General features: G+C 69.6%; 41 protein-coding genes and 1 pseudogene. 30 read left to right on the forward strand and 12 right to left on the reverse strand.

What is annotated here, in order from left to right:
- The 4 genes and pseudogenes from JHC79_RS08395 to JHC79_RS08410 form a co-directional block, all read left to right on the forward strand.
- A pseudogene (locus JHC79_RS08395) lies at window positions 1-321 on the forward strand (ArsA family ATPase); the annotation flags it as partial.
- A gap of 79 nt (window positions 322-400) precedes the next feature.
- The gene (locus JHC79_RS08400) at window positions 401-763 is read left to right on the forward strand and encodes a hypothetical protein (protein WP_296389706.1); all 363 of its coding nucleotides are present in this window, start codon (window positions 401-403) and stop codon (window positions 761-763) included.
- Window positions 760-1740, forward strand: a complete 981-nt coding sequence (locus JHC79_RS08405; protein ID WP_296389707.1) for an ROK family protein — start codon at window positions 760-762, stop codon at window positions 1738-1740. The genes JHC79_RS08400 and JHC79_RS08405 overlap by 4 nt, the downstream gene beginning before the upstream one ends.
- A gap of 51 nt (window positions 1741-1791) precedes the next feature.
- Window positions 1792-2523 (forward strand): lysophospholipid acyltransferase family protein, encoded by a 732-nt coding sequence (locus JHC79_RS08410; protein ID WP_296389708.1) that lies wholly within the window; start codon window positions 1792-1794, stop codon window positions 2521-2523.
- Here the strand turns inward: JHC79_RS08410 and JHC79_RS08415 are convergent.
- Window positions 2450-3766 (reverse strand): glycosyltransferase 87 family protein, encoded by a 1317-nt coding sequence (locus tag JHC79_RS08415; RefSeq protein ID WP_296389709.1) that lies wholly within the window; start codon window positions 3764-3766, stop codon window positions 2450-2452. The two genes, JHC79_RS08410 and JHC79_RS08415, sit on opposite strands and share 74 nt — an antisense overlap.
- A 29-nt stretch (window positions 3767-3795) precedes the next feature.
- Here JHC79_RS08415 and JHC79_RS08420 point away from each other — a divergent pair, with 29 nt between their 5' ends.
- Together JHC79_RS08420 and JHC79_RS08425 are read left to right on the forward strand one after the other, a co-directional pair.
- On the forward strand, window positions 3796-4278 hold the full coding sequence (locus JHC79_RS08420; protein WP_296389710.1) for a polyadenylate-specific 3'-exoribonuclease AS: 483 nt from the start codon (window positions 3796-3798) through the stop codon (window positions 4276-4278).
- Between the two features lie 51 nt (window positions 4279-4329).
- On the forward strand, window positions 4330-5730 hold the full coding sequence (locus tag JHC79_RS08425) for a class II 3-deoxy-7-phosphoheptulonate synthase (RefSeq protein WP_296389711.1): 1401 nt from the start codon (window positions 4330-4332) through the stop codon (window positions 5728-5730).
- A gap of 105 nt (window positions 5731-5835) precedes the next feature.
- On the opposite strand, the gene JHC79_RS08430 is transcribed toward JHC79_RS08425, so the two are convergent.
- Window positions 5836-7092, reverse strand: coding sequence for a protein kinase (locus tag JHC79_RS08430; RefSeq protein WP_296389712.1), 1257 nt, complete (start codon window positions 7090-7092; stop codon window positions 5836-5838).
- Window positions 7093-7181: 89 nt separating this feature from the next.
- Between JHC79_RS08430 and JHC79_RS08435 the strand changes: the two genes are divergently transcribed.
- A complete protein-coding gene (locus JHC79_RS08435) occupies window positions 7182-7547 on the forward strand; it encodes an Rv2175c family DNA-binding protein (protein ID WP_188490127.1) in 366 nt (121 codons plus the stop codon).
- Here JHC79_RS08435 and JHC79_RS08440 read toward each other — a convergent pair.
- Genes JHC79_RS08440 through JHC79_RS08460 form a run of 5 tightly spaced genes read right to left on the reverse strand, consistent with a single transcriptional unit; the run spans window position 7544 to window position 13170 of the window.
- Window positions 7544-7978: a hypothetical protein gene (locus JHC79_RS08440; RefSeq protein WP_296389713.1), complete on the reverse strand. Its 435-nt coding sequence runs from the start codon at window positions 7976-7978 to the stop codon at window positions 7544-7546. The two genes, JHC79_RS08435 and JHC79_RS08440, sit on opposite strands and share 4 nt — an antisense overlap.
- On the reverse strand, window positions 7975-8904 hold the full coding sequence (locus tag JHC79_RS08445; protein WP_296389714.1) for a phytoene/squalene synthase family protein: 930 nt from the start codon (window positions 8902-8904) through the stop codon (window positions 7975-7977). Before JHC79_RS08445 ends, JHC79_RS08440 begins: the two co-directional genes overlap by 4 nt.
- Window positions 8901-10472, reverse strand: a complete 1572-nt coding sequence (locus tag JHC79_RS08450) for an alpha-(1->6)-mannopyranosyltransferase A (protein ID WP_296389715.1) — start codon at window positions 10470-10472, stop codon at window positions 8901-8903. The genes JHC79_RS08445 and JHC79_RS08450 overlap by 4 nt, the downstream gene beginning before the upstream one ends.
- A gap of 20 nt (window positions 10473-10492) precedes the next feature.
- A complete protein-coding gene (gene crtI, locus JHC79_RS08455) occupies window positions 10493-12052 on the reverse strand; it encodes a phytoene desaturase family protein (protein ID WP_296389716.1) in 1560 nt (519 codons plus the stop codon).
- Complete coding sequence (locus JHC79_RS08460) at window positions 12049-13170, reverse strand: polyprenyl synthetase family protein (RefSeq protein ID WP_296389717.1); 1122 nt, start codon at window positions 13168-13170, stop codon at window positions 12049-12051. Before JHC79_RS08460 ends, crtI begins: the two co-directional genes overlap by 4 nt.
- A gap of 157 nt (window positions 13171-13327) precedes the next feature.
- Here JHC79_RS08460 and metF point away from each other — a divergent pair, with 157 nt between their 5' ends.
- Window positions 13328-14260 (forward strand): methylenetetrahydrofolate reductase [NAD(P)H], encoded by a 933-nt coding sequence (gene metF / locus JHC79_RS08465; protein WP_296389744.1) that lies wholly within the window; start codon window positions 13328-13330, stop codon window positions 14258-14260.
- Here metF and JHC79_RS08470 read toward each other — a convergent pair.
- From JHC79_RS08470 to JHC79_RS08490, 5 genes are all read right to left on the reverse strand, one after another.
- Window positions 14225-15415 (reverse strand): glycosyltransferase, encoded by a 1191-nt coding sequence (locus tag JHC79_RS08470; protein WP_296389718.1) that lies wholly within the window; start codon window positions 15413-15415, stop codon window positions 14225-14227. The genes metF and JHC79_RS08470 overlap by 36 nt on opposite strands.
- Window positions 15416-15420: 5 nt before the next feature.
- Complete coding sequence (locus tag JHC79_RS08475; protein ID WP_296389719.1) at window positions 15421-16146, reverse strand: DUF3153 domain-containing protein; 726 nt, start codon at window positions 16144-16146, stop codon at window positions 15421-15423.
- Window positions 16147-16172: 26 nt separating this feature from the next.
- Complete coding sequence (locus JHC79_RS08480) at window positions 16173-17012, reverse strand: carotenoid biosynthesis protein (protein WP_296389720.1); 840 nt, start codon at window positions 17010-17012, stop codon at window positions 16173-16175.
- Window positions 17009-18652 carry an NAD(P)/FAD-dependent oxidoreductase gene (locus JHC79_RS08485; RefSeq protein WP_296389721.1) on the reverse strand — a complete coding sequence of 548 codons (1644 nt, stop codon included), beginning with the start codon at window positions 18650-18652 and terminating at the stop codon, window positions 17009-17011. The genes JHC79_RS08480 and JHC79_RS08485 overlap by 4 nt, the downstream gene beginning before the upstream one ends.
- A 68-nt stretch (window positions 18653-18720) precedes the next feature.
- Window positions 18721-19350: a GNAT family N-acetyltransferase gene (locus JHC79_RS08490; RefSeq protein ID WP_296389722.1), complete on the reverse strand. Its 630-nt coding sequence runs from the start codon at window positions 19348-19350 to the stop codon at window positions 18721-18723.
- A 323-nt stretch (window positions 19351-19673) separates the two neighbouring features.
- Between JHC79_RS08490 and JHC79_RS08495 the strand changes: the two genes are divergently transcribed.
- From JHC79_RS08495 to JHC79_RS08600, 22 genes are all read left to right on the forward strand, one after another.
- The gene (locus JHC79_RS08495) at window positions 19674-20132 is read left to right on the forward strand and encodes an SAV_6107 family HEPN domain-containing protein (protein WP_296389723.1); all 459 of its coding nucleotides are present in this window, start codon (window positions 19674-19676) and stop codon (window positions 20130-20132) included.
- A gap of 203 nt (window positions 20133-20335) precedes the next feature.
- A complete protein-coding gene (locus JHC79_RS08500; RefSeq protein ID WP_296389724.1) occupies window positions 20336-20743 on the forward strand; it encodes a DUF3040 domain-containing protein in 408 nt (135 codons plus the stop codon).
- Window positions 20744-21093: 350 nt separating this feature from the next.
- On the forward strand, window positions 21094-21525 hold the full coding sequence (gene mraZ, locus JHC79_RS08505) for a division/cell wall cluster transcriptional repressor MraZ (protein ID WP_253661966.1): 432 nt from the start codon (window positions 21094-21096) through the stop codon (window positions 21523-21525).
- A gap of 282 nt (window positions 21526-21807) precedes the next feature.
- The gene (gene rsmH, locus JHC79_RS08510; RefSeq protein ID WP_296389725.1) at window positions 21808-22797 is read left to right on the forward strand and encodes a 16S rRNA (cytosine(1402)-N(4))-methyltransferase RsmH; all 990 of its coding nucleotides are present in this window, start codon (window positions 21808-21810) and stop codon (window positions 22795-22797) included.
- Window positions 22794-23630 (forward strand): hypothetical protein, encoded by an 837-nt coding sequence (locus JHC79_RS08515; protein WP_296389726.1) that lies wholly within the window; start codon window positions 22794-22796, stop codon window positions 23628-23630. The genes rsmH and JHC79_RS08515 overlap by 4 nt, the downstream gene beginning before the upstream one ends.
- A 278-nt stretch (window positions 23631-23908) precedes the next feature.
- Window positions 23909-25696: a penicillin-binding protein 2 gene (locus JHC79_RS08520; RefSeq protein WP_296389727.1), complete on the forward strand. Its 1788-nt coding sequence runs from the start codon at window positions 23909-23911 to the stop codon at window positions 25694-25696.
- A 139-nt stretch (window positions 25697-25835) separates the two neighbouring features.
- The gene (locus JHC79_RS08525; RefSeq protein WP_296389728.1) at window positions 25836-27428 is read left to right on the forward strand and encodes a UDP-N-acetylmuramoyl-L-alanyl-D-glutamate--2,6-diaminopimelate ligase; all 1593 of its coding nucleotides are present in this window, start codon (window positions 25836-25838) and stop codon (window positions 27426-27428) included.
- Window positions 27425-27913, forward strand: a complete 489-nt coding sequence (locus JHC79_RS08530; protein WP_296389729.1) for a UDP-N-acetylmuramoyl-tripeptide--D-alanyl-D-alanine ligase — start codon at window positions 27425-27427, stop codon at window positions 27911-27913. The genes JHC79_RS08525 and JHC79_RS08530 overlap by 4 nt, the downstream gene beginning before the upstream one ends.
- Before the next feature lie 59 nt (window positions 27914-27972).
- Window positions 27973-29070, forward strand: coding sequence for a phospho-N-acetylmuramoyl-pentapeptide-transferase (mraY, locus tag JHC79_RS08535; protein ID WP_296389730.1), 1098 nt, complete (start codon window positions 27973-27975; stop codon window positions 29068-29070).
- A 1-nt stretch (window position 29071) separates the two neighbouring features.
- Complete coding sequence (gene murD / locus JHC79_RS08540) at window positions 29072-30664, forward strand: UDP-N-acetylmuramoyl-L-alanine--D-glutamate ligase (protein WP_296389731.1); 1593 nt, start codon at window positions 29072-29074, stop codon at window positions 30662-30664.
- Window positions 30661-32283 carry a putative lipid II flippase FtsW gene (gene ftsW, locus JHC79_RS08545; RefSeq protein ID WP_296389732.1) on the forward strand — a complete coding sequence of 541 codons (1623 nt, stop codon included), beginning with the start codon at window positions 30661-30663 and terminating at the stop codon, window positions 32281-32283. The genes murD and ftsW overlap by 4 nt, the downstream gene beginning before the upstream one ends.
- A complete protein-coding gene (murG, locus tag JHC79_RS08550) occupies window positions 32280-33416 on the forward strand; it encodes an undecaprenyldiphospho-muramoylpentapeptide beta-N-acetylglucosaminyltransferase (RefSeq protein ID WP_296389733.1) in 1137 nt (378 codons plus the stop codon). Before ftsW ends, murG begins: the two co-directional genes overlap by 4 nt.
- A 77-nt stretch (window positions 33417-33493) precedes the next feature.
- Window positions 33494-34936 carry a UDP-N-acetylmuramate--L-alanine ligase gene (gene murC, locus JHC79_RS08555; protein ID WP_296389745.1) on the forward strand — a complete coding sequence of 481 codons (1443 nt, stop codon included), beginning with the start codon at window positions 33494-33496 and terminating at the stop codon, window positions 34934-34936.
- A gap of 2 nt (window positions 34937-34938) precedes the next feature.
- Window positions 34939-35793, forward strand: a complete 855-nt coding sequence (locus JHC79_RS08560) for an FtsQ-type POTRA domain-containing protein (protein ID WP_296389734.1) — start codon at window positions 34939-34941, stop codon at window positions 35791-35793.
- A 223-nt stretch (window positions 35794-36016) separates the two neighbouring features.
- Window positions 36017-37165 carry a cell division protein FtsZ gene (ftsZ, locus tag JHC79_RS08565; RefSeq protein WP_296389735.1) on the forward strand — a complete coding sequence of 383 codons (1149 nt, stop codon included), beginning with the start codon at window positions 36017-36019 and terminating at the stop codon, window positions 37163-37165.
- Window positions 37166-37196: 31 nt separating this feature from the next.
- On the forward strand, window positions 37197-37913 hold the full coding sequence (pgeF, locus tag JHC79_RS08570) for a peptidoglycan editing factor PgeF (protein ID WP_296389736.1): 717 nt from the start codon (window positions 37197-37199) through the stop codon (window positions 37911-37913).
- Window positions 37910-38647, forward strand: coding sequence for a YggS family pyridoxal phosphate-dependent enzyme (locus tag JHC79_RS08575; RefSeq protein WP_296389737.1), 738 nt, complete (start codon window positions 37910-37912; stop codon window positions 38645-38647). The genes pgeF and JHC79_RS08575 overlap by 4 nt, the downstream gene beginning before the upstream one ends.
- Before the next feature lie 97 nt (window positions 38648-38744).
- Window positions 38745-39467, forward strand: coding sequence for a cell division protein SepF (gene sepF, locus JHC79_RS08580; RefSeq protein ID WP_296389738.1), 723 nt, complete (start codon window positions 38745-38747; stop codon window positions 39465-39467).
- Between the two features lie 68 nt (window positions 39468-39535).
- Entirely contained in the window at window positions 39536-39817 is a 282-nt protein-coding gene (locus tag JHC79_RS08585; RefSeq protein ID WP_296389739.1) for a YggT family protein, read from the forward strand.
- A gap of 275 nt (window positions 39818-40092) precedes the next feature.
- The gene (locus tag JHC79_RS08590) at window positions 40093-40941 is read left to right on the forward strand and encodes a DivIVA domain-containing protein (protein ID WP_296389740.1); all 849 of its coding nucleotides are present in this window, start codon (window positions 40093-40095) and stop codon (window positions 40939-40941) included.
- Between the two features lie 57 nt (window positions 40942-40998).
- Window positions 40999-41520, forward strand: a complete 522-nt coding sequence (locus tag JHC79_RS08595; RefSeq protein WP_296389741.1) for a hypothetical protein — start codon at window positions 40999-41001, stop codon at window positions 41518-41520.
- A gap of 276 nt (window positions 41521-41796) precedes the next feature.
- Window positions 41797-42098: class I tRNA ligase family protein (locus JHC79_RS08600; protein WP_296389742.1), on the forward strand; the 302-nt coding region annotated here is incomplete at its 3' end.

The following is a 42098-nucleotide window of genomic DNA, read 5'->3' on the forward strand; positions in this document are numbered from 1 at the left end:
GTCGACGTCACCGATGCGCCCGGCCCGCCGGTGGGTTCGCGCGCCGCCGAGGTGGACCTGGTCTCCGGCTCGGGGTTGTCCGCGGTGTATCGCCTCCGGTGGCGACAGCCGCTGCCGGATCCGCGCACCCTCGCACTGGGACGTTCCGGGGACGATCTGCTGGTGACCCTCAGCGGCTTCCGGCACCGTGTCCCGTTGCCCTCGGTGCTGCGCCGGTGCTCGGTGCGGGACGCGCGATGGGAGGATGGGATGCTGAACATCCGATTCCAGCCCGATCCGCGGGTCTGGCCCCGCCACGAGCCCGAGGTCGGCGGGGAGTAGGGCGCCGTCGAGCGCCGGAGTCGAGACGCCTGTGAGCAGGCACGACGAGATGACGACAGCGATCGGGAGGGGAGTGATGATGTCCGACAGTGCCGGGGGCACCACCTCCGACCCGGATCCGGTGCGCACGCTCGTCCTCGGACTCCTCGAGCGGGTCGAACAGTTCGCCACCACCGTGATCAGCGACCGCGATCCGCGTGAGGGTGGCTCCGGTGACCTCGGACCCGCCATCCGCGCGACCGTCGACACGGTGATCACCGAGATCGGTGAGTTCGTCAACAACCTGATCGCGGCGATCATCGCGGTGCTCGAGGCCATCTCGGCTGCGCTCGACGAGGCGATGGGTGCGCGCGCTCGTACGGCCCCGGGGCATCCGACCCGCCCGGCCACCGGATTCCAACCCATCGCGGTCGAGGTGGAGATGGGCGAGCCGCAGTTGTGAACAACTCCCACACGATCGGGATCGACATCGGCGGCACGAGCATCCGTGCCGCGGTGGTCGACGCCCGCGGCGAGATCCTCGACAAGGTGCGGGCGCAGACCCCGCCCACCGCGCAGGCACTGGAGAAGTGCCTGGACCGACTGGTCGCCGAACTCCGTTCGCGATGGTCGGTCGAGGCGGTCGGCCTTGCGGTGGCGGGATTCCTGACGCCGGACCGGTCGGTGATCCGGTTCTCCCCGCACCTGCCCTGGCGTGAGGTCGCGGCGGGCGCGGAGATGAGTGCGCGGATCGGGCTGCCGGTCTCGCTCGAACACGACGCCAACGCGGCCGCGGTGGCCGAGCGCCGTTTCGGGGCGGCGGGCGGCGGCCACAACACCCTCGTGTTGGCCATCGGTACCGGCATCGGGGCCGGACTCCTGCTCGAGGGGAAGTTGTACCGCGGTAGCCACGGCGTGGCGCCGGAACTGGGTCACCTGTGCGTCGTCCCCGGTGGACGCGTGTGCTCGTGCGGCAAGTTCGGCTGTTGGGAGCGGTATTGCAGCGGCACCGCTCTCGTGGACAGCGTGGTCGAACTGGTCGCCGACGGCACCTACCGGTCGAGCCAGCTGGCGCGTGAGACCGCCGAGGACCCCGGTTCGCTGACCGGGCGGCGCGTCGCCGCGGCGGCAGGCGACGGTGACCCGGTCGGAGTGGCCGCGGTCGCCGAGTTCGCGCGGTGGCTCGGTCAGGGGCTGGCCATGATCGGTGACATCTTCGATCCCGACCTGATCGTGTTGGCCGGCGGCGTCGGCGCGTCGAGCGGTCTGTTCCTCGACGAGGCGCGCGATCACTACGGCGCGATGCTCACCGGATCCGGACACCGGCGGCTCGCGCGGATCCGTGGAACGCAGCTCGGCGAGGCGGCCGGCATGATCGGCGCGGCCGACATTGCGCGCAGTGATCTGCGCAGGGTGCCCGCGCCGACCGCCGGTGGGTAGAGTCACACGAGAAATGCGTTGGCACATCGGGTCGATCGGAGTTGCTGGGCTATGTGGTACTGGCTGTTCAAGTACGTTCTGTTGGGCCCGATCCTGAACCTGGTCGGTCGGCCCCGCGTCGAGGGCCTGGAGAACCTCCCCGAGAACGGCCCGGCCATCCTGGCCAGCAACCACCTCGCCGTCGTCGACAGCTTCTATCTGCCGATGGCGAGTCCGCGTCGTATCTACTTCCTCGCCAAGAGCGAGTACTTCACCGGAACCGGTCTCAAGGGTCGGTTCCAGAAGTGGTTCTTCACCGCCGTGGGACAGATCCCGATCGACCGATCTGGTGCGGATGCGGCCGAGAACGCCCTGATATCCGCCCGTCGCAAGCTCGAGTCGGGCGAGCTGATGGGGATGTACCCGGAGGGCACGCGCTCGCCCGACGGTCGGTTGTTCAAGGGCAAGACGGGCCTGGCCCGGATCGCGATGGAGACCGGCGTGCCGGTCATCCCGGTGGCGATGATCAACACCGACAAGCTCAACCCGCCGGGGACCACGTTCCCGCGCCCCACGAAGATCACCGTCCGGATCGGCAAGCCGCTGGACTTCTCCCGCTACGAGGGCATGAACGGAAACCGTTTCATCGAGCGAGCGGTGACCGACGAGATCATGTACGAGCTCATGCGCCTGAGCGGCCAGAAGTACGTCGACCTCTACGCCGCCAGCCTCAAGAAGGCTGCAGAGGGGACCGCGGAGCCGGTCGTCGAACCCGGGTCGACCCGGGCCGAGCCCGCCGCCTGACGGTGTCGCGACCCACCACGGTGATGGTGACGAGGACCGCCAGGCCCCACAGGCAGTAGGCGTTCCCCGCCACGGCGTCGAGCGCGTCCCAGACCGCCGGGCGTCGGGGCAGGAACTGGAACGGTCCGACCGCGAACGCCAACACGCCGGTCACCGCGAGGGTGCCGTAGCACCGGCGCACCGTCCGGTCGGGGGAGCGCACCGCCACGACCGCCAGCGCCAGCACGGCCGGTAGTGACCACACCCAGTGATGGGCCCACGAGGTGGGCGAGACCAGGAGCGCCCACACCGCCGTCACCGTCACCGGGAGGACGTCGCCGCCGAGCGGCGCGCAGCGTCGGATCGCGACGACCGCGAGCACCGTCAGCGCCACGACGGCCGCCGCCCACAGCAAGTGCTCGGTGTGCCCCGACCCGCCGAAGAGTCGGACGAGGAAGCCGTTGACGCTCTGGTTGTTCCCGCCGGACAGATCGCCGATCCGATCGGTGTGGAACACGGTGTGCGTCCAGTAGCGGACCGAGTCGGCCGGGGCCCACACCGTCGCGACGGCGGCGAGCCCGACGAACGCGCCGACCGCCCGCAGGGCCGCGCGCCACTCGCCACGGACCAGCAGGATCAGCACGAACGCCATCGGGGTCAACTTGATCGCCGCTGCGACGCCGATGAGCACGCCGCGCCACGGTGAATCGCGGGGAAGGAGCAACAGGTCGATCGCGACCAACGCCATCAGCACCACGTTGACCTGTCCATAGCCCAGGGTCATCCAGAACGGGTTGAGCCACAGCGCGCCGGTGGCGACCACGAGCGCGATCCAGAGGCGGTTGTCGGGGGTGCCGACGGAGAGTCGGACCAGGACGAGCCGCGCGATGACCACGGTCAGGACGACTGTCGACAACGTGATGGCGACACCGGCGATCGCCAGCGGGACCGTGCTGAACGGGAGGAACATCAACGCCGCGAACGGCGGATAGGTGAACGGCAGCCAGATGCCGTCGGTGGTGAACGGCATCGACCCCGACGCGTAGAGCGAACCGCCGTTGCGCCACACCTGCGCGCCCATGCGGTAGACGTCGATGTCGATCCGGTCGAATGCCGGGAACGTCCGGGTGAACGGCAGACCGATCGTGTGGCCGATCGCGGTCAGCGTGAACGCGACGAGGATGAGGCCCATCAGACGTCGCGAGGGACGCCACGCGGCCAACCCCGCGTCGGCCCTCTCGACGCGGTCGGTGAGGGCGGTCATCGATCCACCTGAACGCATAGGGTCTGAGTGTGCGCTACTTCTACGATTCCGAGTTCATCGAGGACGGTCAGACCATCGAACTGGTGTCGATAGGGGTGGTCGCCGAGGACGGTCGGGAGTTCTACGCGGTGTCCTCGGAGTTCGACCCCGCACGTGCTGGGGGCTGGGTGAGATCTCATGTCCTGCCACAATTGCCGTCGCCGTCGTCGAAAGCCTGGCGGTCCAGGCGACAGATACGTGACGATCTGCTGAACTTTCTCACCGCCGGTGATGGCGAGATCGAGTTGTGGGCGTGGATCGGCGCGTACGACCATGTGGTGCTCTGCCAGCTGTGGGGCTCGATGACGGCGCTACCGCGTCCCATCCCGCGGTTCACCCGTGAACTCAAGCAGCACTGGGAGGCCCTCGGTCGCCCGGAACTGCCCGCGCCGCCCGCCGACGCCCACGACGCGCTGGTCGACGCCCGGCACAACCTGGTGCGATGGCAGTCGATGACGGCCGCCACGAGGTGAGGCGCCGCCCGCGAATCGGACCGGGATCAGGGCAGGCACTAGGCTGTTGCGGTGGTGAACTGGACCGTAGACGTACCGATTGACGAACTCCCCGAGTTGCCGCCGTTGCCCGGCGAGTTGGCCGGACGCTTCGCCGACGCCCTCGCGCGCCCCGCGCTGCAGCAGCCGTCGTGGCCCGAGGACAAGGCGCGGGCGATGCGGACCGTGCTCGAGAGTGTCCCGCCGATCTGTATGCCCGCCGAGGTCGAGCACCTGTCCGAGCAGCTCGCGCAGGTGGCCCGCGGGGAGGCATTCCTGCTCCAGGGCGGCGACTGCGCCGAGACGTTCGTCGACAACACCGAACCGCACATCAAGGGCAACATCCGCACCCTGCTGCAGATGGCGGTGGTGCTGACCTACGGCGCGAGCATGCCGGTCGTCAAGGTCGCGCGCATCGCGGGGCAGTACGCCAAGCCGCGGTCGTCGAACACCGACGCGCTCGGGCTGCAGTCCTACCGCGGCGACATGGTCAACGGCTTCCCGCCCGACGAGGCCGTCCGCGCACACGACCCGTCACGACTGGTCCGTGCCTACGCCAACGCGAGCGCGGCGATGAACCTGGTGCGCGCCCTGACCGGCGCCGGGTTGGCCGACCTGCACAAGGTGCACGACTGGAACCGCGAGTTCGTGCGTACCTCCCCGGCCGGTGCGCGGTACGAGGCGCTCGCCGGCGAGATCGACCGCGCACTGCGCTTCATGGACGCCTGCGGCGTCAACGACTCCAACCTGTCGTCGGCCAACATCTACGCCTCGCACGAGGCGCTCGTGCTCGACTACGAGCGTGGTCTGCTGCGGCTCGCGGACAACCCGGCCGATCCCGACGGCGAGAAGGTGCTCTACGACCTCTCGGCCCACTTCCTGTGGATCGGTGAGCGGACCCGCCAGCTCGACGGTGCGCACATCGCCCTCGCGGAGCTGATCAACAACCCCATCGGGGTCAAGATCGGACCGACCACGACGCCGGAGCAGGCCGTCGAGTACGTGCACAAGCTGGACCCGAACAAGGTCGACGGCCGTCTGACACTCGTCGCCCGGATGGGCAACGGCAAGGTGCGCGATGTCCTGCCGCCCATCGTGTCCGCGGTGGAGGCGACCGGTCACAAGGTGATCTGGCAGTGCGATCCGATGCACGGCAACACCCATGAGGCGTCCACCGGCTTCAAGACTCGGCACTTTGACCGCATCGTCGACGAGGTCCAGGGCTTCTTCGAGGTGCACCGCGCACTCGGTTCGCATCCCGGTGGCGTCCACATCGAGCTCACCGGCGAGGACGTCACCGAATGTCTCGGTGGCGCGCAGGACATCTCGGACCTCGACCTCCCGGGTCGATACGAGACGGCATGCGATCCCCGTCTGAACACCCAGCAGTCGCTGGAACTGGCGTTCCTCGTCGCGGAGATGCTCCGCGGCTGAGTGACGGTCGTCGTCCACAACCGTCACGTCTGGCGATCCATCCGGACCTGTCGCCCGGATGAGGGCTGACCGGTGTTCTCTGTGGACGAGACCTGCGGTGGTGGGTCAGGCGATGGACGAGCCCAGCCACCAACCGCCTGCGGCCAGGGCGATCCCGAGGATGAACACGAGCAGGGTGAACACCTGGGCCCGGCGCCGGGAGCGGCTGCGGATCTCGTCGAAATCCCGTGACATGGCGAGCAGCGCCGGCCGCGGCCGCGCCTCGTCTGGGAAGTCGTCGCCCGCGAAATCGTCCTCTGGGAAGTCGTCGTCCCGGACGTCGTCGCGGTGCTCGAACCGCGTCGCGGTTCGCGGTGGTCCCACCGGGTCCGGATCGGCGTCCATCATGCGGGTGGCGTTGCGCGGGGTCGGGGGCAGGGGAGCAGGCGGTGGTGCGACCGGCGCGCGGCCGTTGCGGTAGGCGATGACCGTCTCGCGCTCGGCCGACCGCGTCGGCGCAGGAACGGTGAACGGGGGCAGACCGAGGTCGGCGACGATGTCGACGAGCGCGTCGAGCATGTCGTCACCGTCGGCGTAGCGCGCGTCGGGACGGCGAGCGGTCGCGGTGAGGACCAACTCGTCGAACTCACGGGGAACGCCCGGGATGAGGCGGCTCGGGGGCGGCACGTCGCGGTGGAGTCGGACGTAGGCGAGACCGAGCGCGGTGTCGCCGGTGAACGGGGTTGTTCCGGTGAGCATCTCGAAGATCAGGATGCCCATCGAGTAGATGTCGCTGCGGGCGTCGGCGTCGGCCGACTCGACCTGTTCGGGCGACAGGTAGGCGGCCGTGCCGAGGATGACGCTGTTCGAGGTGATCCCTGCGGCCGCGATCGCACGGACCAGACCGAAGTCGACGACCTTGACCTCACCGTTCTCCGAGATCAGTACGTTCTCCGGCTTCACGTCCCGGTGGACGAGGCCGTGGGCGTGGGCGGCACCGAGTCCGCCGAGAACCGGGATGGCCACCGCTGCGGCGGCATGCGGCGGCATCGGACCGCGCTCGCGCAGCAACTCGCGCAGCGTCCCGCCCTCGACGAGTTCCATCACGAGGAAGGCGTAGTCGCCGTCGACGCCCTGGTCGTAGACGGGAACCAGGCCGGGGTCCTTGAGCCGTGCCACCGACCGCGCCTCGAACTCGAAGCGGGACAGGAACTCCTGGTCGGCGCTGTACCGCGGGTCCATCACCTTGACCGCGACGGGACGGTCGAGGCGCAGGTCCATGCCGAGGTACACGCTCGACATGCCGCCACGGGCGATGAGCGCGTCGATGCGGTAGCGCCGCTCCAGGCGCGCACCGAGCAACACATCGCGGACGGCATTCATGGTTGTCAGGGTAGCGAGTGCGGCCTGCCACCTCCGACAACCGGATCCGACCCGTTGCGTAACACACCGTGCTCGGTAGTGTCATCGCTGTGGTTTCCCTGCCGATGTCCGATGACTTCCTGCCCGCCGACGAACCCGTTCTCGATGTGTCGGAGGTGTCGAAGCGTCTCCACCTGTCCGCCGGGCGGATCCGCACGATGATCGCCGAGCACCAGTTGCTCGCCGTCAACCGGTCCGGTGTGCCGATGGTGCCCGCGACCTTCCTCGACGGATCCGAGGTCACCAAGCACCTCGTCGGACTGATCGCGGTGCTGATCGACGGCGGGTTCAGCCGCAACGCCGCGATGCGGTGGCTGTTCACCGAACAGGACGACATCGGCGAGTGCCCGGCCCACGCCCTGCACGGTCACTCCGCGCGCGAGATGATCCGGCGCGCGCAGGCGCTCGCCTTCTAGGCCGGGGCCGCGGCCATCGTCCGGGACGAGGCGGCTCGGCGGACGAACTGCTGCACGAGCGCGATGATCAGGGCGACCACGCCGAGGGGAATCGCGACCAGCAGCTCCCCCCACAGTCCTGACCAGTGGGTGACGCCGACGGCGGACACCACGAACGGGACCACCACCACCGACCATGACACCCACGGCCGCATCAGCACCGCCGCGAACACCGTCGGTGCCACGACGGCCAGAGTGATCGACAGCAACGGCCACACCCCGACCAGCGAGATCAACGAGTCGTCGCACCGGACCGTCGACGGTGGGTCGTCGTAGACACCGGTTTTCCGGCACGACAGCGAGACCGACGACACCGTGGAGTCGACGGCCGACCAGGCGAGGTATGCGGCGAGCAGTGTGAGGCCCCACCATGCTGCCCGGATGACGGTCATCGTCTCCTGATGACCGCTGACATCGCGCGCCGGGCGCGACGTCGGCCGCCGACCGACACGCGACGACCCAGGATCTGATGGTCGACCGCCTCGACTTCGTCGAGGATGTCGCGGTAGAGGTCGAACGCGGCGCGGATGGCCGGTCGGCTGCGGGGCGCGATCAGCGCCACACCCGGCTCGGCGTCGCGGTAGCGTGACCGCGTGACGGCGATGCAATGCGCCAGCGCCCGAACGAGTTCCGGGGGACTGACACCGGTGCGGCGAGCCTCGCGCAGCATGTCCTCGTCGACCCCGAACGATGCCAGTTCGTCGGTGGGCAGATAGATCCGGTCGCGGTCGAGGTCCTCGCCGACATCGCGGATGAAGTTGGTCAGCTGGAACGCCTCGCCCAGCGCGCGGGCCGGCGCGACCGCCGCGACGGGGTCGGTGGTCCCCAGGATCGGCAACATCTGCAGACCGATGACCGCGGCCGAGCCGTACATGTACTCGTCGAGTTCGTCGAAGGTGCGATATCGGCTGCGGAACAACGGACTACCGGGCAGATCCATCCGCATCGACGTCATGAACGCGGAGAAGTAGTCCCGCGGGATGTCGAATCCGACGATCGCGTCGGCCACGGCGAGGATCTGGTCGTCGACGCCGTTGATGCCGTCGGCCGGTATCGACTTTCGCGGCCCGTCGGCGACCTCGAGGGCGCGCAGCAGCTGCCGGTCCATGTCGTCGACGGTGCCGACCGGATCGGGGTTGCCGGGGACATCGACCACGTCGTCGACCATGCGCGCGAATCCGTAGAGCGCGTGCACGGCGCGCCGGCGCTCCGGAGGCAACAGTCGGGTCCCGAGATAGTACGTACGGCCGTGTAGCGCGGTGGATTCACGCGCCGCCCGATATCCGCGCTCCAGGGCGGAGCCGACCTCGGGCGTCATCGAGCGCGTCCCAGCACACGCCGCAGCCGCAGCGGGTCCTCGCGGCAGAGCGACCACCCGGCCAGGGCGGCGACAACCGCGGCGAGCACGAGATCGGTGGGCTCGTACAGCAGGATCGAGTCGTCGGGTTGGAACACGATCAGCATGAACACGCACGCGCCGACGATGAGTGCGAACCACCGGCGGGCGATGGCGGCAGCCCCGGCGAACACCAGTGCCCAGCTGTAATACCAGGGCAGCGTGGACGGTTCGAGGAGCAGCACCGCGAACATGGCCACGGCCATCCCGACGACAGCGCTGCGTTCATCGCCTCGAAAACGCCACCACGTCCACACCAACGTCACGGCCAACACCACCGAGCCCACGGTCCTGCTCACCGACAGCACCGGCGCCAGCGGGATGGCCGTGAACGGTGCCACGACATAGGTGATGAGATGCGCGATCGCGGTGGGCAGGGTCAGCCAGTTGATGATCCGGTCGGCGTACCCCAGACCGTTGAGCCACCCGAACCCGTGGCCGATGAGCAGGGTGACGACACCGAACACCGCGACCGTCGTCGCCACGGTCACCGCGAAGACGCGCACGACATCACCGGGGCGGACCTCACGTCGAGCCCGGATGTGCGCCAACCAGATCCAGACGACGAACGGGATGGCGACACCCGCGGTCACCTTGATCGACACGGCGACGCCCAACACCAGCAGTCCGCTCACGTGGCGTCCGCGTAGCGCCAGTACCACCCCCGCGACCAGCACACCCGCCATCAGCATCTCGACGTGTGGACCGGCGACGAGATGGATGACGAGCATCGGGTTGAACACGACCAGCCACGCGGCGACGCGCGGGTCCCGTCCGACGTGCGCCGCGAGCCGCGGAACAGCCCAGATCGCCAGCGCCCACCCGGGCAGCATCACCAGCCGCATCAGCAGGACGCCGGGAATCGTGTGATCGCCGGTGATCTCGGTGACGCCGCGGGTGATGGCGACGAAGAACGGGCCGTACGGCGCGGTGGTGGTCGCCCAGACCTGCGCCATGCTGTCGAGCAACGGGCCGGGCTGTGAGGCCGGTCCGTCGACGTAGGGGTTCAGTCCATCGCGCAGCAGCGCTCCCTGTGCGAGGTATGCGTACACGTCGCGGCTGTAGACCGGGACCGCGACCATCAGGGGCGCCGCCCACGCGGCGGCGGCCCAGCGCAGTTCGCCGACGCCCGACATCGACGCGTCCCCGGTGTCGGGGGCATCGGTGCGCTCGGCGAGCACGACGCGACCGAGACGGACCCAGGCCACGACCATCAGCGCGACACCGATCCAGAACAGCAACGCCGACAACGACTTCCCGTGGCCGTAGGTGACCCAGGCCATCGACGCATCCTGCAACCAGGGGTTTGCCCTGGGGATGTCGCCGACGCCGAAACTGCCGAGGGTGACCAACAGCGATCCGACGAAGCCCAGGCGTGCGGCCCGCCCGACCGGGGTCGTGAGGAATGCCGCGACGCTCGCGCGACGGGTGCGCGGGACCGCGCTCTCGACACCGACCTCCATGGTGGCGATCCTAGTGCCCGACGTCACCCGGACACCTCATGCGGCACTCACCCGGTGATGCGTTCGGCCGCGAGACGGCCGGAGACCAACACCGGCGGTATGCCGACGCCGGGAACGGTCGAACTGCCCGCGAACACCACGTTGGCCGCCCCCGGCCACAGGTTCGTGGCGCGCAGCGGCCCGGTCTGGGACAGGGTGTGCGCGGCCGCGAACGGGGTGCCGGCCGACATGCCCGACGCCGCCCACACCCCGGGGTGGTCGATCCGCTCGATCCTCGCGGTCTCGGCGATGCCGCGGTAACCCCGACTCTCGAGGACCGACAGCACCTCGGCGACGTAGGGCCGGGCGAGCGCATCCCAGGGCAGATCGGCGCTGTCGAGGTTGGGGCACGGCGCGAGGACCGTCACCGATTCGCGGCCGTCGACGATGAAGTGGTCCGGGTCGGTCAGACCCGGGCGGTTGAGCAGCAGAGAAGGATCACTCATCAACCGCCCGGACCGGGCGGTCAGTTCCCGGAACGTCTCCTCCCACGCCTCGCCGAAGTCGATGGTGTGATGTCCGCCCGGCCATGCGGCACCGACCTCGGCGGGCACGGTCAGGTGTGTCACCACCGCGCTGGGGGAGTGTCGGGTCCTGCGGCGCGACCGCGTGGCGGGCACGTCTGCGAGGAGTGCGGCGGTGACCGGGGTGTCGGTGGTCACGATGACCGCGTCGCAGTTGATCTCGCAGGTGTCGGTCTGGACGGCGACCGCACGGGGCAGGCCGGGCGCGGATCGGTCGAACTCGATCCGCCGCGCGGGGTGGCCGTACAGGATGGTGCCGCCCGCAGCGGTGAACGCCTGTGCCATCACGGCGCCGATGCGACCCATCCCGCCGCGGGGGTACCAGACCCCCATACCGATGTCCATCTGCGAGATGACCGCGTAGATGGCCAGCGCGCGACTCGGGGGCACTCCGGCGTAGAGCGCCTGAAAGGTGAACGCGCGCTGCAGCCGGGTGTCGCTGATGAAGCGACCGATCGCGGGCGTGAGGTGACGAACGGCGCCCATCCGCACGAGTTGACCGACCCGGGTGCGCATCTCGGAGTTGTCGACGAAGTCGGTGAGACGGTCGAAGTTCCGGTCGATGAAGTCGTCGAACTCGACGTCGTAGAGGTGCTCGAGCCACGTACGCAGCCGGCGATATCCCTGTTCCTGGGCCGACCCGAACACCGATCCGATGGAGGACGCGAGTGCGTCGGTGTCCCGATCGACGGCGAAGTCGGTGCCGTCGGCGTACCGCAGGTGATAGGTCGGGTCCAGTGGGCTCAGGTCGAGCAGCGCGCGGGTGCTGGCGGCGGAGATACCGACCGCGGACATCGGCGCCTCGATCAACGACGGCATGGTCAGCACCGACGCGCCGGTGTCGAACAGATGCCCGCCCAACGACTCCGTGCGAACCCGACCACCCGGCGTCCGCTGCGCCTCGATCACGGTGACCTGGTGGCCCTCGCCGCGCAGGTACAGCGCGGCGGCCAGCCCCGACAACCCCGCCCCGATGACCACGACGTGGTCGGTGGGGCCGGCGACCTGACGGACGCCGGCGCGATTCGCGCTGCGGCGGCTCATCGTTGGCGTCCGGCGATGGCGGTGGCGACGGTGACGAGTTCGGCACGAGCGGACGGGTCGACCGCGGCCGCGTCGAGGGCCTCGAACGACTCGGCGACGAGCCGGTCGATGTGATCCTCGACGGAGCGCTCGGCTCCGACGTCGCGCAGGATGAACCGCGCGCGGTCGAGTTCGTCGTCGGTCAGTGGTCGTCCGATCATCGCGCGGAGTTCCGCGGCTGCTGCCGGGTCGTCGGCGTCGGCGGCCTGCAGTCCGAGTGCGAGCAGGGCGGTGCGTTTGCCCGCGACGAGGTCGTCGCCGGACGGTTTCCCGGTCTGCGCCGGGTCGCCGAACACGCCGAGGAGGTCGTCGCGCAGCTGGAATGCGATCCCCAGACCGTCACCGACGGCACCGAGCTCGTCGGAGACGGTCTCGTCGGCACCGGCGAGCGCCGCCCCCAACTGCAGCGGTCGGGCGACGGTGTAGCCGGCGGTCTTGTAGCGCATGACGCGGAAGGCGGCCTCGACCGATTCGTCACCGGATGCCTCACCGACCACGTCGAGCAACTGCCCGGCGAGGACCTCGGTGCGCATGGCGGCCCAGATCGGCTGCACCCGATCACGGATCCCGGCGGGCAGGTTCGGGCTCGCGACCACATCGTCGGCCCAGCTCAACGCGAGATCGCCGAGGAGTATGGCGGTCGACACCCCGTAGTGGCCGGCATCACCGGTCCACGTCTGATCGACATGTGCGGCCTCCAGGGCCCGATGCACCGTGGGCCGACCGCGGCGGGTGTCCGAGCGGTCGATGATGTCGTCGTGGATCAGCGCGCAGGCCTGGATCAGCTCGAGCGAGGCGCACACGGTCAGCGCCTGGAGTGCCGGCGCCCCGTCGGTGTCACCGCCCGCGCAGCGATAACCCGACCACGCGAACGTCGGTCGGACACGTTTGCCGCCGTTGAGCGTGAAGGCGGCGAGCTGGTCGACCAGCGTCGCGATGACCGGTGAGATCTCCGCGGTCGTCGCCCGGTGGGCGTCGAACATCTGGCGAAGGACGGTCTCGGCGGCGGACGGGACCCCCTGCACGCTGTCCGGCACACGAACCGCCGACGACGAGGTGATCTCCGAGGTCGGGGTCACGCGATCTCCACATGCTGCGGATGGGAGCGGGGCATTCTTCAAACCCTACCGATGGTCGGCGTCGGTCCGGTGTGGGCAGGGCGCCCACCCCGATCGTTCGATCGGCGTACGAGACGCCGCGCACCCGGTCACAGGGTGTCCGTATGCTGGCGTGGTGATCACACCGTCTGGACCACCCTCTGTCGTCTCGCAGTTGTCGCAGCCACACAGCGGTCCCGTGCCGTTCTCGGTCGAGTTCTTCCCGCCCAAGGACGAGGCCGGCGAGGAGCGACTCTGGCGTGCGGTACGGATCTTCGAACAGCTGCGTCCGGCGTTCGTGTCGATGACCTACGGCGCCGGTGGCGGTACGCGTGACCGCACCGTCCGGATCGCCGGGCAGCTGGCCCGCGACACCACACTGCTGACCGTCGCGCATCTCACCGCGGTCAACCACAGCCTCACCGAACTGCGTGCGCTGATCGGCTCGTACGCCGACCAGGGCATCACCAACATCCTCGCGCTGCGCGGCGATCCGCCGGGGAACCCGTTGGGCGAGTGGGTCAAGCATCCCGACGGCGTCGCCTACGCAGAGGAACTCGTGCGTTTCGTCGACGAGCTCGGCGACTTCCAGGTCGGGGTCGCGTCGTTCCCCGAGGGGCATCACCGCGCGCCCACCCTGGAGGACGACACCAAGTACCTGGTCGCGAAACTGCGGGCGGGTGCGGAGTACTCGATCACCCAGATGTTCTTCGACGTGGACGACTACCTGCGTCTGCGGGATCGGGTGGTCGCGGCCGACCCCGAGCAGGGCGCCAAGCCGATCATCCCGGGCATCATGCCGATCACCTCGCTGGCGTCGGTGCGCCGGATGCTCGAGCTGTCCAACTCGACGCTGCCCGCCGACGTCGACGAGCGCCTGTCGCGGGCCGCGGGTGACGACGAGGACCGCAACCGGGAGGCCGTTCGCGCGGTCGGTATCGACCTGGCCACCGAGATGTCCGAACGCCTCATCGCCGAGGGCGTGCCCGGTCTGCACTTCTGCAGCCTGAACTTCGCCCGTGCGACCACCGAGGTGCTACAGCGTCTCGGGATGGACGTCCTCGTCCCCTGATCGACCGACCGGACGTCCCTTCCAGCGCAGAGCACCCGAGCGGGTGAGCCGAGCGGAGTCGACGAGCACTGCGGCGGTGATGGTCGTCGCCGCGGGATGGCCCACAGCGGACATCACATCGGTACGGGTGATCCGCCCGGCCTCGTGTCCCCGCGCGGCCAGGCGCGACCCCGCGGCCAAGGCCAGGGCCGCTGCGCCCGGCCGCCGGGATCCGGTGGCCAGCGCGGCCACCGGCCAGACGTACCCGACCAGGGCGAGGCCGGCGACCACGAGCGCGCCTGCGGTCCCGCCGACCTCGGTGGCCAACCACCGTCGATATCCGGATCGCAGTTCGCCTGCACCGCCGTACATCCGGCAGCAAATGTCGTCGTGTCCCGCACGGACGTGCGTGGTGAACCCGGCCTGCCGGTAGGCGCGCGCGAGGTCCAGATCGTCGGTGAGACTGCCGGCCACCGCACGGTGTCCGCCGACCCGGGAGTGACGTGAGCGTGTGGTCAGCAGGAACTGCCCGTTGGCGACGGCGGTGGACGGACGCAGGTGGCGTTCGGTGATCATCAGGGGCAACAGCGCGAACCACGACCAGGACAGCAGCGGCTGGACGAGGGCCTCCGCCGCCGAACCGGAGAGCTGTTGCGGCCACACCGACAGCAGTCCCGGCGAGCGCCGGGTGCCCGCGTCGTCCAGCGCGGCGAACGCGTGCACCGCCCGGGCCAGCGCGTCCGGGCCGAGGCGGACGTCGGCGTCGACGAAGCACAGGTGGGTCTCGGTGGGTGGCAGGGTCTCGGTGAGCCGGTGCAGGGCCCACGCCTTGCCCGTCCACCCCGGCGGCGGTGGTGTCGCCGCGCCGGACACGAGCGTGATGCGGTCGTCGTCGTCGATGGCCGCGCGTGCGCGCTCGGCGGTGTCGTCGGTCGAACCGTCGTCGTAGACGATCACCCGGAGGTCGGGCACGCCGCGTTGCGCGCGCAGATCGGCGATCAGGTCGCCGATCCGGGGGCCCTCGTCGCGGGCGGGAACGCACACCACGAGTTGTCCGGAGATCGCAGCGGAGGCGGCGGGCAGCCCGCGGAAACGTCGCGTGTTGACCAGGGCCATGAACGCGTTGAGGGCACTGAGCCCGAGCGAGAACCGGGTGAGGACGGTCCCCACCGTCACGGGCGTCAGCTTCGCCGGGCCGGTGCCCCGGGGCGGGGTGAGGTGTCGCGGGCGAGGTAGGCGATACCGCCGACGACCAGGACGACGGCCAGCGTCAGCCCGGCCAGCACCCAGGTCCAGTCACCGAACGCGGCGGTCCCCGGATCGGCGTAGGTCGCCTCCGCGGTCAGGTCACTGACCTTGCCCGCCTCCGGTTTCCAGGTCACGGTGTCGTCGGACGACTGGGTTCCGTTGGTCGCGCTGATGCCGCCTGCGAACTGCACCGTCAGCTCCAGCAGGTCTTGTCCCGGGGTGAGGCTCGCGAGGTCGGCGTTGCCGCGGAACCGGACCACGTCGCCGCTGCGCTTGGTGGTGAGCTGCAGGCTCACCGCGGAGTTCGGGTAGGCCTCGAGCAGCAGGTCGCCGAGCTGATTGAACTGGCCGACGGGCAGGGCGGTGTAGGTGACGCGGGTACCGACCATGCCGTTCTCGTCGTAGGCCGCGGCGACGACACTGCCGGCCATGGACTGCGGGACCTCGATCTGCGGGCCCTTGGTCGACTGCCCCTGCCCGGTCGACTTCTCCGCCACGACCAGATCGCCCCAGAGCCGGTCGCCGACGTAGGGGGAGCGGTCCATACATGAGCTCAGCGCCACCGTGCACAGAGCCGCGATCAGCGCCGCGAGCACGACCCGCAGCCCACGGTGTGTCGATGGTGAGCGCTTCTGCGACGCCGATCTCATTCCCAGCACACGCACATCGTGCCAGGCCGGTGCCGTCAACGGCGACATCCGGTGGCCGTGGCGAGTGCGGGCACCCCGAGCACGGCCATCGCGACGAGGGCGTAGGGGATCCCGGACCGCAGGGTGCCGTCCTCGAGGAAGAAGACCTGAGCGACCGCGGATCCGAGCCACGTCCAGGCGAACCACGTCAGCGGGACCACGGGCACACGCGCGGTCGTGTCGTGCGGTCGGGGGACACCGGTGCGGTCGGGGGCGTCGATCAGCGACAGCACGCCGAACACCACGAGCCCCAGCAGCGCCCATCCCGCGTAGTTGGTGAGCGGGATCTGCTCGATACCCGGCAACCCCGCGTCGTCGACGCCCCATCGCCACAGTCCGGCGGCGACCATCTGCGGATCGAGGTACAGATCCCACCCCACCAGGGCGACGATCGCGGCGAGCATCCGCAGGACGGGCCGATGCGGCAGCACGAACACCGACACCCGCCACACGCTGTAGGCGCCGACGAACCAGGCCGCCGAGATCAGGATCGGCACCGTCGCGATGGACGGCCCGATCCGACCCTGGGTGTAGGTGTAGTCCCCGAACGGGATCCCGGTCCGTGTGCCGACGACCTCGAAGGCGAACGCGAGTACGGCGATCGCGAGGATGACCAGGGCCCCGCGCAGTGCACCCCGTCGGCCGACGGCATCGGCGGCCATGGCGATGACGCCGGCACACAGGACCACCATCGTCGTCGCGTCCCGCGTCGAGCCGTGCACAAGGGGGTAGACGATCTGGGCGCCGATCGTCACCGCGAGTCCGGTGACGGCCAGGGTGTGGATCGACGCGGACCGCGCGGTCCGGGTCGCGACGGTGGCGGTGTCGCCGGTCACCGCGAGCCCGGCATCCGGCGACGCAAGGGTGCGGTCACCGCCGCCACGGTCCGACGTACCCCGCCGGCGACACCGTCGGCGTCGCGGATCACCAGGTCGGCCGCCAGCGCGCCGCTGATGCCGCTCACCCCGCCGCCGGGATGGGTGGACGCCCCCGCGAGGAACAGGTGGGGGACACCGGGCACCCGGTGGCCGCCCAGATCCGGGTGTGGTCGGAACATGAACATCTGGTCCAGCGACATCTCGACGTGCATCACGTTGCCGCCGACGAGGCCGAGCTCGTCCTCGATCCGATCAGGCGTCTGGGTGTACACGTGCTCGATCTGCTGCCCGAAACCCGGTGCGTGCCGATCCATCTCGGCGACGATGTCGTCGGTGGCCCGATCGGCGATCTCCGCCCAACTGCGGCCGCCGGAGAGATGCCGGGGATACCACTGGGCCCACAGCGTGACCAGATGACGGTCGGCGGGGGCCAGGGTGGGATCGATCGCCGAGTAGCTCATCGCGACCAGTGCCGGCCGGCGCGGCGCCTCGCCTGCCCGCGCGTCGCCGTACGCGGCCGCGAGATGCGCGCGGTCGGACACCAACAGTCCGAGGCCGGAGTGGACGCCGTGCGCGGGTAGCCCCTCGGGCAGTCCGGTGTAGGCGGGCAGCGCCGTCGTCGCCACCCGGATCGCGCTTCCGATGCCCGGTCCGATCTCGATGCGGGACCGCCAGCGACCGACGGTGTCGGCGTCGTACCCGCCCGCCGACAACGCGTCCAGCGTGGTGACGATGTGACACGCGGAGACGACCGAACGCGCCCGATGGACCGTGCCGTCACCGGTGGTGACCTGCCAGTGATCTCCCGACCAGGTCATCGCCGTGACGGGCTGCTCGAGGGCGAGTTCGCCGCCGCCGCTGCGCAGTCGGCTGACCAACGCATCGGTGAGCGCGCCGCTGCCGCCGATCGCGCGTCCCGGGCCCAGGGTGTGCATCAGTGCGGCGATGCCCACCATCGGGGCCGTGCCCGGTTCGCTCATCGGCGGCCCGGACTGGGCGCCGAACCACGCCAGCGCCGCCTTGAGTCGTTCGGAGTCGAACCAGCTGTCCAACAGGGCGTCGCCGGAGCGGAGGAACTCCTGGGACAGGTTCATCCCGGCCGCTCGACCCGACACCCCGTCACGCGTCGGCATGCCCCAGAAGGCGCGGGCGAACGAGCCGGCGGTCGGATGTGAACCGAACATCGTCATCACCGACGCCGACCGCGGGCCCCACACGCCGACGAACCGGCGGTAGGCGTCGGCGTCGGACGCCCCGCAGGAGGCCTCGATCGACGCGCAGGTGGCGTCGAGGCTGCTGTGGAAGACGATGGCCTCACGACCGTCGGCGGCGGGCGCGAACGCCCACGGGTCGCAGTCGATGTAACGCAGTCCGTGGGCGTGCAGATCGAGGTCGTCGATGATCGGCGTGTGTCGGATCATGATGTGGGCCGAGGAGCCGCGGTCGACGCGGTACCCGGGGAACCGCTCGACGGTGGACACCGCCCCACCCGGGATCGAATCCCGTTCCAACACCAGGACGTCGCGTCCCGCCCGGACGAGGTACCCGGCGGCTACGAGACCGTTGTGTCCCGCGCCGATGACGATCGTGTCGCGCATCGGTCCATTGCTCCTGTCCGCGGCCCCTCGGTGGATGGCCGTGTCGGTCGCCCTCGTCACCGGGGGCGTCAGTTCATGGGCAGGCGACGGCCGAGCACCGCGAACGGGCGCGGGTCGCCGGTGAAACCGAAATGGCGCAGCATGTCCCCGAAGCCGAGCCGTCGGTACAGACGCCAGGCGCGGTTGTCGTCGCCGGGCACCTCCGGGGTGGACAGCAACACGCTGTCCTCCGGGCGGTCGGCCAGTAGTCGGGTCAGCATCCGCTGGCCGGTTCCGGTGCCCTGCATCGACGGGTGCACGTGCAATTCCGTGAGCTCGAAATAGTTGCGCGTGATGTCGTCGATCTGTGTTCGTGTGTACCCGCCCTGACGGAGTCCCGCACGCAGCTGCTGGTTCCACCACTGATCTTCGGCGCCGCGGTAGCCGTAGGCGATGCCGATCAGGGTCTCGGTGGTCGACCCCGCGAGCGTCGGGGGATCGCCGACGAAGGTGCCCGCCGGGCTCACCGGCGTGGACACGGTGGTCTCCACGGCCCCCACGGCCTGCCACCCGGGACGGTTCATGTGGTCCCGCCACAGCGGCGTGCGGTGCGTCTGGGTGCCGCGGGGATAGTTCATCGCCGCGACGTACACGTCGAGCGCAGGCCCCAGCCAACGATGGACATCGTCGGCCGTGAGGTCCACCAAGCGGACGGACACGAGTTCATCGCCTCCTCTTGAGACCTGTGCGGGGGATGGCTATATTGAATATGTCGAACGGGTGTTCGAATACTCAACCTCCGCGACGAGTCAATCGTTACCCGACGACCGAGGTCGGCTCGGCGGTGAACGAGGGAAGCGTTTGCCGCCGGGTCGGTCCGATGTCCACATCGTCGTCGTACACCGGTTGTGTCGGTGGTGCCGAGTAGACCTGCAGACAACGGATCGACACGGACGTGACCGATCTGACGCCGCGGATCGGATGCAGAACGGACCCGGCTCGTGTTGGAACAGAGTGAACGCACATCGAAGGGGTGATCGACATGGCTGCACCGCAGCGGACGACGCCGGATCCACGTGTGGTGACCCGCGCACGTGACCTCCTCGAGAAGGCCGATTCGCTCGCGACCCTGGCTGCAGACGCGCCGGGCCCCGCCGATCAGCTCCGGGAGCTGTACGTCTCCGCGCTGCGCGCGGCCGGGGCTGCGTTGGCGATCGGCGAGTCCTCGCTCGGGCCTCGTCGCGGGACCGCGAACGCCTGGGCCCGGCTGCCGCGGGCGATCCCGTCCATGACCACCTGGGCCACCTACTTCGCCGGTCTGTCCCGTCTGCGGGCCGACATCGAGGTCGGCATCGTCCGTGAGGTCGACGCGCTGCGGGTGCGCGAGACACGGGCGCGCCTGCAGGATTTCCTGGATGACGTCGAGGCGCAGGTCCTCGCGTACGAACAGGGCCGCCCCGGTCCGACCTCTCCCGCACACAGCCCGGCACGGTCGGCGTGAGTGCCGCGGGCTCGCCGACGGGTCTCGACGGTCACCCGGTCGAGGTCGTTTCCGAACTCGGGGCGGGTAATAGTGGTCGAGTTGTCGATCACCTCGTATCATCGAGTCAACGGCCCGTAACGCGGGCCAGGGCTGCCCGGACACATGGTTCCGGACAACCGCTCGAGTCGTCCGGCCACGGACCTAGTGCTGAAGGAGGGGCGGTGCCACTCTCGGAGCACGAGCAGCGAATGCTCGAACAGATCGAGAACGCGCTGTACGCCGAAGATCCCAAGTTCGCGTCGAACGTTCGTCGTCGCCGCATGGGCGGATCGACGGCTCGCCGTCGTCTGCAGGCGGCAGTCGTTTTCGTCATCGGCCTGGTCCTCCTCATCGGAGGTCTGGTCGTCGACATCACCGTCGGCGGGTTCCCGATCCTGAGTCTCGTCGGCTTCCTGGTGATGTTCGCCGCCGGCCTGTTCGCCCTCTGGGGTGTCGGGTCGTCGTCGGCGCCGGAGTCCGCGGGACCCACGTCGCAGTCCTCGGGTGGGCGACGAGCGCGCGGCGGACCGTCGCGCAAGTTCAGTGAGCGGATGGAAGAACGTTTCAACCGTCGCTTCGAGCAGGAGTAGCACCGCTCCACACACGCCACCACAGCAGCCGCGCATCGACACAGATGCGCGGCTGCTGTCGTCTACGGCCCGTCCCTGAATTCCCCACTTCTCTCCACCACGTACCCCGCTGGGCCGATCCGTGCCCGGCGGGGCGATGTGGCGTCGCATAACCCCAGGTGGGGATCGTGTGATGACCTGCGTGCGGACAATTTCCCCCCACGCTGTTTATGCCCCCTGAACTGCTGATATGTGTCGGCTGTAGGTGTGGAACCCGATATGGGGGTGGAAAGTGGGGGGAAGTGGGGTAGTGTGGTGCCCGGAGGAAGGGAGTGCCGGACTCGCTCCTCCGCCCGGCAGGAGGTGTCGACATGTTTCTCGGCACCTACACGCACAAGTTGGATGACAAGGGACGGCTCACGCTTCCCGCGAAGATCCGAGATCAGTTGGCGGAAGGGATGATGGTGACTCGTGGTCAGGACCGCTGCCTCGCGATCTACCTCCCCGTCGATTTCACGGGCCTCGCGCAGCGCGCCGCCGCTGCATCCAAGGTCGACGAGAAGGCGCGCATGTTCCAGCGCGGCTTGGCGTCGAGCACCGAGGAGATGACCCCGGACGCGCAGGGTCGGATCACGTTGTCGGGCAAGCACCGGGAGTATGCCGGGCTGACCAAGAACTGCGTGGTGATCGGCAACATCGATCACGTGGAGATCTGGGACGCCGACGCCTGGGAGCAGTACGACAACCAGCACGAGGAGAGCTTCTCTCGTGCCGACAACCCCGCACTCGGAGCAATCCTGTGACGGACGCGGTACCCCCGACCCCAGCCGGTTAGCACGATGTCGGACGGCGAGTCGAGGCCTCTGCCCGAGATGACCCTGGCGCACTTCCCCAGTGCCAGGTGCATCATGACGACCCTGGCGCACTTCCCCCGCGCCAGGTGCGTCGCCGGGCAGAGACCCGGACTCACCGCTCGAACCCACCGGCCCCGCCGACAGCACGGGCACATCCCGTGCTGCCGGCGACCGGGGTCGGCACCACAGCACCACCGACGGAACATCCCGTCGCAGGCGGAGAGGCGTTCCGTGGCCAGACGATCGGGCGAGCACGGTCACGTGCCCGTGATGGCCGCACGCATGCTCGATCTGATCAGCCCGGCGCTCACCGCGGAGTCCCCGGACGGCAGCGGCGCGGTCTTCGTCGACGGCACCCTCGGCGCCGGCGGACACAGCGAGCTCGTCCTCTCCACGTTCCCGGGCGTCCACGTCGTCGCGATCGACCGCGATCACAACGCCATCGCCTCGGCGTCGGAGCGGTTGTCGCAGTTCTCCGACCGGATCACGTTCGCACGCAACCGATACGACGAGATCGCAGAGGTGTTGGTCGAGACCGGGCACGACACCTACCAGGCGGGGCTGTTGGACCTGGGGGTGTCCTCGATGCAGCTCGACCAGGCCGAGCGTGGGTTCGCCTACTCCGTCGACGCGCCGCTCGACATGCGCATGAACGCCGACGATCCCCTCACCGCCGCCGACGTCCTCAACACCTACGGCCATGGCGAACTGGCCAGGGTCCTCTCCGAGTACGGCGAGGAACGGTTCGCGGGCAAGATCGCGTCCGCCGTGTTGCGTGAACGCGAGGATCGCCCGTTCGACACCAGTGCACGGCTCGTCGAACTCCTGTACCGCGCCATCCCGGCGGCGACCCGACGCACCGGAGGACACCCGGCCAAGCGCACGTTCCAGGCGTTGCGGATCGAGGTCAACGGCGAGATGGACTCGCTGCGACGTGCGGTACCCGCGGCGTTGGACGCACTCGCGGTCGGTGGGCGGCTCGTGGTGATGAGCTACCAGTCGCTCGAGGACCGCATCGTCAAACGCGAGTTCACCGAACGCATCTCGTCGAGCTCGCCGCCCGGACTCCCGTTCGACCTACCCGGCACCGCGCCGGAGTTCGCGGCGCTCACACGGGGTGCAGAGCAGGCCGACGCCGACGAGATCGAGTCCAATCCGCGGTCGGCGCCGGTCCGCCTGCGCGCCGTCGAACGCATCGAGATCAGCAGGGAGAAGCGATGACCGTCACCGACGGCAGTGTCACGATCGGTGACGAGGGGCCGGTCGACGACCTCGACGAGGCCGCGGCGACGAACCGTCGTCGACGCGCCGACCGAACCGGCGTCGCCGACCGCCCGCGCGAGAACCGGTCGCCGGCGGCGCAGCGCGCCATCGACCGCAGGCGCAAGCGCGCGACCCAGCGGTCGACCGCGACCATCGCGGGCCGACGGCGCCACGACGAGAACTTCCTGCAGCGAGTCAGCCGCTCGCCCGGCGACATGGTCCGGCGGGTGCCCTTCGTCGTCCTGGTGATCGGCATCTTTTCGGTCGGACTCGGATTGACGTTGTGGTTGTCGACGACCGCGGCCCAGGACTCCTACGAGTTGTCCGTCGCCAAGCAGAACAACCAGGATCTCTCTGATCGTCGAGACGCGCTCAAGAAGGAATTCGAGGCCGGCAACTCTGCACCCGAGATCGCCGAGAAGGCAACGAAACAGGGGATGATCCCCGCCAAGGACGTGGCCCGCCTGGTCGTCGGTCCGGACGGCCGGAGTCGCGTGGTGGGGGAGATCACCGCGGCGACCGGGTCACCCGCGCCGTCATTGAGCGGGGGGTCGACCGGGAACACCGTTGTCCCGCAGCCGGGCTCGACCGCCGGTGACAATTCGGCGCGGAACACCTCGACGCAGACCGCGCCCGGTGCCGACCTCAGCGGTGACGGTACCCAGCCCACCGGCCCGATCGCGGCCAATGTGTTGCCACAGGCGTCGGCGCCGGCCGCGGCGTCCGGGTCCACGGCTGTCGCGCCGCAACTCCCCGGTGCGCAACCCGCGGCGTCACAGCAGGCGCGATGATCTGCCGCGACGCCACGCCGAGCCGGGTGTGCGTCGAAAACGTTTACAGAGTGGACAATTGAGGTCATGACGACGAGCACCGACACCCACCGGTCGACCGCCGGCCTGTTCTCGGGACGTACGCGGTGAGCGCGGGGAACCGCCGCCGCCCGCCGTCGAGCGCGCGCAACTCGACGCGGTCCGGTGCCCGCAATCGCTCCGATTCGACGGGGCATCCGCGCCGCGCACACTCTGGTCCGATCCGGTCCGATGCGACCGTCACCGCGCGCGGTGACGGTGTGGCGCAGTTCATCACACGTACCCGACTCGGTGTGGTGGTCCTCGGTGTCGCCGTCGCGTTGGTGGCGGGCAAGCTGCTCATGGTGCAGACCGTCGAATCCTCCGGGCTGTCGGCCGAGGCGGCCGATCAGCGCACGGTCACCGAGGTGCTCCCCGCCAAGCGCGGCGCCATCGAGGACCGCAACGGCAACCCCATCGCCTACACCGACGAGGCCAAGGCGTTGACGTTCCAGCCGATCAAGGAACGCAAGGCGATGGACGAGGCGCACGCGAAGAACGCCTCGTCGCCCGATGCCTCGACCCGACTCAAGCAGATCGCCCAGGGCGTGCAGGACGCCCTCGGTGGAGCCGTCTCGGCGGACTCGGTGCTCGCGCAGCTCACCAGCAACGAGACCTTCGTCTACCTCGCGCGATCGGTCAGTCCCGAGGCGGCGGGCAAGATCACCGACGAGTTCCCCGAGGTCGGTGCCGAACGCCAGGACATCCGTCTCTACCCGGGTGGCCCGCTCGCGGCCAACATCGTCGGCGACGTCGACTTCGACGGCAACGGCCTCATCGGTCTCGAGTCGTCGATGGACTCCAGCCTGGCCGGTGCGGACGGTTCGCAGACCTACGATCGCGGCTCCGACGGCGCAGTGATCCCGGGGAGCACCCGCAACGTGCATCCCGCGCAGAACGGCAAGACCGTCGCGCTGACCATCGACTCCGACATCCAGTGGTTCGTCCAGCAGCAGGTCCAGCTGGCCAAGGACCGTTCCGGCGCGAAGAACGCCTCCGCGGTGGTGCTGGACGCCAAGACCGGCGAGGTGCTGGCCCTGGCCAACGACAACACCTTCAACCCCGCCAAACCCCTTGCCGAGCAGCCGAATGCCCAGCTCGGCGATCTCCCGGTCACCTCACCGTTCGAACCCGGATCGGTCAACAAGCTGGTCGCGGCGTCCGCGGCCATCGAGTACGGGATCACCACGCCGGACCAGGTCCACCAGGTCCCCGGCAACATCTCGCTGGCCGGGGTCACGGTGAACGATGCCTGGTCGCACGGGGTCGCGCCGTACACCACCACCGGCATCTTCGGTAAGTCCTCGAACGTGGGAACCCTCATGCTGGCCAAGCAGATCGGTGAGGACCGCTACGCGAACATGCTGCAGCGCTTCGGACTCGGACAGCGCACCGGCGTCGACCTGCCCGCCGAGAGTGCGGGCGACGTCCCCGCCCGCAGTCAGTGGTCCGGCGGGACCTTCGCCAACCTGCCCATCGGACAGGGCCTCTCGATGACGCTGCTGCAGATGACGAGCATGTACCAGGCCATCGCCAACGACGGTCTCCGTGTGCCGCCCCGGATCCTGAAGTCGGTCTCCGGGAGCGACGCACCGGACGCGCCGGCGGGTGTCCGCGTCGTCAGCCCGCAGACCGCGACGACGGTCCGTGACATGTTCCGCGCCATCGTGCAGTCCGATCCCACCGGCGAACAGCAGGGCACCGGCTCCAAGGGAGCGATCCCCGGCTACCAGGTGAGCGCCAAGACCGGCACCGCGCAGCAGGTCAACCCGAACTGTGGCTGCTATTCCAACTCGAGCTACAACATCACTTTCGCCGGGATCACCCCCGCCGATCACCCGAAGTTCGTGGTCGGGATCATGCTCGACAACCCGTCACGCAGCAGCGACGGTACGGGCGGTCAGTCCGCGGCGCCGCTGTTCGAGACCATCGCGTCGTGGATGCTGCAGCGCGAGCGCATCCCGCTGTCGTCGGCCCCGACCCCGAAGCTGGTCCTGCAGGGCACCTAGGAGCCCTGTCGAGACATCGCGACCTGCGGCGGTGGACGACGGTGTCGGCACGCGCAGTATGTTGACCGGTGGGCTCGGCGGCTGACGCCGAGCCGTCGAAACGGATGATTCTCAGTCGATCAGGAGGTGTGTGGGAAGCATGGCCGCCGCCGCACGCCACACCGACCCGACCCGACCGGTGCACGTCGAACCCCACCCGGTACAGATCCTCGCGACGTCGTGTCACGCCCGACTCGATCTCATCGGCGCCGCCACCGGGGAGCTCGGGGTCACCGGCGTGACCCTGCGCGCACAGGACGCCCTGCCCGGGGATCTGTTCGCAGCCCTGCCCGGCGCGCGCGCACACGGCGCACACTTCGCCGCCGACGCGATCGGCGCCGGGGCGGTCGCGGTCCTCACCGACCCTGCCGGTGCCGCGATCGTGTCCTCCGCCGTCCCCGCCGGTGCGGATCTCGCAGTGCTGGTGCACCCCGACCCGCGCAGTGTCCTGGGAGCGGTCAGTGCCCGGGTCTACTCCAATCCCTCACTGCGCCTGCGTCTGATCGGCATCACCGGCACCTCCGGCAAGACGACATCGGCCTACCTCACCGAGGCGGCGTTGATGGCCGCCGGCCACACGGTCGGGCTGATCGGCACCGTCGAGACGCGGATCGCCGGTGTGCGGCAGAAGAGTTCGCTCACCACACCGGAGGCGCCAGCGCTGCAGGGCCTCTTCGCCGCGATGCTCGAGAAGGGTGTCGACACCGTGGTGATGGAGGTGTCGAGTCACGCCCTGGCGCTGGGCCGGGTTCGCGGGAGCCACTTCGCCATCGGCGCGTTCACCAATCTCTCGCAGGACCATCTCGACTTCCACCCGACGATGGCCGACTACTTCGACGCGAAGTCGCTGCTGTTCCGCTCCACGTCGTCCGAACACGCCAACCGGTCGGTCGTCTGCGTCGATGACGAATGGGGTCAGCGGATGGCCGAGATCGTGGGCCAGGGCGTCGTCACCGTCTCCACCCGCACGAGCGCCGCGCAGTGGTTCGCCGGCCCGTCGGAGTCCCGCGATGACGGTTCGCAGATCGTCGCCGTCCGGGATCCGGTGGGTGAGACCCACACCATGGCTGTCCCACTGCCCGGTCGCTACAACGTCGCGAACGCGCTGATCGCCGTCGCCGTCGCCCACACGGCGGGCGTGTCCGTCGCCGATGCGATCGCGGGGATCGGCGACGTCCGTGTGCCCGGCCGTGTCGAACTCGTCGACGCCGGTCAGGATTTCCTCGCGGTCGTCGACTACGCCCACAAGCCGGCCGCACTCGACGCCGTCATCTCCACCCTGCGGGCCCAGACCGCCGGCCGCGTCGCGGTGGTCGTCGGCGCCGGTGGCAATCGCGACACCGGCAAGCGGCCGGTCATGGGCGCGGCCGCCGCGCGCGGCGCCGAGTTGGTCGTCATCACCGACGACAACCCCCGAGACGAGGACCCGGCGGCGATCCGGGCCGCGGTGGTCGCGGGCGCGACCGAGGTCGCCGAGGCCGACCGACCGGCCGGATCGGAACCGATCGTCGAGATCGGCGACCGTGCTGCGGCCATCGCCCACGCCGTCGCCTGGGCACGCACCGGCGACGTCGTCCTGGTGGCCGGCAAGGGACACGAGACCGGTCAGGAGATCCACGGGGTGAAGACGCCGTTCGACGATCGTGCAGTACTCGCCGAGGCACTGGCGACACGCGGGAACGGGGCAGGATGAGCGACACCGGGATCTGGATCCTCGACACCGGTGGCCGGGACGGGACCGACATCGACCACGACACCGTCCGCGGACTGATCCGCGATCTCGTCGGGATGACCCGCGATCGGGGTGTCGGACGCAGCTGGGCGGTGCTCGCCGAGCTCGACGCGCCCGAGATGACCGACGAGAACGACCGGGCACTGGCCCACGACCGGGTCGGTCGGCTCGCCGTCCGCCTCGCGGTCGACACCGTCATCAGCGTGGGGGAGTCGCGTTCGGTTCGGGCTCTGCACCAGGGAGCGGTGATGGAGGGGTCGTGGGGCGAGGAGGCCCTGCTCGTCGCCGATGCCGCCGAGGCTCTCGAGATCCTCGACGCCCAGATCGGCGACGGTGACGTCGTGCTCATCGCGGCCGGTCGGGCAGGCGATTTGTCGGCGGTGACGAACGCACTGTTGGATAGCGACCGATGGACTGCGACCCTGACGGCGGCGCCCGAACGGTGAGAACACCGATCGGCGGCGAGGGGCACGCGTGAGGCGAGGCGACGGATGGGACTGAGCAGGTGACGCAGATCTTGATAGCGGGCGCCGTCGCGTTGGCGGTGTCGATCCTGCTCACGCCGGTCCTGATCAAGTTCTTCTCCCGGCAGGGCTTCGGCCAGGAGATCCGGGTCGAGGGGCCGCAGAGCCATCAGACCAAGCGCGGCACACCGTCGATGGGTGGCGTGGCCATCATCGTCGCGCTGTGGGCCGGCTACTGGGCCTCGCACATCGTGGGTGCCTTCAACGGCGGCCAGGGACCCAGCGCCTCCGGTGTGCTGGTCCTGTCGCTGGCGACGGTCCTCGGCGGTGTCGGCTTCCTCGACGACTTCATCAAGATCCGCAAGGGCCGCAACCTGGGGCTGAACAAGACCGCCAAGTCGGTCGGTCAGCTCATCGCGGCGCTGCTCTTCGGAGTCCTCGCCCTGAACTTCCGCAACGGCAACGGCGACGCCCCGGCGAGCGCCAACCTGTCCTACGTCCGCGACATCCCCGCGGTGACGCTGGGGTCGGTGGCGTTCGTCATCTTCTGCTGGCTCGTCGTCGCGGCCTGGTCCAACGCGGTCAACTTCACCGATGGACTCGACGGACTCGCCGCCGGCTCGATGGCCATGGTCCTGGGGTCCTACGTGCTGGTCACGTTCTGGCAGTACCGCAACGCGTGCGCGGGCGGACCCAAGGTCGGCGGCGACGTGAGCCCCGGCTGCTACCACGTCCGCGACCCGCTCGACCTCGCCCTCATCGCGGTGGCCGGCGGCGGTGCCTGCCTCGGCTTCCTGTGGTGGAACGCCGCGCCCGCGAAGATCTTCATGGGCGACACCGGGTCGCTGGCACTCGGCGGCATGCTCGCCGGTCTGTCCATCACCACTCGCACCGAACTGCTCATGGTGGTCGTCGGCGCGCTGTTCGTCGCCGAGATCGTCTCGGTGGTCCTGCAGATCGCGTTCTTCCGGACCACCGGACGCCGTGTGTTCCGGATGGCGCCGTTCCACCACCACTTCGAACTCGGGGGCTGGGCCGAGACCACGGTCATCATCAGGTTCTGGTTGCTGACCGCCATCGCCTGCGCGCTGGGTCTGTCCCTGTTCTACAGCGAGTTCCTGGCCTCCAACGGTGGCTGACGTGGCCGCCGACCCGGCGTCCGACCAGCTCCCATCTCTGCCCGGCTTGCGCGTCCTGGTCGCCGGGGCCGGTACCGCGGGCGTCTCGGCGGCCCTGTTCCTCGCCGTGCACCAGGCGCACGTCACCGTCTGCGACGGTCGCACCCACGACCGTCCCGTTCTGGCGGAGGCAGGTGTGGATGTCATCTCCACCGACACCGTCACCCGGGAGTCGGTGCTGCGTTTCGACCTCGTCGTCGTCTCACCCGGCTTTCGCCCCGATTCCGCCGTCGTCGTCGCCGCGCGGTCGGCGGGCCTGCCCGTGTGGGGCGAGGTCGAACTCGCCTGGCGTGTCGACCACAGCGGCCTGCTCGGAGCCCCACGCACCTGGTTGGTGATCACCGGCACCAACGGCAAGACCACCACGACGTCGATGGTCGAGGCCATCGTCTCCGTCTCGCCGCGTTCGGTGGTGGCGTGCGGCAACATCGGCCTGCCCGTGCTCGACGCGCTCACCCTCGACCCGCGGGTCGACGTGCTCGCCGTCGAACTGTCGTCGTTCCAGCTCCACTGGGCGCCGTCGGTGATCCCGGACGCCGGTGTCGTCCTCAACATCGCCGAGGATCATCTGGACTGGCACGGTTCGATGGACGCCTACGTCGCGGCGAAGGCCGGTGCGCTGCGCGGGCCGATCGCCGTCATCGGTGCCGACGACCCGATCGCCGGCGGGTTGTCGGCGTCGACCCCCGGCGCGCGCACGGTCGCCGTGCGACTCGGAGAACCGGCCGTCGGCGAGGTGGGTGTGGTCGGCGACGAACTCGTCGATCGTGCGTTCGCACCCGGCGCCGACGGCGCCGGTGTCGCGGTGGGCACGACCGCGTCCATCCGCCCCGTGGGACCGTCCGGGCTGACCGACGCCCTCGCCGCGGCGGCACTGTGTCGCGCGGTGGGCATCGGCGCCGCCGACGTCGCCCGCGGGCTCGCGGGATTCCGTCCCGGCCGCCACCGCGGCGAGGTGGTGGCCTCGCTCGACGGCATCGATTTCGTCGACGACTCCAAGGCGACCAACCCGCACGCCGCCGCCGCGTCGATCCGAGCGCACCGCCGGGTGGTACTCATCGCCGGCGGACTGCTCAAGGGGGCGGCGGTCGACGACCTCGTCGTCGAGACCGCCGATCGGCTCGCCGCGGTCGTACTGCTCGGAACCGACCGGGATCTGTTGGCCGCGGCGATTGCGCGACACGCCCCTTCAATCCCAACAGTCACACTGTTCACAGGAGACGATGGCCGGGTGATAGCCACGCCGGTTCTGCCCGATGCCGCCGCCGACAGTGCGCACAGTCCGTCCACCAGCAACGATGCGCTGCGCACGCTCACTGTGGGCGCGGCCGATCCCACACTCGACACCGCAGGCAACGTGATGAACGCTGCCGTGGCGATCGCGTGGCATCTGGGCGCCGCCGACGCCGACCGACCCGACGCGATACTGCTCGCCCCCGCCGCCGCATCGCTCGACATGTTCAGCGGATACGGAGTGCGCGGTGACGCGTTCGCCCACGGCGCGCTGGCCGTCGGTGCGACCACGAGTCGCGACAACGGGACGACCGAGTCGTGAGCCTGACCGCGGATGCTCCCGAGGCCACCGCCGGGGCCGACAAGCAGGCCCCTCGTCGCGCCGGATCCTGGTGGGACGGACCACGCGGGGTCATCGACGCCGTGCTCCGCCGCCCCCTTGCCTCGTTCCACCTGATCATCACGCTCACGGTGCTGCTCACCGTCTTCGGTCTGATCATGGTGCTCTCCGCGTCCTCGGTGGAGGGCTACTCCAAGAACGGCTCGGCGTACGGGCTGTTCACCACCCAGGTGGTCTTCGCCGTGCTCGGCACGATCCTGTTCTACGTCGCTCTGCGGATGCCGGTGCGCTACATGCGCAAACTGGCCGCACCGGCGATCATCATCACCACGCTGATGCTGGTCGCGGTGCTCATCCCGGGCGTCGGCACGCTCAGCGGTGGTGCCCGTCGCTGGTTCGTCGTCGCCGGGTTGTCGGTGCAGCCGTCCGAACTCGTGAAGCTCGCCCTGTGCGTGTGGGGAGCGCACCTGCTGTCGTCCCGCATCCGTGACCGTGCCTCGCTGCGCGAGCTGTTGGTACCGCTCATCCCGGTCGCGATCCTGGTGTGCGCACTGATCATGCTCGAGCCGAACCTGAGCACGACGATCACGATCGCCATCATCGTCGGCACCCTGCTCTGGTTCGCCGGTCTGAGTCTCAAGGTGTTCGCGGTCTTCGTGATCTCCGGTATCAGCCTGGCGGTGCTGCTCGCGATGGTCGAGGGATACCGCTCCGAGCGGGTGCAGAGCTTCCTGGGCAACATCGACGACCCCCAGGGCGCGGGATATCAAGCGCGACAGGCGCAGTTCGCGCTCGCCAACGGCGGCACATGGGGCGTCGGCCTCGGACAGAGCCGGGCCAAGTGGAACTACCTGCCCAATGCGCACAACGACTTCATCTTCGCGATCATCGGAGAGGAACTCGGACTGATCGGCGGCCTGTTGGTCGTCGCCCTGTTCGTCCTGCTGGCCTTCGTCGGCCTGCGCATCGCGCTGCGCGCCGTCGACCCGTTCCTGCGCCTGATGACCGCGACCATCACCATCCTGATCAGCGCGCAGGCGCTCATCAACATCGGATACGTGATCGGGTTGCTGCCGGTCACAGGTATCCAGCTGCCGCTGCTGTCGGCCGGTGGCACATCGACGTTCACCGTCCTGGTGATGTTGGGACTGCTGGCGAACGCGGCCCGACACGAACCCGAGGCGGTCGCCGCGTTGGCCGCCGGTGACGACGGCCGGATCGGTCGCTTCCTGCGTCTGCCCCAGCCGGAGACCTACGCCCCCACCCGGGTCCAGGCCTGGCGTGCCCGGCGCGACGTCGGGGACGGCCGCGCCGCGCCGCGCAAGCGCCCGGCCGCCGACACCTCGCGGGCACCGCGGGGCAACCCTGCCTCGTACTTCGGGTTCGGTGGCCACCCCGAGCCGCCGCGGCAACCGCAGCAGCGATCGGGGCGGGTCCGAGAGCGCACCGGCCCATCGCATCCGCGTGCCCGATACCGCACCACACCACCGGATTTCGCCACCGCCGAGTACGACCCTCGCCGCGACTGGCGGTCCGACGCGCGCCGTGAGACGCACCGCGTCGAGCCACGTCGTGGTGCGCCGTCGAGGTCGCGCCGATGACCCGCCGACGCAGCGCGGACGACCCGGTGTCGGTGGTCGTCGCCGGTGGGGGCACCGCAGGCCACATCGAGCCGGCGCTCGCGGTCGCCGACGCCGTGCGCGTCCTCGACCCGACCGCGCGCATCACGGCACTGGGCACCGAGCGCGGTCTCGAACGCACCCTGGTACCCGAGCGCGGGTACACCCTCGAACTCATCCCGCCGGTTCCGTTGCCCCGCAAGGTCAACCGAGATCTGTTCTCGGTACCGCTGCGGCTGCGGCGCTCGGTGCGTGCGACGCGCGGGATCCTCGCCGCCGTCCGTGCCGACGTCGTCATCGGCTTCGGCGGGTACGTCGCGTTGCCCGCCTATCTCGCCGCGCGCGGTCGGATGAAAGGCGGGTCGCGGGTCCCGGTGGTCATCCACGAGGCCAACGCCAGCGCCGGCATCGCCAACAAGGTCGGCGCGCGGTTCGCCCAACGTGTCCTGGCCGCGGTCGACGGCTCCGGGCTCGACGCCGAGGTGGTCGGGATCCCGGTCCGCGGTTCGCTGACCGGACTCGACCGCGCCGCCACACGCGCGCAGGCGCGGCACTACTTCGGACTCGACCCGGACGCCCCGACGCTGTTGGTGTTCGGCGGGTCGCAGGGCGCACGGACGATCAACGAGGCCGTCGCCAACGCGGCCGGCGACCTCGGTGCCGCCGGGGTCGGGGTGCTCCACGCGCACGGACCCAAGAACGCCATCGCCCCGGTGTCGCCGCCGGGAGCGCCGCCGTACGTCTCGGTGGGATACCTCAAGCGCATGGATCTCGCCTACGCCGCAGCCGATCTCGTCGTGTGCCGGTCCGGTGCGATGACCGTCGCGGAGATCTCCGCGACCGGTCTGCCCGCGGTGTATGTCCCGCTGCCCCACGGCAACGGCGAACAGCGCCTCAACGCCCTCCCCGTGGTCGCCGCAGGTGGCGGGATCCTCCTCGACGACGCCGACCTCACCTCCGAGTGGGTCGCCTCGACGGTGCCCGAACTCCTCGCCGACAGCGCCCGTCTCGCCGAGATGTCCCGCGGCGCACGACAGGTGGGACACGCCGACGCCGCCGCGGCCGTCGCCGCCGCGGGCCTGGAGTTGGCGCGCGCATTCCGAGACGAGCGGTGACGCTCGTGTCCGAGACACACGACGACCCGACCGCGCCGTCGGTCCCACCGCTGCCCCAGGCACTCACCCGGGTGCACATGGTGGGCATCGGCGGGGCCGGCATGTCGGGTCTGGCCCGCATCCTGCTCAGCCGGGGTGCGCAGGTCTCGGGGTCCGACGCCAAGGAGAGCCGCGGCGTGCTCGCGCTGCGGACCCGCGGAGCCCGGGTCCAGATCGGGCACTCGCCGGGTGCGCTGGACCTGCTGCCCGGCGGGCCGACGGTCGTCGTCACGACCCACGCCGCGATCCCGAAGACCAATCCTGAACTGGTGGAGGCGAACCGACGCGGGATCCCGGTGATCCTGCGGCCCGCGGTCCTCGCCACCCTGATGGATGACTACCGCACCGTCCTGATCGCAGGCACCCACGGCAAGACCTCCACGACGTCGATGGTCGTGGTGGCCCTGCAGCACTGCGGGCTCGACCCGTCCTTCGCCGTCGGCGGTGAGCTCAACGAGTCCGGCACCAACGCGCACCACGGCAGCGGCGACATCTTCGTCGCCGAGGCCGACGAGAGCGACGGCTCACTGCTGCAATACCGGCCCGATGTCGTCGTGGTGACCAACGTCGAGTCCGACCACCTCGACCACTTCGGCACCGTCGAGGCCTACGTCGCGGTGTTCGACGACTTCCTCGACCGCCTCGACACCGGTGGCACTCTGGTCATCTGCCTCGACGACGAGGGTGCGGTGGCGCTGGCCGAGCGCTCGGCGCCGCGGCTGATCGAACGCGGGGTCGCGGTCCTCGGCTACGGGTTCGGCCGCCTCGCCGACCGCGTCCCGATGGTCGAGAACTGCGCCGTGCTGCTCGACTGGCAGGTCCACGGTGTCGGTGGCAGGGCCCGGATCGCCCTGCGTCCTCCGCTGGGGCCGGACACCGACGACGGTTCGGTCGTCGAACGCGATGTGACCCTGGCGATCCCGGGGGTGCACATGGCCCTCAACGCCCTCGGGGCCGTTGCGGCCGGCGTCGCCGCAGGCGGGCCGGTCGACGATGTCGTCCACGGCGTCGAGACGTTCACCGGGGTGCACCGCAGGTTCGAACTGCGCGGCCGCGTCCGCGACATCGCCGTCTACGACGACTACGCACACCACCCGACCGAGGTGACCGTCGTGCTGACCGCGGCCCGTGAACTGGTGGCCGACACGACCGGGGGACGGGTGATCGCGGTGTTCCAACCCCATCTGTATTCACGCACCGCCGCCTTCGCCACCGAGTTCGCCCGCGCTCTCGACCTCGCCGACGAGGTGGTCGTCCTCGACGTCTACGGCGCGCGCGAAGAGCCCCTGGACGGGATCAGCGGACGGACCATCGCCCAACAGGTGAGCGTTCCGGTCGTCTTCGTCCCCGACTTCTCCCGGGTGGCCGAGACCGTGGCGGGACTGGCCCGGTCGGGCGATGTCGTCCTCACCCTCGGCGCGGGTGACATCACGATGCAGGGGCCGGAGATCGTCGACGCGCTGGCCCGACGAGGAGACTGACCATGCCCGACAATCAGACGATGCCTCGGATGCGCGGACGGACCGATCGTGGTCGCGACGACCGTGACCGGCGCGCTGACCCCGACGCCGCATTCGACGACCGGTACCCGGACGACGATCTGGACGACCGTGATCTCGATGAGGGCGAGGACAGTCCGGCGTCGGCCGGGCGGTCGCGCCGCGCCGGGCGACGTCCCGTGCGGGGGACCCGGATGCTCATCGGCATCATCGCCACCGTGATCCTGCTGATCGCAGCCGGGTTGGTCGCGTACTTCACCCCGCTGATGTCGGTGCGGTCGGTGGAGGTGTCGGGCACGTCGGTGGTCAGCCGTGACGACATCGTCGCGGCCGCCCGGATCGCGACGGGAACACCGCTGCTGCAGGTCGACACCCGACCCGCCGCCCAGCGCATCGCCGCGATCCCGCGGATCAAGACCGTCCGGGTCGCCCGCGGTTACCCGTCGAGCATCGACATCACCGTCGTCGAACGCACCGCCGTGGCGTTCGAGGACCGATCGGGGACCGCGCATCTCTACGACGTCGACGGGGTCGACTTCGCCCAGCAGCCCAAGGCCCCCGCGCTGCCGCGACTGACCTCGGGTACCGACGTCTCCGACGCCGCCCGCCGGGCGGCTCTCGAGGTCGTCGCCGGGCTCCCGGATTTCCTGTCCCGACAGGTCGTCTCGGTCGCCGCGTCCTCGCCGTCCGACGTCCGGCTCACGCTGCGCGACCGCAAGACCGTCGTGTGGGGGGACGCCGACAGGGGAGCGGACAAGGCGCGCACCCTGCGATTCGTACTGCCGCGCGCCGACGACGAGGTCAACGTCTCCGCGCCCGAATACCCGACCTTCCGCTGATCTGCGGGCCACAACCCCCTGCGGGCGGGCCGACCGGGACCGATCTGCGCGACACGCCGCCAGCCTGCGCGACGTCGGCGGGTTTCCTGCCTAGCGTTTCCCCCAACAGTCATCTACTTGACATAACTCTAAGCCTATGGTTTAGGTTGAGGGTTTTGTCCGGCGGCTGTGCAGGTCCCATCCGAGCCCCGAGGCATCCGATCGACAAGAAGGCGAGTCTCACATGACGCCACCGCACAACTACCTGGCCGTCATCAAGGTCGTCGGAATCGGCGGCGGTGGCGTGAACGCCGTCAACCGCATGATCGAGCAGGGACTCAAGGGTGTCGAGTTCATCGCCATCAACACCGATGCGCAGGCGCTGCTGATGAGTGACGCCGACGTCAAGCTCGACGTCGGTCGCGACTCGACCCGCGGACTGGGCGCCGGCGCCGACCCCGAGGTGGGTCGTCGGGCCGCCGACGACGCCAAGGACGAGATCGAGGAACTCCTCAAGGGCGCCGACATGGTGTTCGTGACCGCGGGGGAGGGCGGCGGTACGGGTACCGGCGGCGCCCCCGTCGTGGCCAGCATCGCCCGCAAGATGGGCGCGCTCACCGTCGGTGTCGTGACCCGTCCGTTCTCCTTCGAGGGCAAGCGTCGCGGCGGTCAGGCGGACGCGGGCATCGCGTCGCTGCGCGAGTCGTGCGACACCCTCATCGTCATCCCCAACGACCGTCTGCTGCAGCTCGGCGACGCCGCGGTCTCGCTCATGGACGCGTTCCGCAGCGCCGACGAGGTGCTCCTCAACGGCGTGCAGGGCATCACCGACCTCATCACCACCCCCGGGCTGATCAACGTGGACTTCGCCGACGTCAAGGGCGTCATGAAGGACGCGGGCAGCGCGCTGATGGGTATCGGTTCCGCCCGTGGTGACGACCGCGCGAAGAAGGCCGCCGAGGCGGCCATCAACTCGCCGCTGCTCGAGGCGTCGATGGACGGCGCCCGGGGTGTGCTGATGTCGATCGCCGGTGGCAGCGACCTCGGTCTGTTCGAGATCCACAACGCCGCGACGCTGGTCCAGGAGGCCGCGCACGAGGACGCCAACATCATCTTCGGCACCGTGATCGACGACAACCTCGGCGACGAGGTACGGGTGACGGTGATCGCGGCGGGATTCGACGCCGGATCGCAGAAGCCGCGACCCACCGTCGCGTCGGGGAACAGCGCGGTCGAGTCGGCCTCGGCAGGCACGGTCAACTCGGGCTCCTCGGTGTTCGGCGAGCGGGGGACCGCGCCCGGCGATCCCTTCGCCGACGCACCCGCACCGCGTCGCAACGCGGTCACGCTGGACGACGACGATGTCGACGTCCCGCCGTTCATGAAGCGCTGAGGTGTCGGTTCGACCCGGTGACGGTGCCGCCATGCGGGTCCGTCGCGTCACCACCACGCGTAAGGGTGGTGCCTCTCTGTCCCCGTATGACGAGTTCAACCTCGGCGACCACGTCGGTGACGACCCGGACGCAGTCCGCGCGAACCGGATCCGCCTGGCCGAGAAGATCGGCGTCGGGCCGGACCGCATGGTGTGGATGGAACAGATCCACAGCCGCAACGTGGTCATCGTCGACGGCCCCCGTGACGAACCCGTTCCCGCCACCGACGCGGTGGTCACCACGGTCACCGATCTGGCGCTGGTGGTCGTGACCGCCGACTGTGTCCCGGTACTGCTCAGCGATGACACCGCCGGTGTCATCGGTGCCGCGCACGCCGGCCGCATCGGGGCCCGGATCGGGATCATCCCGCGGCTGCTGGAGGCCATGATCTCCTGCGGTGCCGACCCCGCGCGCATCGGCGGGTTCCTCGGACCGGCCGCCAGCGGGGAGAAGTACGAGGTGCCCGCCGACATGCAGGCCGACGTGGAGGCGCACCTGCCGGGTAGTGCCACCCGCACCGACCGCGGAACGCCCGGCCTCGATCTGCGTGCGGGCATCCGGCGTCAGCTGTTGGCCGCCGGTGTCCCCGCGGTCGCCCAGGATCCGCGGTGCACCATCACCGATCCCACCCTGTTCAGTCATCGCCGCGGCGCCCCCACGGGACGTCTCGCCTCGGTGATCTGGATGGATACCACCGGGCGCGCATGACGCGCCCGGACGCCACGCGCGTCGGCGAGCTCGCATCGACCCTGCAGTCGGCCCAGGAGCGGCTACGGGCCGCGTGCGTCGCGGCCGACCGGCCGGCCGACGACGTCGATCTGCTCGTCGTGACCAAGTTCTTCCCGGCGTCGGACGTGCTCGCTCTGGTCGATCTCGGGTGTCGGGCGTTCGGTGAGTCGCGCGAACCGGAGGCCGGTCGTAAGGCGGCAGAGGTCCGCGACGCAGTCGACGCGACCCTGTCGTTCCACATGATCGGGCAGATCCAGACCAAGAAGGCCAAGACCGTCGGACGGTGGGCCGATCGGGTGCACTCGGTGGACACCATCCGCCTCGCCGACGCACTCGACGACGCCGCGACCAAGGCTCTCGACAGCCATGATCGATCCGCACCCCTGGATGTGCTGCTGCAGATCAACCTCGACGGTGCGCCGGACCGCGGTGGCGTCGGAGTCGACGACCTCGGGGCCTTGGCCGCGCACGTGGACACACTGTCGGCGGTGCGACTGCGCGGGCTGATGGTCATCGCTCCCCAGGAGGGCACAGCCGAGCAGTGGATGGCCCGGGCGGCGGAGATCCGTGCGTCGTTCCTCGCCGGTCATCCTGACGCGACGGAGTTCTCCGCAGGCATGTCGGGTGACCTCGAAGAAGCCGTGGCACACGGATCGACGTGCGTGCGTGTCGGTACCGCGATCATGGGTTCTCGGCCGATAGTGTCGCCCTAGATCACATGAGTCACATACGAACCAGCAACACCAGCACTCCCATAAACACCAGTCACAACCCGTCCCCAGGGCGCGCCGAGGGTGAGGAACTCCAACGATGAGCTCTATGCAGAAGTTCAAGGCATATTTCGGCATGGTCCCGCCCGGTGACTATGAAGACGACTACCTCGACGAGCCGGGTCATCCCCGTCGCGACAGCTACGAGCGCGACTATCGCGACGAGTACTACGGCCGGTCCTCCTACCGGACCGACCGTGGGTTCGAGTCCGACGGGTACGACGACGAGGTCGAGTTCGACCGTGTCCCCGAGTACGCCTACGCCGGTCCGGTGCGTTCGTCGGTCGCCGACCGCGTGATGGCCGAGCGCTCCGCGCCCATGGAGCGTCTGGGCCGCCCGAGTCGGCTCGAGCCCCTCGCCGGTGGCGGCATGTCGGCCCGTGCCGGCGGAGTCCCGCGCGGCGCCGGTCGGACCACCACCCGTGGCGCTCTCGCCATGGACAGCCACGAGTCGCTGGACCGTGTGTTCGAGGAGGGCAACCCGTTGGCGAAGATCACCACGCTGCGTCCTCGGGACTACAGCGAGGCGCGCACCATCGGTGAACGCTTCCGCGACGGCAGCCCGGTGATCATGGACCTGGTCGAGATGAGCAACGAGGACGCCAAGCGTCTCGTCGACTTCGCCGCCGGGCTCGCGTTCGCGCTGCGTGGTGCATTCGACAAGGTGGCCACGAAGGTGTTCCTGCTCTCGCCCGCCGACATCGACGTCTCGGCCGAGGATCGTCGCAAGATCGCCGAGACCGGCTTCTACAATCACAGCTGAGTTCACCGGTCCCAGCGTCGTCACCAGCGGTTTTCTCATACCGTGACCGAATCAGGCAGAGTTGACGCGTGACGTTAGCGCGAGAGGTCATCTACTACCTCCTGTTCATCTACTGGCTGCTGCTCCTGGGGCGCCTGGTGATCGAACTGGTACGGACTTTTGCCAGGGAATGGCGCCCGACCGGCTTCTCGGTCGTGGTCATCGAGGCGGTGTTCACCACCACGGATCCGCCGATCAAGGCGCTGCGGCGTCTGTTGCCGCCGATCCCACTCGGGCCGGTCCGCCTGGATCTGTCGCTGATGATCACCATGGTCGTGGTCCTGATCGCCATGTCGCTCGTCGCGCCCTGAGCCCGCAGGCCACCCGTGATGACGCCACAGCGGGGGCGGCCGGATATTGTGACGACGGCTCTCGTGCGTAGTGGTGAGTCGTCGACGTGAAGACCGAGCGGATTTCGCTCAATGCCTCGACGAAGTGCGACGAACGGTTCTAATGTGACAGGATAGGACGCCAGTTACACTGTGAATCCCGTGGGCGACACAGATCGCGTCGTTCAGGTGATTTCGAGCGACTCGCACCGTGGCCTAGACACATGACAAGAATGACGATATTTAAGGGGACCGACATGCGGCTCACACCAGCTGATGTGCACAACGTCGCGTTCAGCAAACCGCCGATCGGTAAGCGTGGCTACAACGAGGACGAGGTCGATCAGTTCCTCGATTTCGTGGAGGCCGAACTCGCACGTCTTCTCGAAGAGAACACCGACCTGAAGCAGCGCGTCGAGGAGCTCGAGGGTGACCTGGCCACGGCCAAGTCCAGTGCTCCCGCGTCGTCCGCGCGGTCTGATGAGAACGCCTCGGCCACACAGGCTTTCAGCACTCCGGCGCCCGCCTACTCCGAGGCGCCGCCCGCGGCGGCCCCCGCGGCGGCGTCGAACGACGATCACCACGTCCGCGCCGCCAAGGTGCTGAGCCTGGCCCAGGACACCGCCGACCGCCTCACCGGGAACGCGCGTACCGAGTCCGAAGGCGTGCTCGCCGACGCCCGGAGTCGCGCCGACGCCATGATCGGCGACGCCCGCGGCAAGTCCGAGGCCATGCTCGCCGACGCCCGGCAGCGCTCCGAGGCGATCCTCGCCGATTCGCAGACGCGCGCCGAGGCCACCACGCGTGGTGCCCAGGAGAAGGCCGACGCCCTCCAGGCCGACGCCGAGCGCAAGCACACCGAGATCATGGGGACGATCAACCAGCAGCGGTCGGTCCTCGAGGGCCGTATCGAGCAGCTCAAGACGTTCGAGCGTGAATACCGGACCCGTCTCAAGACCTACCTGGAGTCGCAGCTCGAAGAGCTGCAGCAGCGCGGCAGTGCCGCACCGGTGGACAACGCCCGCTCCGGTGGGGACGCGTTCTCGTCCGATCCCGGCAACGGTGGCTTCACCAACTCGGGTGGATTCGCCAAGCCCTCGAACTGACCCGGCTCCGGCCGGTCGCCGCCTCGTAGACGTCCAGGGGTCCATGTCGTGCTCGTGATGGCCCTCGCAGCCACGCTCGTCGGGTTCGGGCTGCTCGTGGTCGCCCTGATCACCGGCACGCTCTGGCTCGCGGTGGCCTGCATCGTGATCTGCATCATCGGTGGCGTCTTCCTGCTGGCCGACCTGCTGGGCCTCGGACATGCTCTGACCATCCGTCGCTCCCGCCACCCGGGAGCGACGGATTCGTCGGATCAGGGTGGCGCGACCGACGACTCGGACGGCCCCACCACCGGATCGGCACGCCCCGACGATCTCTCCGACACCGAGATCACCACCGAGTTCCCCCGAGCCGTCACCGACGAGCCGACGGTGACCCTCGACGACCCGAACTCGGCGTGGCACGCCGACATCGCCGATTCGCCCGCATACGACCACGCGCCGACGCACCGACACTCCGCGCCCGAGAGCGCCGCCGGGACCTCGGGGACGTCGCAGGCCTCGTCGGCGTGGCACGGCAGGCACGAGTCGCCGGAGTCCGAGCCCGAGCGGCCTCGGACACCGAGGCACGGCGGTAGCTGAGATCCACCCGGTCAGTCGTGATGAAAGTCCGTTGCGCACCTGGCCTACACTGATGTCTGCGACGATCCGGCCATCACCGGGGAGCATCCGGAAGAACCGGTACCGACCGCATCTCGCGGCCGTGCCGAACTAGACCCGGACGGCCGCGGCCCGACACAGCCGCACATCGAGAGGCGTCGGATCGACCGGCGCAAGCGGGGTGGTACCGCGGCGAGCAATCGTCGTCCCCGTGCCCACGGGTCGCAGCCGCGACCGAACCGGCACGAGGAGATGCGAATGACCACCGAACCCGGCACGAATCCGAACTCGGCGCGCGAGCGCGTATACCCGATCGTCGATGTCGTGGGCACCGGATCGGCCGTGCCCTCGTTCCCCGATCTCGAGACCCGCGTCCTGGACTACTGGGCCGCCGACGACACCTTCGTCGCCTCGGTGCAGCAGCGGTCCGACGCCGAGGAGTTCGTCTTCTACGACGGCCCGCCGTTCGCCAACGGTCTGCCGCACTACGGCCATCTGCTGACCGGCTACGTCAAGGATCTCGTCCCGCGGTTCCAGACCATGCGCGGCAAGAAGGTCGA

Source organism: Williamsia sp., from assembly GCF_016462415.1.
Taxonomy (GTDB): domain Bacteria; phylum Actinomycetota; class Actinomycetes; order Mycobacteriales; family Mycobacteriaceae; genus Williamsia_A.

Bases quoted from the DNA above. Each gene is read 5' to 3' on its own strand.
- JHC79_RS08400 (WP_296389706.1), top strand. From the start codon at position 401: ATGTCCGACAGTGCCGGGGGCACCACCTCCGACCCGGATCCGGTGCGC.
- sepF (WP_296389738.1), top strand. From the start codon at position 38,745: ATGAGCTCTATGCAGAAGTTCAAGGCATATTTCGGCATGGTCCCGCCC.
- JHC79_RS08495 (WP_296389723.1), top strand. From the start codon at position 19,674: ATGGCTGCACCGCAGCGGACGACGCCGGATCCACGTGTGGTGACCCGC.
- JHC79_RS08410 (WP_296389708.1), top strand. From the start codon at position 1,792: ATGTGGTACTGGCTGTTCAAGTACGTTCTGTTGGGCCCGATCCTGAAC.
- JHC79_RS08560 (WP_296389734.1), top strand. From the start codon at position 34,939: ATGCCCGACAATCAGACGATGCCTCGGATGCGCGGACGGACCGATCGT.
- mraZ (WP_253661966.1), top strand. From the start codon at position 21,094: ATGTTTCTCGGCACCTACACGCACAAGTTGGATGACAAGGGACGGCTC.
- pgeF (WP_296389736.1), top strand. From the start codon at position 37,197: ATGCGGGTCCGTCGCGTCACCACCACGCGTAAGGGTGGTGCCTCTCTG.
- JHC79_RS08515 (WP_296389726.1), top strand. From the start codon at position 22,794: ATGACCGTCACCGACGGCAGTGTCACGATCGGTGACGAGGGGCCGGTC.
- ftsZ (WP_296389735.1), top strand. From the start codon at position 36,017: ATGACGCCACCGCACAACTACCTGGCCGTCATCAAGGTCGTCGGAATC.
- JHC79_RS08590 (WP_296389740.1), top strand. From the start codon at position 40,093: ATGCGGCTCACACCAGCTGATGTGCACAACGTCGCGTTCAGCAAACCG.
- JHC79_RS08430 (WP_296389712.1), bottom strand. From the start codon at position 7,092: ATGAATGCCGTCCGCGATGTGTTGCTCGGTGCGCGCCTGGAGCGGCGC.
- JHC79_RS08440 (WP_296389713.1), bottom strand. From the start codon at position 7,978: ATGACCGTCATCCGGGCAGCATGGTGGGGCCTCACACTGCTCGCCGCA.
- JHC79_RS08445 (WP_296389714.1), bottom strand. From the start codon at position 8,904: ATGACGCCCGAGGTCGGCTCCGCCCTGGAGCGCGGATATCGGGCGGCG.
- crtI (WP_296389716.1), bottom strand. From the start codon at position 12,052: ATGAGCCGCCGCAGCGCGAATCGCGCCGGCGTCCGTCAGGTCGCCGGC.
- murC (WP_296389745.1), top strand. From the start codon at position 33,494: ATGGTGGGCATCGGCGGGGCCGGCATGTCGGGTCTGGCCCGCATCCTG.
- JHC79_RS08595 (WP_296389741.1), top strand. From the start codon at position 40,999: ATGGCCCTCGCAGCCACGCTCGTCGGGTTCGGGCTGCTCGTGGTCGCC.
- murG (WP_296389733.1), top strand. From the start codon at position 32,280: ATGACCCGCCGACGCAGCGCGGACGACCCGGTGTCGGTGGTCGTCGCC.
- JHC79_RS08415 (WP_296389709.1), bottom strand. From the start codon at position 3,766: ATGACCGCCCTCACCGACCGCGTCGAGAGGGCCGACGCGGGGTTGGCC.
- JHC79_RS08525 (WP_296389728.1), top strand. From the start codon at position 25,836: ATGGCCGCCGCCGCACGCCACACCGACCCGACCCGACCGGTGCACGTC.
- JHC79_RS08485 (WP_296389721.1), bottom strand. From the start codon at position 18,652: ATGCGCGACACGATCGTCATCGGCGCGGGACACAACGGTCTCGTAGCC.
- JHC79_RS08530 (WP_296389729.1), top strand. From the start codon at position 27,425: ATGAGCGACACCGGGATCTGGATCCTCGACACCGGTGGCCGGGACGGG.
- JHC79_RS08575 (WP_296389737.1), top strand. From the start codon at position 37,910: ATGACGCGCCCGGACGCCACGCGCGTCGGCGAGCTCGCATCGACCCTG.